Consider the following 54,772-nt stretch of genomic DNA (forward strand, 5'->3'; position numbering starts at 1 on the left):
GTCCTTGACGTCCGAGCGCACCGTGATCGCCATGTCGCGGTTGCGCCGCCACAGGATCGGCTCCTCGTGCGAATACTTGATCTTCGCGATCTGCTGCAGCGGCACCGCCACGCCGTTGCGCGAGGTCACGGTGAGGTCGCCGATATCGGCGAGGTCGAGCCGCTCGGACGGCACCGCGCGGGCGACGACGCCGACCTTCTCGACGCCGTCGCGGATGGTCGTCACCGGCGCGCCCGAGATCAGCATGGCGAGCGCCTGCGAGACGTCCTGCGGGGTCAGGCCGAGCGCGCGGGCGCGGTCCTGGTCGACGACGAGCTTGAGATATGGCGACTGCTCGTTCCAGTCGAGCTGCACATCCTTGACGTTCGGATTCTGCCGCATGACATCGCGAACCTTGTAAGCGATCTCGCGCACCTTCTGAGTGTCGGGCCCGATCACGCGGAACTGCACGGGGAAGCCGACCGGCGGGCCGAAATTGAAGCGATCGACGCGCACGCGCGCCTCCGGCAGCGCGCCGTCGGCGACCGCGTTCTCGATCTTCGCCTTGACGCGCTCGCGCGCCTCGACGCCCTTGGCGACGATCACGATCTCCGCAAACGCCTCGTTCGGAAGCTGCGGGTTGAGGCCAAGCCAGAAGCGCGGCGAGCCTTGCCCGACATAGGCGGTATAGATGCCGATATCCTTGTCGCCCTTCAGAAGCTTTTCCGCCTCCTTGACCGCCTTCTCGGTGACGTTGAAGGCGGTGCCCTCCGGCAGCCTGAGCTGCAGAAACAGCTCGGGCCGCTCCGACAGCGGGAAGAACTGCTGCTGCACGTGGCCGAACGCCACGACGGAGACAACGAAGACGCCGACGGTCGCGAGCACCGTCTTGACGCGATGGTTGACGCACCACAGGATCACGCTGCGCAGCGCGCGATAGATGCGGGTCTCGTAGATCGCATGCGGATCGTGGCCGGGGTGCACCTTGATGTTCGGCAGCAGCTTCACGCCGATATAGGGCGTGAAGATCACGGCCACGAACCAGGACGCGACCAGCGCGATCGCGACCACCCAGAAGATGCTGCCGGCATATTCACCGACCGCCGAATTGGCAAAGCCGATCGGCAGGAAGCCCGCGGCGGTAACCAGCGTGCCGGTCAGCATGGGAAACGCCGTAGATTCCCAGGCAAACGACGCAGCCTTGATGCGGTCCCAGCCCTGCTCCATCTTCACCACCATCATCTCGACCGCGATGATGGCGTCATCGACCAGAAGGCCGAGCGCGATGATCAGCGCGCCGAGCGAGATGCGGTGCAGATCGATTCCCATCACGTTCATGACGATGAAGACGATCGCTAGCACCAGCGGCACGGAAGCCGCGACCACGAAGCCGGTGCGCCAGCCAAGTGCGAGGAAGGAGACGAACAGCACGATCGCGAGCGCCTCGACGAACGAGTCGACGAACTCGCTGACCGCATGCTCGACCACCTTCGGCTGATCGGCAACGAGATTAACATTGAAGCCCTGCGGCACGGCCTTCATGAACTCGGCAGTCGCGGCCGAGACGTCCTTGCCAAGCTCGAGGATGTTGGCGCCCTTGGCGGTGACGACGCCGATGCCGATCGCGGGCTTGCCCTCCTGCCGCACCTTGAAGGTCGGCGGATCGACGTAACCATGGGTAACAGTCGCGATGTCGCCGAGGCGAAACACGCGGCCGTTGCTTTCGACCGGCGTCTCGGCCACGGCCTTGACGCCGTCGAGCGCGCCGGTGACGCGGAGCGGCACGCGCTGCGCGGAGGTTTCGACCGTGCCGGCAGGCACGACATTGTTCTGCTTGGCAAGCGAATCGAACAGCGCCTGCGGCGTGATGCCGAGGGTTGCGAGCTTGGCGTGCGAAAACTCGACAAAGATGCGCTCGTCCTGGGTACCGTAGATGTCGACCTTGGTGACGCCGTTGACCTTCAAGAGCCGTTGCCGCAGGCCCTCGGCGACTTTCTTCAACTGCCGATAGTCGGCTCCGTCGCCCGTCATCATATAGAGAATGGAATCGACGTCGGAGAACTCGTCATTGACCACGGGGCCGAGCAGGCCGGCCGGCAGATCGCCTTGCACGTCGGCGAGCTTCTTGCGCACGAGATAGAAGAGATAGGGCACCTCCTTAGGCGGCGTGTTGTCGCGGAAGCTGACCTGCATCGCCGTAAAACCCGGCTTCGAATAGGTCTGCACCTTCTCGAAATAAGGCAGCTCCTGCAGCTTCTTCTCGATGGGATCGGCGACCTGCATCTGCATTTCGTAGGCCGTTGCACCGGGCCACATCGCCGAGACGTTGACGACCTTCACCGTGAAATACGGATCCTCCGCCCGGCCGAGCTTCTGATAGGAGAAGAAGCCGGCGGCGCCGAGCGCAATGACGAGGAACAATACCAGTGCCGGATGGCTCACGGCCCAGGCGGAAAGATTGAAGCGTTTCATCGCACCCTCCAGATCAAAATTCCGACTTCATCCGTCATTGCGAGCACAGCGAAGCAATCCAGCATCTCAACTCAGGAAACAGTATGGATTGCTTCGTCGCTTTCGCTCCTCGCAATGACGACGGGGACTCAGAACGACAACGACGACACCACCCGGACCTTCTGGCTCGTATCGAGCTTTTGCACGCCGAGCGCCACGACCTTGGCGCCCTCATCGACGCCGCCGGTGATGACGACATCGTTGCTGTCATAGGCCTTCACGGTGACGGGCTTCAGCGCGATATCGCCGGCATTATCGACGACGTAGAACGAAGGCTTGTCGCCGGCGTCGTAGAGCGCCGACAGCGGCAGCCGAGCCACGCGCGCGGTGTTCGGGTCGCTCAGCGTCAGGGTCGCGGTCATGCCGAGCTCGACCTTGTCGTCGGCGCCGGGCAGGGAGAACTTGGCGAGATAGGTGCGGGTGGCGGGATCGGCGCTTGGCGAAATCTCGCGGAGCTTCGCCGCATATTTCTTGTTGGGCTCCGACCACAGCGTGACAGAGGCCGACCCGGTCTTGGCACGCTGCACCAGCGTCTCGGGGATTGCGACCACGGCTTCCTTCTCGGCAAAACGTGCGACCCGGATCGCGGTCTGGCCCGCGGCAACCACCTGGCCCGGCTCGACCAGGGTCGCAGTCACGACGCCACGAGCATCCGCCGCCAGCGTCGCATAAGAGAGTGAGTTCTTGGTGAGATCGACCGAGCGCTCGGCGCGGGAAAGCCGCGCGCGGGCCTCGTCGGCGGCGGCCGTGGCGGAATCGAGCTGCGCGTCGGTGGTCCAGCCCTTGGCTTTCAGCTCCTTGGCGCGGGTCTCGGCGGCCACGGCCTGCGCCACCACGCCGGTCGCGGCGTTGAGCTCGGCGACCGCCTGCTCGGCCTGCAGCTTCAGGTCGACTTCATCGAGGGTCGCGAGCGGCTGGCCGACCTCGACGGTCTGGCCGACCTCCACCAGGCGTTTTGCGACCTTACCCGGGACCCGGAAGCCCATGTCGGCCTCAATCCGGGGCCGGATCGTCCCGACAAAGCTGCGCTCGGGGGTCTCGGCCTCATAATGGGTGGTTGCAACGAGCACAGGCCGCGTGGGGGCTGGATTTTTTGCGACCTGGTCGTTGCAACCGGCCAGCGCGACCGCCAGGAAGGCAAGCGATGCACCGGCTAAGAGCCTGGAATAGTTCGATAAAATAACCCGGGCCAACATCGGACACTCCCATTGGCTGAATCTTGGAGGAGAGTGTCGAGTGTCTAGTGATAAAAGTCAATAATCGTCAGTAATCAGGATTTCGTGAGCGTTAAGGTGGGCCTTCGTTGCCGGGCGCGCCCTGTACGCCCTCGGGCTTTCGCCGGGACGACAGTCAAGGAGTTATTGCCGGCCGCGCTCGCGGGCCCTCCCCGATGTCCGCTTCTTCGCAGAGGGGCGGGCTGCAGCCCGGCGCGATTTCTTCGCGGCCGATCGTCTTGATCGCGCACTTGCCGACTCCTTTGCGGCCTTCTTCGGCAGAGCTTTCTTCGCGGTGCCCCGCTTCGCTGTCCTCTTCGCTCCATGCCTCTTCTTCCGCGTGGGCTGCGCCGCAAAGGGGGGCACCGGCAAGGGGTCGGAGACCAGGCCTTCGGCGCTGAGCTGCACGTAGGCGGCGACCGCCTCATCGGCCTTTGGCGGCTCTTCCGCCCTCAGCGCTTCGGCGGCGCTGTCGGCGAGACCCTTCATCGTTTCGGTGAATTTTTCGATGATGGATTTGTCCTTGTCCATGATGCCTCCTCCGGTTGTCTTGTCCGGCTGCCTTTCCGGTTGTCTTTCCGGTTGTCTTGGGCCTAACCAGGAGGATGCATGCGGGTTCCAGTTGGAGAGCGCTTCACTCGGCGAGCTGAAACCGCTCGAAGCGGTGCAGCTCTTCCTCGATGCGGCGCTTAAGCTCGCCACGCGCCTCGCCCTTCGCGCGCTTCCCCTCACCGACCCAATTCCACTTCTGCATCAGGAGCTTTTTGTTCTGTCGGTCGGTCTTCAGATCGAGCGCGGCGACGATGTCCTCGCCGACCAGAACCGGCAGCGCGAAATAGCCGAACTTGCGTTTTGCCTTGGGCACATAGGCCTCGAAACGGTGCTCGTAGTCGAAGAAGAGCTGCGTGCGCTTGCGCTGGATGATGAGGGGATCAAAGGGCGAGAGGATGTGTACCAGCTCGGACGGCTCGCAGCTCTCCGCGAGCGCCTCCGGCGTCGCCCAATGCTCATGCTTGCCCGCGCCTTCAAGCGCAACGCCCACGAGCTCCCCTCGCCGCACCCGCCGCGCGATCGCAGCCCGCACAGCACTCTTGCGGGGCGCGTCGAGATGGCAGATCGAGTCGAGCGACACGACGCCCTGCGAACGCAGAGCGCGATCGAGCAGGTAGGCGATGATGTCGCTCATTGAAGCCGATTTCGGCGGTTTGTCCCAACTCAAATGCCGGTCTATCAGCTCATAGGTCTTGAGCATGCCGTTGCGCTCGGAGATGGTGACCGTGCCGCAGTAAAAGGCAAGCTGCAGCGCGCGCTTGGACGGCTTGCGGCTCGCCCAGAGATGCTCCTTCTCGGTCAAGACATCATCCTCGATATCGCGGATGGTCAGCGCGCCATCACGCAACAGCCGCATCACCTTGCGCGTGTCGGCCGGCTTCACCGCGGCGAACCAGCGATGCCCCTCGCGCTTGTGCAGCTTCATGTCGGGAATGAAGAAGCGGAAATCGGCTGAGGGCACATAGGAGAGCGCATGCGTCCAGTATTCGAACACGCTTTTGTCGACGCTCTGGGCCTGGCGCAGATCGGCGCGGCGATAATCGGGGATGCGCGTATAGAGGATATGGTGATGGCAACGCTCGATCACGTTGATGGTGTCGATCTGCACATAGCCGAGATGGGCGACGGCGTCGGCGACGGCCTGCGCGCCTTCCCCGAACGGGGCCTTTGTGTCGAGCCGCTGGGCGGCAAGCCAGATGCGGCGAGCCTGTTGCGCCGTCAGGGGATGAAGGGGAGCCGCGCGGGACATGTCGCGGCATCTTAGCCGGATTCGTGAGGATAAGAAAAAGCCGCGCCGCCTCCAGGGCGACGCGGCGGAAAACGGAGGCGGTTCGCGCCCTTACTTCTTCGCCATGCTCATCTTCTGCGCCTTCATGTAGTGCCCGCAGGCGCTGCGCATCTTGCCCTTGCTCATGTCGGCATTCATCGCGGCCATTTCCTTGTTGGACGGCGTCTCGTACGCAGGCATGGCGGCCGCGGACTTCGCCATGTTCGCGGCGGTGCATTTCATCATCGCCGCGGAAGCGGGCGAAACGGCCAGAGCGGCAAGCATGGCGGCGGCAACCAGTATCCTCATGTGATCCTCGCTTGGAAAAAAGAAGCCAGCGTGCTGCTGGCGAATGAGATACCCATCTTCCACCGCTTTCGTTTCGGGAAGAAGACATTTTCTTTGCTGCAGCGCAGCGGTCGGCTTAGTCTTTCGGCCTAAAGGCGGACCATGATCTTGCCGCTCACACCGCGGAGGTGCGGCCAAGATCCCCGTGAGGCGCCTTGGGCTATTGAGATTTCGGCTTGGCGGGGATGCTGCCGGTGGCGATATCCGGATCGCATGACGCCTGGCCGCGCGCCGAGGCCTCGCAGCGATAGACATGGCCGGTCAGACGGTCGATCAGCCAGGCGCTGTCCTCGGTCGGGCCTTCGAAGCCGAAATAGCGCGTGCCGAGCGCGTTCACCAGGGTGGAGAGTAGAATGGCGGCGGCGATCAAAGCCGCGCCGATCAGGATCGGCATCGTGCTGATGATGATCGGGCGGTCCGGCGTGCCGGCACGATACCCCTGATACTCGTTTTGACGCTTTATTGACGGAATCACGGACCTTGCTTTGCGTTTTTTGTTGGCTTTTTTTGTTTGAATTGGGTCTTAGGCGGCCATCTGGCCGATTTGTTGTTCGCAGCCCGGCACTCGCGCGACTCCTTTGGGACGCGCGTCGGACTATGGAACGAAAATGAAAAAGGCGGCTCGAATGGGAGCCGCCTTTCCTTGAAGGGTCGAGATCCCGGAACTTACCGGAACAGGCCGCCCATCATGTGACCGAAGAACGCGCCGGGTCCGCCACCGCCGCTGCGGTAATAGCGCCGGCCACCGCCGCCGCTGCTGTGGCGATAGTGGTGCGAATGGGAGGACTCGTCGTCGGAGGAGGAAGAGGAGTCCGGGTCGTCCGAGGGCGCACGGCTGGCAAGTTTTTCCGACAGCAGGGCATCGTGCTGCGTCTTGTCGAGAAATCCTGTCTCGGGATAGCCCCGAACCGCCTGCCAGCGCTTGATCACGCTGCGGGTCTCGTCGTCGAACTTGCCGTTGACGTGCACGTCGAAGCCGAGCTTGTTGAGGCGGCGCTGCACGTCGCGGCGCTGGCCGCGATCAAGGCCGATCTGGTCTTCGGCGATCTGGTCGGCAGAATCGTCGCTCGACAGATTGCGGGTCTGATTGGGCGCAGGCGCCGGCCCGCCCTGCAACTCCGAAATGCGGGCGAGCGCGAGCGACTTGAAGGCGCCGTTCGGATAGTTGGTGATATAGGCGTTGAGCTCCTCGACGTGGTTCGAGTTCTTCACCGAACGCCAGAACTCCAACTCCATATCGGAAGCCTGGTAAGCCGAGGGCGCGTTGCCGGCGGGCGCATCGGCCTTGTCGGACTTGCTGTCGGTCTCAAGCGAAACCGGGTTGAGATAGACGTTGCCGATCAGGTTGGTGTTGCCCCAGGGCATCTGGCCCTTGTTGGTCTCCTCGTTAACCTGGGCGCGCACCATGGTCATCGCCTGCTGGATCTCGACGCCGGGCTTGGTGATGTTGGCAACGAGCGCGCGGGTGAACGGGCTGTCGCCGCCCGTGTCGCCGTCGAGCGCGGTCTGGCCGGGGCTGGTGGCGAACGCGATCAGCGTGCCCTCGGCCGTATTCATCTCGGCAAGGCCGGAGTCGACGGTCAGGCCGCGGCTGAGCTTGGCCGAGCGCATCCTCGCCGCGAACGGATTGTCGCGGCAGGCGTCGAGGAACACCAGCTTCACCTTGGCGTCCTGCATCGTCTCTTGAAGGGTGGTATCGACATTCATGGCGGCACCCAGCTTGACATCCGCCTCGCTCTTCAGGTCGGCGTCGATCGGCAGGAGGTAGTTGGTGCCGTTCACCGCGATGCCGTGACCGGCATAGTAGAACACGGCGATGTCGGCGCCTTCCGCCTTGCGGCCGAACTCGATCAGTTTCTCCGCCATCTTGTCGCGGTTCAGGTTGATGCCTTCGACGACATCGAAGCCGACGTTGCGCAGCGCGCTCGCCATGGTCAGGGCGTCCTTCGGCGGGTTCGGCAGCGCCGGGACGTTGATGTAGGCGCCGTTGCCGACCACGAAGGCGACACGCTTGTCGGCGAGAGCGGCCTTGCCGCTGAAGAGAAGCGCTGCGACTGATAAAGCTGCGATCCAGAAGCGCATGATGATTCTCCCCTCATCCCAAAATTCGCCTGGATCAGGTTCTCCCGCCTGATCCGTTGGGAACAATCTGATCCGGAACAGGGCGCGCGACCGTGACGCGCGTCACTCAGACATGGAGGCTGGATCGAACCCGTCAGCTCGACGCTGCGACACGACCGCTTGGGCGGTCTTTGTTCGTCAAAAGTAGCAGTTGAAGGGCTTTTCCGTCCTTGCGGTCAGGGCTGGACAGCCCGATGGCGCGGGATCAGCATAAGTGCCTGGAACCGGGCATATTTCGCCCTGTGACGTGCATCACATTCCGGTGTTTGAACCCGTCCTATTTTCCGATCATCCAAACGCCATCAGGCGTGTAACAGCGAGGATTACCACGATGACCAGCTCCGTTAGGTTTTTCGGAATTAAGGCGATGACCATCGGCGCCGCGCTCTCGATGACCGCGGGCGTGGCCTTCGCAGGCGACAACACGATTCCCACCAGCGCGATCATCACGTCGCTGAAGGCGCCTCCGGTGACCCGCAGCCTTTCGGGCGATCCGCAGGCGCTGGAGAAGAAGCAGCGCGAGATCACGCTGATCAACAAGGTGCGCAACCGCCCGACCCGCTCGCTGTCGATGGATGAACGCGACCAGCTCCAGAGCCTCACCATCGACAAGCCCAAGATCGATCTCGAGATCAATTTCGACTACAACTCGGCCGCGATCAGCCGGGGCTCGATCTCGGCCGTGCAGCATCTTGGCGAAGCGCTCACCGATCAGCAGCTTCATGGCCAGACGTTCATCGTCTCCGGCTACACCGACGCCGTCGGCGGCGACGCCTTCAACCAGGATTTGTCGAACCGCCGCGCCGACACCATCAAGAAGTATCTGGTCGATCACTATCATATCGCCGCCAGCGATCTCGTCACCGTCGGCTACGGCAAGACCCACCTCAAGGACGCTGATCACCCGGACGCCGGGGTGAACCGCCGCGTTCAGGTGGTCAACTCCGAAGCCCAGAGCACCGCGCAACAGTAAGCGTACCCGCGTACTCGGTCGGAAATCCGCCTGCCGCTCCCCGGCGGGCGGATTTTTGGCCCGCACGACACTTGTGCATGCCGATAGTGGAGGGACGATTGCGATGAAAACCTGTTTGAAGGGCTTCGCCGCCGCAGCGCTGCTGCTCACGGCCGCGAGCTTCCCTGCTTATGCCGAAGACGCCGCGGCTCCCGCCGCGACGACCACGACCACGACACCAGCTACGCCGAGCGCGGCGACACCCACCGACACCAAGCCCGCCTTCGTGCCGCGTCCGGCGCCAGTACCGAATGCGACCGCAACGACCCCGGAAGCGACCGCCGCGCCGCCGCGTCATCATCGTCACTATGCGCGGCATTATTATCATAATCGCCACTATGCCTATTGGGAGCCGTTCCCGATCTATCTCCCGCACCTTTATCGCAACCGCATCGTCTGGAACCGGGCTCACTGGTTCTGGTGAGCGCTCAAGGAGCAAGAGATGCGCGACGCCGCCGGCGCCGCGCATCAACGCCGGTCGAGCAGGTCGCGGATCTTTGCGGCCAGAAGCGCTTGCGTCAGCGGCTTCTGCAACAGCGACACGCCGGGATCGAGCCGACCCTGATGAACGACCGCATCGCCGGAGTAGCCGGTGATGAACAGCACCTTCAGCTTCGGCAGACGGCTCTGCATTTCGCGGGCGAGCTGGCGGCCGTTCATGCCGGGCATCACGATGTCGGTCAAAAGCAGGTCGACACGGAACGGATGGGAATCGTAAAGCTTCAGCGTGGCCGCGCCGTCAGGCGCCTCGTGAACGCGGTAGTTCAGGTCGCGCAACGTCTCGACCAGATAGGAACGGACGTCGGCCTCGTCCTCGACCACCAGAATGCTCTCGCCGCCGGGGCTGCCCACGACCGGCGCGCCCTCGGCCTCCTCGGCCGCAGGGGCGGCAGCGGTGCGCGCACGCGGCAGATAGATTTTCACGGTCGTGCCTTCACCGACCTCGCTGTAGATCTTGACGTGTCCGCCGGACTGCTTGACGAATCCGTAAACCTGGCTGAGCCCGAGGCCGGTGCCCTGTCCGGGCTCCTTGGTGGTGAAGAACGGGTCGAAGGCGCGCTCCTGCACCTCGCGCGACATGCCGCCGCCGGTATCGCTGATCGCGATCTGCAGGTATTCGCCGACGGGAACGCCGGCGTTCTGCTGCGAATAGCTCTCGTCGAGAAAGACGTTGCCGGTTTCGATCGTCAATTTGCCCTTGCCGGCCATCGCGTCCTTGGCGTTGATCACGAGGTTGAGGATCGCTGCCTCCATCTGGCTCGGATCGACCTCAACCGGCCACTGCGACGCGCCGCCTGAAATCTCCAGATCGATAGTCTCTCCGAGCGTTCGCTTGAAGAAATCCGCCATGCCACCGATCAACTGGCTGACATTCGTCATCCTCGGATCGAGCTGCTGGCGGCGGGCAAAGGCGAGCAAGCGCTGCGTCAGCATCGCGGCGCGCTGCGCCCCGCTCGCGGCATTGGCGATGGCGCGTGCCAGCCGCTCGCGCGCCCCGTCGCCCCAGGATCTCAGACCGCGGTCGGCGATCTCCAGATTGCCGCTGATGATGGTGAGCAGGTTGTTGAAGTCATGCGCGACGCCGCCGGTCAATTGCCCGATCGCGTCCATCTTCTGCGCGTGGCGCAGCATGTCTTCCGCCTCCCGTCGCTGCATGCCTTCCTGCGCCAGCGCGATCTCCGCGGCGCGAAGCTGCGAGGGCGACGGCAGCGCCAGCACCTTCGGCAACAGCGGCCACAGCATCAGCGCGGTGATGATCGAGGCCAGCGCCGTCATCGCCTTGACCAGCCCCTCGATGCCGTAGATCGGCACCCACAGCGTTACGATCGACAGCAAGTGGGTGAAGCCGCATGCCGTGATGAACAATGCAAAGGCCCAAAATACCCAGCCGAAGTCGACGTCGCGCCGCTTCGACACGAAGATCGAAAGCGCGATCGGGATCGAGAAATAGGCAGCGGCGATCACGGCGTCCGAGACCGCGTGAAGCCAGATCAGCTCCGGCTCCCACAACAGACAGATCCCGTGCGGGGACAGCGAGGAGGAATCCAGCAACCGCTCGAAGAAGGCCCACATGGCGATCGTTTCCCATTCAGCACGGGCTCGAAATCAAATCTTCCGTGCCCCGGGGAAAGTTGACCAGCGGCACAAGTCGCGTCAAGCGATCGGCGCGTGCGTCGCGCTGGAACCCAGGTCAAATCCAGTTCTGGAAGATCATCAGGCGCTGGAAGGTCTGCATCGACGTGCCGACGAATGCCGCGGAAATAGGCAGCATGGCCGCGAAACCTGCGCCCGCGAGCGCGACAAAGCCCCACAGCAGCCATGCCGGCATCCGCCCCCGGCGAAGCGCATGGACCAGCGCGAGGCTCACCGTCGCGGCCGACGGCAGATAGTAATAGATGAAGCCGAGCGTGCGCGGCAGCAACGCCCAGGCGAGATAGGGCCCGGCGTAAAACGCCAGCACCAGGAATGCGTCCCATCGCCGCGCCACGATGAAGTCGCGCGCGCAGACAACCAGCGCGAGTAGCGCTGGCCACAGCACCAGCGGATTGCCGAGGCATACCACGGCTGAGATGGTGCCGTTGCCGAGATTGTCGAACAGGAACCAGACCGGGCGCACCAGGAACGGCCAGGAAGGCCACGAGCTCATATAGGTGTGACCGCCGAGCGCGCTTGTGGTGTTGTCGGCGAAAATCCGCCTTTGCGCCTCGACGATATCTGCGAAGGAGAAGCCGTAGAGGCCGACAAAGCTTGATAGATATGCGACCGCCGGCGCGAGCACGAAGCACAGTACAAAGTGGTGGGCCCTGAAATCGGGCCAAAGATCGGGCCGATACCAGTCGGAAGCTTGCGCGTCGGCAAATTCTGCGCGCCAGCTCTGCATGAGCCGGATCGCGGCGATGATGACGATCGCGGTCGCGAGCGGAAACAAGCCGCTCCATTTGCAGGCGGCTGCGAGCCCGAAGGCAAGTCCTGCAAGGGCGAAGCAGACCTGCGGACGCGTTTGACGAAAGCCGAACAGGAACGCGGCAATGCCGAAAAGGCCAAAGCTGAGCGCGAAGATATCGAGCATCGCCGTGCGCGCGATCACGAACAGCATCTGATCGAAGAAAGCGATCAGGGATGCCGCCACCGCCTGCGCCTGGCTCCGAAATAGCGCGAGCCCGCAAAGATAGATCGCCACCACCGCCAACGCGCCGAACAGCGTGCCAGGATAGCGCCAGCCCAGCGGATTGTCGCCGAAGACATGGATCGAGAACGCGATTACCTGCTTGGCGAGCGGCGGGTGCATCGGGTTGAGCATGGGCTGTGGCATCACCGGCTCGAGCATCTGCCGCGCGGCCGGCACGTAGTGCACTTCGTCAAAGACAAATTTATCCGGCGTAGTGATGCCGATCAGCAACACAGCATGTGCGGCGAGAAAAATAATGACGGAAATGAGGCTGCTCTGGCGGAGCGAAATCGCGCGCGCCGAAGATTCTCCAATGATCTTCACAGGTATTGCCGCTTCGCCATGAACCAATATCGCCTCAATCCGACTCAGTGTGACCATTCAAAAATTTCTCGTCCACTGCATTGAACGCATTTCGATCTCGCGAGCACCAAGCATCGGGCTGTTAGGGGCGAGCTTGTGATAATTATACCACATCGCATATGCGCGCGATCCGGTACGATAGAGGACGATCGATCGGTTCATGAAATGATTTTGCGTCGCTGCGTATTTGCTATCTTTGTGGTTTGTCTCGCCGTCTCCGCTGCGTCTCGCGCGCATGCGCAGGCGCGCATCGGCGAAGCCGTGGTCGTCAAGAACCAGGTCGTCAACGCCACGACCAGCGGCCAAATCAATGTCGGCGACGGCGTGTCGCGTGATGAGACGGTTGCGACCGGTGCCGACAGCGCTGCGCGGCTCGTCATGGCCGACAGCACCAATCTCTCGCTCGGCGCCAACGCCTCGCTCAAGCTCGACCGCTCGGTGTTCAACGACGAGCACAGCTATCGCGACATCGCGATCGGGCTCACGACCGGCGCCTTCCGCTTCGTCACTGGACATTCGGAAAAGACCGCCTACAAGATCACTACCCCGCTCGCGACCATCGGCGTGCGCGGCACCATCCTCGATATCCTGTCGCAGCGCGGCAGCACAACTGTGGTGCTGCAGGAAGGCGCCGCCACCGTCTGCACGCTCGGCTTTCAATGCGTCCAGCTCACCCAACCCGGTGATACCGCGATCGTCAGCTTGACCAACGGCAAGGTTGCGATCCAGAAGACCGGGACGGCGCCGTGGACCTTCTCCTCGACCTGCGCCTCGGCGGCGGGGCTTTGCACCGTCACCAACTTTGCCGACGCCTCCCCGCCCGACGATCCCAACGCGCTGTGCGGGCGGTGATGATGAAGAGCAGGATCCTCGGCATCATTGCCTCGATCACGCTTGTCGCAGCGCTCTCGCTCGTGCTGACGGCGCTACAGACGCGTCCGGCCAAGGCATTCTGCGAGACCGAGGTCTGCCCGCCCTCGCCGAGCCCCTCGCCATCACCGACGCCGAGCGCCTCGCCGACACCAACCCCTACGCAGACGCCGACGCCAACTCCGACCCCCACGCCAACTCGGACGCCAACTCCCTCGCCCTCACCGACCCCGGCGCCGACACCGACCGATGGCGGCACCAGCGCCAACTCAATCAATGGGCTCGCCGGGCAGCGCTTCAACCAGATGATCACCAACCAGGTGCTGGGGTCGGTGCTGCTCGGCGTCAACGAGCAGATCAACTGCAGCGACTGCGTCTCGGCCTTCGGCTCGGTGGGTTCATTCACGGCCGGCGTCCATGGCCGCAAGGAATTGACCAATAACCTGTCGCTGCTGGCCGGCCTCGCCTACACTCAGTACAGCGAGAACGGCTACCACGTCACCGGCGCGCCGATCGGCGCGTTTGCGCTACGCTACGACTTCACCGACTGGGGATCGTCGCGGCCCTTCTTCGACATCGGCACGGTGGCCTCGCCGTTCCAGAAGGTGCATTACAGCCGCAGCTACATGACGAGCCTGGGCGCGGTGTCGCTCGACTCTTCCACCGACAGCTCCGACTATGCCGTCTATGGCCGCGCCGGCTGGATCAGCCGCCTGTCACCGCGCGACGAGGTCGCAGGCTCCGTCGAAATCTGGCAGCTCTGGCAGCGCGTCGCCGGCTATGCCGATCCGGCGGCCATGTTCAACCCGTTCAACGCCACGATCGCGACCGGCACCGATCGCACCAGCCTGGTCAAGCTCGGCGGGCAGTGGACGCATCTGTTCGGCTCGAGCGTCGAAGCCAATATCAACGGCGCCTTCGTGCAATCCTTTGCGACGCATTCGGGCATCGTCGCAACCGTGACCGGCGACGGCCTGGTCGTGCCGACCATGGGCAACCAGAACTGGTTCGAATATGGCGGCCGGCTCGGCTTCCGCATCACCAAGGGCTGGGTTGCGGATCTCTTCGTCAACGGCACGCTCGGCCCGCAACCGGTCGGCAACACCATTCACGGCGGCGTCGGGTTGCGCTTCAACTACTAGGACATCAGGTGCCGACCTGTTGCATCCGCGCCTTCCACGCGCGGGCCCTCGCCGTTGTCTCTTCCACAAACGTGTGCTTGCCGGTGCGATAGGCTTCTATGTCGTCCTTCGAAGCGTTGGCGAGCCCACGCTTGACGTTGGCGTAGGCACGGGCCACTTCCGGATGAGCGCGAAGGTAGTCGCGGAACACAAGATGCGCCTCCCATCGGGGATTGGAGGGCTCCATCAAGTGAACGTGGTGTGTCCACGGTCCGGGAGGTCCTCTCCGGAAGAACAGCTCGCCGGGAAGCCATGCGACATAGTCCGGTATGTAAACGTAGCCGAGTGCCTTCATCGGCTCGATACAGCGTCGTGTAGCTTCTTCGAGACTGGGCACGCCGACCAATAGGTCGATGATGGGCTTCGACGGCAATCCCGGAACCGCCGTGCTGCCCATGTGCTCAATCATCAAGGCGAACGAACCGAGCGCATCCTTGATTCTTCTGCTCTCCTGTTCGAACATCGCCGGCCAGTTCGGATCGTAGTCGAAGACAACAATCGACGCGGCGCCGTATTTTTCCACGCCCAGCCTCCCGCAAAAAGATGGCCTCCAGCGTATCACGCGAGGGATCGCCGATCCTTCACTACTGGTTGATAGACCCGATTTTGCAACCGCGATCAACGTGCGCTGGCGAGCTTGAGCGCGGCATCGACCGCGCTCCCCAGGATCTCGTCGGACAGCTTTCTATCGTTGACTGCCCGCGCCATCTGTAGCGCGCCGACCATCAAATTGTAGATCGCTATCGCTGACTGCCGGCGCTCGGCAGCCGAGCGTCCCTGTATCCGCGCTGCCATCAGCGGGATGAACCCGGATATTTTCCGCGTGAAGGCGTCGCGCGTCTTCTCCGGATGCCGCGCGATCTCGGCGACCAGCGCCGCGATCGGGCAGCCGCTTGCCGCGCCATCGCGATGCCGCGCCGACAAATAGTCTCGGATCGCCGCTTCGATCCCGACACCACTTTCCAGATTGGCGCGAAGCCCCTGCTCGCGCCGGCCGAGCGCGTCGCGCAGGACGGCCTGGACCAGATCTTCCTTGGACCCGAAATGGGCGTAGAAGGCGCCGTTGGTCAGCCCGGCGGCCGACATGATACCGGCAAGGCCGGCGGACGCCACGCCATGCTCGCGGAATTGCGCGGAGGCGACATTGATGATGCGCGCCCGCGTGGTCTGCTTATGTCCCTTCTCGTAACGCATCCCGGCTTCCTCCCGGCCGCACATCGCGTCTGGATCGTTATTGAATTATGATCATAATAAAGTATTATGATCATAATTCAATGGTTGTTCGCAAACGGGAAAGAGACAGACATCATGGCCCTCGAAGAAGCGATCGCGCCGCTCGCCGCGCTTGACGTCACGATAGAACCGGTGGCCGCCGAAGCGGTCCCGACCCCGGCATCCCCGCGTGCCGGTGGCGACCGCACCCGCTTTGCGCTCTTGACCGGTCCGATCCTGCCGACGCTGTTGAAGCTGGCGCTGCCGACGGTGACCGTGCTGGTGGCGCAGACTGCGGTCAGCATTGCGGAAGCCTGGTATGTCGGATTCCTCGGCACCGATGCGCTCGCAGGCGCCGCGCTGGTGTTTCCGGTCTTCATGCTGATGGCGATGATGTCGAATGGCGGGCTCGGCAGCGGCGTTGCGTCGTCGGTGGCGCGCGCCGTTGGCGCCGACCGCCGCAGCGACGCGAATGCGCTCTTGTTTCACGCGATGGTGCTGGCCATCATCGTCGGCGCGCTGTTCACGGCTGGCACGGTCCTGGGCGGGCCGGCGCTCTATCGGACACTCGGAGGACGCGGCAACGCGCTCGAGGCGGCAGTCAAATATTCCGATTATCTGTTTGCCGGCTCGATCCCGGTGTGGATCGTCAACCTGCAGGCGGCGGCGTTGCGCGGCGCCGGCAATGTCAAGGTGCCTGCGATGGTGGTGCTGGTGGGCGCGGTGGTGACGATCCCGCTTTCGCCGCTCCTGATCTTTGGGCTCGGCCCCGTCCCGCGGCTTGGCATCGCCGGCGCCGGCATCGCATTCGGCGTTTATTATTGCGCAGCGATGCTGTTCCTGCTGCGCTACATGGCGTCAGGCCGCTCGGGCCTCACTTTCCGGATCGTGCCGCTGCGTGCCTACCTTTTTGCCGACATCCTGAAGGTCGGCATCCCGACGTCGCTGAACGCCGTGCTGACCAATCTCACCGTCGTTCTCGTCACCGGCGCGGTCGGCCTGTTCGGCACGTCGGCGCTCGCCGGCTACGGCATCTCCTCGCGACTCGATTACATCATGATCCCGCTGTTGTTCGGCATCAGCACGGCGACGTTGACCATGGTCGGTGTCAACATGGGCGCCGGCGAGACAGCGCGCGCAAGAAGGATCGGGTGGATCAGCGGCATCGTCGGCTTTCTCCTCACCGGCACGATCGGCCTCGCCGTCGCGGCTTTCCCGGCCGCCTGGCTCAATCTGTTCAGTCACGATGCGCAGGTCGTGCGCGTCGGCACGACATATTTGCACATCGTCGCGCCGGCTTATGGCGCGCTCGGCTTCGGCTTTGTCGTGGGTTTCGCCGCGCAAGGCACCGGCCACGCGCTGTGGCCGCTCGCCGCCGCCATCGCACGCATCCTGATCGCGGCAGGCGGCGGATGGATCGCCGTTGCTACGCTTGGCGGCGGTATCTCGGCGCTGGCCGCGATGGTGACGGCGGCGATGCTGACTTCGGCCGCCATCAACACGATTGTGATGCTGTCGCCGGCGGTCTGGCGCGCGGAGAAGCCCTAGCTAGCTGCCCTCATACGCCCTCCTCACGCCTTCGATATCGAGCTTGACCATGCCGAGCATCGCCTGCATGGCGCGTTGCGCGCCGGCACGGTCGGGCCCGCCGAGATATTTCGGCAGCGCCGTCGGCACGATCTGCCAGGACACGCCATAGCGGTCCTTGAGCCAGCCGCAGCGCACCGCCTGCCCGCCACCGGCGAGCAAGCCATCCCAGAGGCGGTCGACCTCGGCCTGGTCGGCGCAGTCGATCTTGAACGAGATCGCATGCGTGTATTCAAAACGCGTGTCGCCGCCGTTCAGTGCCATGAAGCGCTGGCCGGCGAACGTGAACTCCACCAGCAGCACGGTCCCGGCCTTGCCGGAGGGACCGTCGATCACGTTCTTCTGCACCGTCTCGATCTTAGAGCCAGGCAGCAGCGAGACGTAGAAATTCGCTGCCTCTTCCGCCTCGCCGTTGAACCACAGGCAGGGTGAGATTTTGGACATGGGCTTGCTCCCGGTGTGGCTTTGCGATCAGGCGTGAGCCGGCGCGGCCATCGCCTTGGCGGCAGCCTCGACATCCATCCACATCACTTCCCAGATGTGACCGTCGGGATCTTCAAAGCTGCGGCCATACATGAAGCCATAATCCTGCTGCGGCGTCGGATCGAGCGCGCCGCCGGCAGCCTTGGCCTTGCCGACCACGTCGTCGACCGCCTCGCGGCTGTCGGCGGAAAGGCAGATCAGCACCTCGCTCGTGGTCCTGGCGTCGGCGATCTTCTTGCTGGTGAACTGCTGGTACTTGTCGTGGGTAAGCAGCATGGCGTGGATGGTGTCGGAGAACACCATGCAGGAGGCGGTGTGGTCCGAGAACTGCTCGTTCTTGACGGCGCCGATCGCCTGGTAGAAGGCGCTGGCGCGCTCGAGATCGCTGACGGGCAGGTTTACGAAGATCAGTTTGGCCATGAAGGGCTCCTTTTCGCTTGCGTTCCGCCCAAGGACGAACCCGCGGGAGCCGTTCCGACATACGACAAATGATTTTTTCGACCGTCATTCCGGGGCGATACGACCCGTCTACGCTCGCTCGGCGAGCTTCGCCGGGTGGGGGTCCGCCGAAGCGTCGAGCCCGGAATCTCGAGATTCCGGGTCCAGTGCTGCGCACTGTCCCGGAATGACCGTTACGCGGTCACGTCGCAATCGGGCTCGGCATGTTCAAAAACGAGCGCGCCACGTGCCAGAACAATTGCCGGTTGATCGCGAGCACCACCGAATGCGCGGTGCCGGGCAGGATCACGAACTGGCGGTCGCCGTTCGGCAGCTTGTTGAAGAACTCCTCGAGGTCGGCGACAGCGGCGATGCCGTCATACTCGCCACGTATCAAAAGTACGGGTGCCAGCACTTTTTCCGGATGCACGAGCGGCAGGTTGGCGGTCATGTCGAGATAAGTGCCGGTCGGGACCTGGTCGCCGAATTGGAGCTCGACGTCGGCCAGAGCCTCGATCACCGCGGGATCGGAGGTGCCGGGCTTGTCGCGGGTCGCGATCGAGCGGATCATGTCTCGGTCGCGTTTGCGCAAATTGTGCGTGCGATAATAGTCGACCTGCTCGGCGCGCTTCTTCAGCGTCGGCGAGCCCGCGCCCTTGTAGGTGAAGGCGGTGAAGACCAGGCGATTGATGCGGTCGGGCGCAGCCATGGCATAGGCGCCGGCGCGCAGCGCGCCCGAGGATTCACCGACGAAGTGATATTTTTGCTGGCCGGTTTCGCGCGCCAGCACTTCAGCCGCGGCCTTGAGGTCCTCGACCCCGCTCGCGACATCGGAATTGCCCGAGGTGCGGCCGGACTTGCCGTAATTCTCGTGGTCCATGGTCCAGCAATCGAAGCCGTAACGGGCAAACTCATTCATCACGGAATATTCGCCCTTGCCCGGCACGTGCAGGTCGAACACGCGGGAGGTGACGGACGAGCCGTGGACGAAGAACACGACCGGCCGTGCCGGTTCGCCGGCCTTCGGCGGGCTCAGGCGCTTGCGGAACATCCAGAGCGGAACGTCGCCCTTCTTGGCCCAATATTCGCCGCTCCAGATCGAGCTGTTGTCGGCAACATCGGAAGTCTCGGCCCTGACCGGCGAGGCCTGATCCAGCGTGCCCGCGATCAGGCCGAGGCCTGCTGCTTTAAGGATCGTGCGCCGCGGAAGCGGATTCTCCAGATGTGTCATGATGTTTCCCCTGGATGTGTTTCCCCTGGATGTGTTTCCCCTCGATCGCTTGTTTTCGATCGAACAATTGTAGTTTTCGACCGATAAATTGAGCGTAGCAGCGCCGATGCTGCTTTAAAAGCAGTGTGCACTGCACCGCGCCAACAGCATCGCGCGAGTCCGGGATTATGGATTCCGGGCCTGCGCCTGGCGGCGCATCCCGGAATGACGAGGGTGTTATTTCCCCGTAAACTTCGGCTTGCGCTTCTCGGCGAACGCCTTGACGCCTTCCTTCAGGTCCTCGCTGGTGCGGATCGGGTCGAGGATGCGGCGCGCTTCGGCAACCGTCTCCAATGGTCCCTTGGGCATCGCCTCGCGCGCGAGCTTCTTCAGCGCCTGCACCACCAGCGGCGCATTGCCGGCGATCTTTGCCGCCATCTCCTGCGCGATCACAAGGTGCTGGTCCTTTGGCGCAATCCTGTTGACAAACCCGATCTGATAGGCGCGCTCGACCGGCAATTCTTCGCCGATCAGCAGAAACTCCATCGCAATCTTGTGCGGCATCCGCGACACCACTGAGGAAACGCCACCCGCGGTGGTGCCGATCTTGGCTTCGGGATAGATGAAGCGGGTGGTCTCCGAGGCCACGCAGAGATCGGCCATCTGCACCAGCACAAAGCCGCCGCCGACCACCCAGCCCGAGGTCGCCGCGATCACCGGCTTGTCCAGATCGACGCCAAGCCCCGGCACAGCGTGCCACATGTTGACCGGAAGATCCTTCACATCGGCGCCGACGCAGAAATAGGCTTCCTCGCATGAGGCCAGCACGGCGACGCGGTCGTCGCTGTCGCGAAAGCGCAGCCAGGCCTCACGCAGCTCGTCGCAGAGTGCGTTGTTGAGCGCGTTGTGCACGGACGCGCGATCCATGGTGATGGTCGCGACGTGGTCCTTGCTTTCGTAGCGAACGAGTGACATGCAGTTTCGCCCCCCAGATTTTGTTCTTATGTCGTTCCGGGGCGCGCGTCAGCGCGAACCCGGAACTTCGAGATTCCGGGCTCGGCGCTTCGCACCGCCCCGGAATGACGGAGCCCTATTTCTTCTCATCCGGATGGCGATGGACCGGATCGACCCAGAGCACGGTCTGCGGCTTCTCGACCGGCTCGATGTCGAGATTGATCGCGACCGCCTCGCCGTCGGAACGCACCAGCACGCATTCCAGCACCTCGTCGGGGCTCGCATTGATCTCCTGGTGCGGCACGTAGGGCGGCACGAAGATGAAATCGCCGGGCCCGGCTTCCGCGGTGAACTGCAGCTTCTCGCCCCAGCGCATCCGCGCCTTGCCCTTCACCACATAGATGATGCTTTCGAGATGGCCGTGATGATGCGCGCCGGTCTTGGCGTCGGGCTTGATGGTCACCGTGCCGGCCCAGAGCTTCTGTGCGCCCGCACGCGCGAAGTTGATCGCGGCCTTGCGGTCCATGCCCGCCGTCGAGGGCACGTTGGGATCGAGCTGGTTACCGGGGATGACACGGACGCCATCATGCTTCCAGCGTTCATCGTCGTGATGGTGCGAGTGGTGGCCGTGAGCGTGATCGTGAGTAACCGTCATCTTGATATCCAAAGTTCCTTTCAGCGCCATTTCGCCAGCACGTCCGGATTGACCACGTTGGTCGGCGTGCCGGCTGCATAGGAGATAATCTGGTCGAAGATATCCGTGAATTGAATCTCGTATTCATCCCGCGAGACATAGCCGATATGCGGTGTCGCGATGACGTTATCCATATTGAGCAAGGGATGGCCCATGTCGCGCAGCGGCTCCTGCTCGAACACGTCGACCGCGGCATAACCGGGCCGCCCCCCGCGCAGCGCCTGGACCAGCGCACCCGGCTCGATCAGGCCGGCGCGGCTGGTGTTGACGATGGTCGCGGTCGGCTTCATCCGCGCGAGGTCTTCGGCTTTGACGATGCCGCGCGTGGCGTCGACCAGGCGCATGTGCAGCGAGATGTAATCGCATTGCTCGAAGAACGCAGCCTTGCTCGCCGCGGTGTCGTAGCCGTCGGCCCGCGCCTTCGCCATCGCGGGCGCGCGCGCCCAGACCAGCACCCGCATGCCGAAGGCCCTGGCATAGCCAGCGACAACCGCGCCGATCCGGCCATAGCCATAGATGCCGAGCGTCTTGCCGCGAACGGTCGAACCGACGCCGGACTGCCAATGGCCCGCCTTCAGCGACGTCACCTGCTGCGGGATCATCCGCGCCGAGGCGAGCACCAGGCCCCAGGTCAGCTCGGCGGTGGCATAGGACGGCGTATCGGCGTGCTGCCCCGAGGAGACGACGATGCCGAGCCGAGTGCAGGTATCGATATCGATATGCGGATAAACACTGCGCTGGCTGATCAGCTTCAGCTTCGGCAGGCGCTCCAATAGCGGCGCGCGGATCTGCGTGCGCTCGCGGATCAACACCAGCGCCTCGGTACCCTTCAGCCGCTCGACGAGCTTGTCGACGTCCTGGACGTGGTCGTTCCAGATGGTGACGTCGTGGCCCTTCAGCTTGGCGAAGCAATCGAGGGTGCGTACCGTATCGAAATAATCGTCGAGGATGGTGACCTTCACGAGACACCGCTCCCCTATTTCACCGCGAGCAACTCGACGTCGAAGATCAGGGTCGCGTTCGGCGGGATCACGCCGCCGGCGCCGCGCGCGCCATAGCCGAGCGCTGGCGGGATGATCAGCGTGCGCTTGCCGCCGACCTTCATGGTGGCGACGCCCTCGTCCCAGCCCGCGATCACACGATGCTGGCCGATCGGAAACTCGAACGGCTCTTTGCGGTCGACGGAAGAGTCGAACTTCTTGCCTTTCTGGCCATTCTCGTAGAGCCAGCCGGTGTAATGCATCACGCAGATCTGGCCCGGTTTCGGCGAGGGCCCGGTGCCGACCTTGGTATCGATGATCTGCAATCCTGAAGCTGTGGTCATGGGTTTGGTCATGGATTTTCCTGCGGCTTGCGCGAACGCGCCCGCCGGCGCCAACGCGAGTGTGACCAGCGCGATGGCGATGGCCGCGAGACAAGAGATCGTTGCGTGCCGGAAATGCATTCGTTCACCTTCGTTGTTCAATGCGGGAGGCTGTTTAGCGTAAGGTCGTGGACGTTACCACCCACCACGTCCCGGATTCTGGGGCCGACGTGCCGGCCCGAGGCGCGCTTAGGCCGCGCTTTGGCTTGGAACGTTTGGCCGCGTGAAGCGTAGGCTCCAGGCTTCCGTCGCTCGACACCCCCGGAACGGCGGGAGTTGTCTTGGGCCCCGGCGTCGGACGAGCCGCCGGGGCCGACACGGGAGGATGAAATGCCGCTTTACCATTTTGATTTGGTCAACACGAAAACCCATCTCGATGCAGGCGACGCAGAGTTGCCGGACGACATCGAGGCAATGGACTGCGCCGATTCGATCGCACGGCGCGTCCTGACAGTTCGGCCGGAGGTGAAGAACCACCACTATTCCATCCTCGTCACTAACGAGGAAGGCGAAGAAATCTGCCGCCTGCCGATCGATATTATTCACTGACGGGCGGCGATAACGCATTCGAACGGGAGCGCCCATCGCACGGGCGCATCAGCCGACCTGTTCCTGCCGAGAGTCCGGCTGAACATGACTGACGCCCGGCTGCGTTGCGCGGCCGGGCTTTTTCTTTGCAGCCGCCGCGGCCGCAAGCGAACGTGCGGCCGCTCCGCCAACCGAAACGTCAAGAATGGTTCCCATTACAATCAGGTAATTTTCGGTTGCAATGCGGCGTTCCGTTCCCATGTCGAGAGCATGAAGCAATCGGACGTATTTCGGGAAAACGCGGAAAATTGCCTGCAGCTTGCGGAGCGTGCTGACGGTCAGCCGACCTTCAAGCGCTACGTACGCATGGCCAAGGCATGGATGGCGCTTGCTGAAGAGCAGGATTGGCTCGACGGCGAGGTCCCGCCCCTGACGATCAAGACTGCCTGATCCGCGTGCCCGCCCGTTAATTTGGGAGGCAATGTCATGCGTCTTCGCATCGCATTGGCGGTATTGGCTGCCGCCTTTTTCTTTGCCACCGCCGTCGCGACCGTTGTCACGGTGCGGGAAGTGAAAACTCATACCTACTCACTAACGCCGCCAACTGCACGCATTTAGCGGGCATTTCGTTCACTTCATATCGGCGCGATCTCAGGAACCAAGTTCCCATTTGTGCGTAGCACCACTGCTAGCCACAACTTTGGGTCATCGCATTGGACGCCCGCACGACGGGGCGCGGCCCCGCAGAAAAACCTCGGCTCCCGGCGCCCCAGTCCGAAGTGACGCCCGGCCAGGACAAAACGAGAGAGACGAACGAGCAGCGGCAGGACGCGGCGAAACCACCGTCATCGCTGCGAGATCGCGTGCGCGAGCGTTGGCTGCTCGTCACTGTCGTATGCTGCCTGGTGCTTGTCGCCACCATCGGCGGGCTCGCCTACTGGCTCAGCATTCGCGACTACGAGTCAACGGACGACGCTTTCATTGCCGCGCGCTCATTCTCGGTTGCGCCCAAGGTCGGCGGCTATGTGACTGAGGTGCCCGTCACCGACAACCAGCATGTCAACGCCGGTGATCTGCTCGCCAAGATCGACGACCGCGACTACGTCAACGCTGTCAATCAGGCCCGGGCTCAGGTGGCGGTGGCGCAGGCCAACATCGATAACATCCAGGCGCAAATCGACAGCCAGCATCAGCAGATCGATCAAGCCAAGGCGCAGGTCGACCAGGCCGAGGCGCAACTGCAGTTCGCCCAGCAGGAAGAGAAACGCGCCAAGGACCTCGTTGAAAAAGGGGCCGGCACGGTGCAGCGCGAACAGCAGACGCGCTCCGATCTGCAATCGCAGCAAGCCAATGAAGCGCGGACCAAGGCCGCGCTGATCGCCGCCGACCTCGGCATCAAGACGCTCGAAGCCCAGCTCGAAAGCGCGCGCGCCTCGCTGCAGCAGGCCAAGGCCCAGCTCGATCAGGCCAATCTCAATCTGCAATACACGCGCGTAACGGCCGCGCAATCCGGACGCGTCGTCAAGCTTTCCGGCGCGGTCGGAACCTTCACGACCGCGGGCCAGAGCCTGATGATGTTCGTGCCGGACGAGATCTGGATCGTCGCGAACTACAAGGAGACCCAGCTTGCGGACATGCGGCCCGGCCAGCCGGTCGTCTTCACGATCGACGCCTATCCCGGCCGCAAGCTGACCGGCCGCGTGGCCTCGGTGCAGCCCGGTTCGGGCACGGTATTCAGCCTGCTGCCTGCGGAGAATGCGACCGGCAATTACGTCAAGGTCGTGCAGCGCGTGCCGGTGAAGATCGTGGTCGACCACTGGCCCGCCGATATCGCGATCGGGCCTGGCATGTCGGTCGTGCCCTGGACCAAGGTGCGATGACCGACGCCACACAGGGGGCGGCCGGCTGGTCGCCGGAGCGCTCCGCGGCCGGCGGACACAATCCCTATCTGATCGCATTCGTTGTCTCGATCGCGACCTTCATGGAGGTGCTGGACACCACCATCGCCAATGTCGCCTTGCGTCATATCGCAGGCGCCTTGGCCGTTGGCATCGATGAGAGCACCTATGTCATCACGAGCTATCTCGTCGCGAACGCCATCGTGCTCTCGATCTCGGGCTGGCTGTCGACGGTGATCGGTCGCAAGCGCTTCTATATGCTTTGCGTCGCCACCTTTACGTTCGCCTCGTTCTTGTGCGGAATAGCCTGGAATCTGGAAGCGCTGGTTCTGTTTCGCATCCTGCAAGGGATCGGCGGCGGCGGCATGGCGACCAGCGAGCAGGCGATCCTCGCTGATACCTTTCCGCCTCATCAACGCGGCCAGGCCTTTGCCATCTACGGCATCGCCGTCGTGGTCGCTCCGGTGATCGGACCGACGCTGGGCGGCTGGATCACCGACACCTATACCTGGCACTGGATATTCCTGATCAACGTGCCGATGGGACTGTTGTCGTTGTTCCTGGTTGGAACGCTGGTCAACGAGCCTTCCGGCGCGGAGGCGGAGCGGCAAAGGCTGCTGAGCCGGGGATTGCGCGTCGACTATGTCGGCTTCGTGCTGGTTGCGATCGGGCTCGGTTCGCTGGAATTCGTCCTCGACGAGGGCCAGCGCAACGACTGGTTCGGATCGCAGATGATCACCGCATTCGCGATCACCTCCGCGTTCTGCCTGATCGCACTGGTGGTCTGGGAGCTGCTTCAGGAGGAACCCATCATCGATGTCCGCCTGCTGGGACAGCGGCAGTTCGGCGCCTGCTTCATCGCGATGCTCGGCACCGGCGCCATCGTCATCGCAACCACGCAGATCCTGCCCCAACTGCTGCAGGCCGAATTGGGCTACACAGCATTCCTGGCAGGACTGGTGCTGTCGCCGGCCGGCCTCGTCACCATGGCGATGATGCCGGTCACGGGGATACTGATCGGGTCGGTGCAGCCCAAATACCTGATCGCGGCGGGAGGCGCGATCGCGGCGCTGTCGATGTGGCATCTCACCGGCATCACCGGCGATATCAGCTATGGTTACGCGACGATGTCGCGCATCTACCTCGCGTTCGCCCTGCCACTGCTGTTCCTCCCCATCACGACAGCGTCCTATGACGGCATTCCACCCGAAAAGACCAACCAGGCTTCTGCGCTGATCAATGTCGCCCGCAATCTCGGGGGATCGATGGGCGTCGCCCTGTCCCAGACGGTCCTGGCCCAGCGCCAGCAGTTTCATCAGAGCCGGCTCATCGAGCACATGGCGCCGTCCGATCTCGGCTATCAACAAACCATCGACGCCATGACCCAATTCTTCGAGGCGCAGGGCTCGAATGCGTCGGATGCAGCGAGTCAGGCAATCGCCTGGGTCGGACAGGCGCTGCAGCATCAGATCGATCTGCTCGCCTTTATCGACGTCTTCTGGACGCTCGCCGTCATCGGCGCGCTCATGGTGCCGGTGGCCCTTTCGCTCAGGCCGATCAACCTGGGGGCGCCGCCAGCGGCACATTGAAACCGGGCGTTCAATAGCCGAGCGCGCAACCGTCCTTGCGCGGATCGGATCCGCCGGTCAGCGTGCCCTTGTCCCAATCGATCCAGATCGCCTGGCCGCCGCCGAGCGGACCGACCACGCTCGTGGTCTTGTGGCCGAGCTTCTTCAAGCCTTCGACAGTCGCCGCCGGCACGCCGTCCTCGAGCTGGTAGACGCCCTCGTAGTGCAGCCCGCGCGGCATATCGATCGCTTCCTGCACGTCGCAGCCATAGTCGAGGATGTTGGTCAGAACATGGGTCTGCCCGACCGGCTGATACTGTCCGCCCATCACGCCGTACGGCATCACCGCACGGCCGTTCTTTGTCGCGAGCGCAGGGATGATGGTGTGCAACGGCCGCTTCTTCGGCGCGATGCAGTTGGGATGTCCGGGCTGAATGCGGAAGCCGCCGGCGCGGTTCTGCAGCAAAATGCCAGTCTTGTTGGAAACGATCGCCGAGCCAAAGGAATGTGCGACCGAATTGATGAAGGAACAGACGTTGCGGTCCCTGTCGACCACCGTGATGTAGATGGTCGAGGGATTCATCGGCGGCGCGACATTCGGCAGATCGAGCAGGCCATCCATCCGGATCTTACCGACATATTCGTCGGCAAAATCCTTGGCCAGGATGCGCACCACATCAACGTTCACCTGCGCAGGGTCGCCGATATATTGCTCGCGCATCATGTAGGCGATGCGCGCGGCCTCGGCTTCGAGGTGGAAGCGCTCGACGCTGAGCGGCGCGAACTTCGTGAGGTCGAAGCGCGACAGGATGTTGAGCATCACCAGCATGGTGATGCCGGGTCCGTTCGGTGGGCATTGCCAGACGTCGAGCCCCTTGTACATCGTGCCGATCGGCGAGGTCACTTCCGTGGTGTGCTCGGCGAAATCCTCGACCGTGTGCAGGCCGCCGATCGAGCGCAGCGTCTCGACCATGTCTTCGGCGATCTCGCCCTTGTAGAAGGCGTCGCGACCGCCCTTCGCGATCGCTCGCAGCGTCTTGCCGAGCTCCGGCTGATGGAGCACCTCGCCTGCCAGCATCGGCCTGCCATGCGGCAAGAAATAGCGAACCGTATTGGTGCCGTTCTTCAACTTCTCGAATTGGTTCTTCCAGTCGAAGGCGATGCGCGGGGCGACCACATAGCCCTCTTCCGCGGCCTTGATCGCGGGTTGCAGCAGGACATCGAGCCCGAACTTGCCGTGGTCGCGCAGGATCGTCTGCCAGGCGTCGATGGCGCCGGGAATGGAGACCGAATGCGCCGAGGTCAGCGGCACCGCGTGGATCTTGCGCTCGAGGTACCATTCAACATTGGCAGCAGCAGGCGCCCGGCCCGAGCCGTTATAGGCGGCGATCTTGCCCTCGCCTCGCGGCTGGATCAGCGCAAAGCAATCGCCGCCAATTCCGGTCGATTGCGGCTCGATCACCGCGAGCAGCGCCGAGGCCGCCACCGCGGCATCTGCCGCGGTCCCGCCATCCCGCAGCACGTCGATTCCGGCGAGTGCCGCTTGCGGGTGCGAGGTCGCGACCATGCCGTTCTGGCAATGGACTGTTGAACGGCCGGCGAAATGGAAATTCCTCATGCGAAAGCGCTCACTTTTGTCGTCTTTGCTGGGCCTGCCAGGGAAATGCGGCGTTACATGGCATATTCCTGCCGGGCTCAGCAATGGCCTGGCATACCAACGCCAATGCAGGAATTACAGGGTTTCCACAGGAATACCCGCCTGATAGACCCCCCTCATGCCCTTCAAGGTCGCCGCCTTCTATCAATTCGCCGCGCTTGCCGATTATCGTGCGCTGCGCGAACCCCTGCGCGCAACCTGCGCGCGGCTCTCGCTCAAGGGCAGCATCCTGCTCGCCGCGGAGGGCATCAACGGCACGGTCGCCGGAGGCGATGACGGCATCGATGCCCTCATCGAAGAGCTGCGCCGCGGCGCGCTGTTCGGCGGTCGGCTCGACCACCTCGAGTTGAAATTTTCGCGCGCGCAAGCGATGCCCTTTGGCCGGCTCAAGGTGCGGCTGAAGAAGGAGATCGTCACGCTTGGCGATGCGAGCGCCGATCCGACGCGGCAGGTCGGCGTCTATGTCGAGCCGGGCGACTGGAACGCGCTGATCGCCTCGCCGGATACGCTCGTGATCGACACCCGCAACGCCTTCGAGGTCGCGATGGGGAGTTTCGACGGCGCGCTCGATCCCAACATCGCGCGCTTTGGACAGTTCAAGGAGTTTGTCGCGCAAAAGCTCGATCCGGCCAAACACAACAAGATCGCGATGTTCTGCACCGGCGGCATCCGCTGCGAGAAAGCAAGTTCGCTTTTACTCGCGCAGGGGTTTGCGGAAGTCTATCATCTCAAGGGCGGCATCCTGAAATATCTGGAGGAGGTGCCGGAAGCGATGAGCCGCTGGCGCGGCGAATGCTTTGTGTTCGACGAGCGCGTCGCGCTCGGCCACGGCCTGCGCGAACGCGTCAAGGAAGTCGTCAGCGATGAGTGAGCAAGAGCTTTCCGAGCGCATCGATGCATTGGAGTCGCGCCTGACGTACCAGGACGAAACCATCGAACAGCTCAACGCGACCATCACGGCGCAGTGGCAGCAGATCGATGCGCTGACGCGTCAACTCGCCGCCTTGAGCGAGCGCCTGCAGGAGGCCGAGGCCAACGCGCCGGCGCCGGCGAATGAGCGGCCGCCACATTATTAGCCGCTAGACGATTATCGAAACGCCCCCTTCACCTTGTCCCACAGCGAAGGATGCGGCTCATTGTCCTGCTTGGTGTCCTTTGCGCTCGGGGCATCGTCACGGTTGCTGTCGTGCCTGGTCGGCGCGGGTTGCGCCGCGCTGACGGGATCGGAGGCCGGAAACGTGTCGATCAGCCCAGCCTCAAGTCTCGCGTGCATTTCGGCATCGGCGCGCGCGGCCGCGTTGGGATCGGCGGCGTGACGGTCGTGGGGTGCGGGATTGAATTTCTCGGCCATGGAAATCCCTCCATGCTCGAAATAACGCCCCCCTTTGGCTGCAGTTCCAGCCTTGAGTTCTGGCCTTGGCCTGACCGGTCGCGACGTGTATCAGGAACCGCAATTGTGCCGGTCCCGCAGGAACGCTTCGCTTGAACCAGATTAAACCCATGCTCGACGTGCTCGGCGGGCGAAAACGAGAGACGCCCCCGATCTGGATGATGCGGCAAGCCGGCCGCTACTTGCCGGAATATCGCGAGCTCCGCGCCAGAGCGGGCAGCTTCCTCGACCTCTGCTTCACGCCGGAATACGCCGCCGAACTCACGCTGCAGCCGATCCGCCGTTTCGGCTTCGATGCCGCGATCATCTTCTCCGACATCCTGGTCATCCCCTACGCGCTCGGCCGCAGCGTGCGCTTCGAGGTGGGCGAAGGCCCGCGGCTTGATCCGCTGGATACGCCGGCGAAAGTCGCCGCGTTGGCTCCGACCGCCGATTTCGAAAAGCTTCAGCCGGTCTATCAGGCGCTGCGCGAGGTGCGCGGCGCGCTCGCCGAAAACGTCACGCTGATCGGCTTCTGCGGTGCGCCGTGGACGGTTGCGACCTATATGGTCGCGGGCCAGGGCACGCCCGACCAGGCGCCGGCGCGGATGATGGCGTATCGCGAACCGGAAGCATTCTCGAAAATCATCGATACGCTGGTCGACAATTCGATTCTGTATCTGGTCGGGCAACTCGAGGCCGGCGCCGATTGCGTGCAGATCTTCGATACCTGGGCCGGCGTGCTGCCACCACGCGAATTCCTGCGCTGGTCGATCGCGCCGACCGCGCGCATCGTCGAAGGCGTGCGCGCGAAGGTGCCTGACGCAAAGATCATCGGCTTTCCCCGCGGCGCCGGCGCGCTGCTGCCGGCCTATGTCGGCGCGACCAAGGTCGACGCCGCCAGCATCGATTGGACAGCCGAACCCTCGCTGATCCGCGAGCGCGTGCAGAGCCGGGTCGCGGTGCAGGGCAATCTCGATCCGCTGGCCTTGATCGCCGGCGGCCCCGCGCTCGACCGCGCCATCGACGACGTGCTGGCGAACTACGCGCAAGGCCGGTTCATCTTCAACCTCGGCCACGGCATCCTGCCGGAGACGCCGATTGCGCATGTCGAGCAGATGATCCGGCGGGTGCGGGATTACAGGAGCTAGCGGTGCGCTCGCATTTTTGGCTGATTCAATTTTAAAACAACTTGCGCGGTGTCATCGCGGGATCGCGAGGCGTCGTCACGAGGCCTTTTCGTCGCATGGAGCCTCGGAAGCACATGCGCTAGCCGCCGGGCGTCGGCGCCTCCTGCCGAGGACCGACGGCGCTCGGGAGTGCTGGCGGCCGAGCCTCCGGCACCATCATCGTGCGCGCCGCCAGCAGCCACGGCATCCATATCCATCGCGCTGCCTGCGTCCAAAGCGTGAAGGGATCGGCCATCTCGAAAGAGCGCGCGAACGCTTCGAAGGAAGGTGTCGCACGCAGGTTGATCGACACCTGCTCCCAATCGCAGTTCCGCGATTGTCGGTGAACGATATCGATGTCGAGACCGGGCAGATGCGCGCTGACTTTGGTGGCCTCGATCTCGCTCTCTTGACTGTATGTCTCTTCACGCATGAGACCTGCCGTCGCCGTGCAATCTTTGATCCGCCGGACACGTGCCGCCGCGAGCCGGCGGACTATCACGCATCATCGTCCGGAATGGAAGCCGGGAACCGGCTGCCACACCGCTTCGACCTTGCGGCGGCGCCGGCGCTCTCTCCGCCCGACCATGAAAGTTCCACTTGGCTGTTCTCCGGCGACCGGCTCACGAGCCATAGCGTCCGCTCTCACGACCCATCGTTCAAGGGCGTTCGACAAGCAACGGCAACACGTTTGCACCACCCCCCATGAGGGGATTCGACGGCTCGAAATGCTCCCGCAGTTCTCGTTTCCGGACGAGCGACCGCGCATCGAGAAAGGCATCCTTCAAGCTGACGGTCTGCCGCAGCGCGGTGTTGAAGAAAGCGTCGCCGAAATAGGTCCACCTGGCCTTGTCCTCACAGCCGAACGACGAATGGTTGGCGTCGGCCGCGGTGATGACCAGCACATCGGGATTCGCAAGACGCGGGACAAAGACCCCGGAATAGCAGGCGGAGATGACCACCACCTTGTGTCGCACACCCGTCTTCGCGAGCATGTCGGCGAGACGAGATGGCGTGAGCGTTTGTGTGAGCCGCCCCGCCTTGATCGCAAGGCCGTCTGGAGAGCCATGCGAGGTGAGAATCAGGAAGAGAACATCTTTCTCGGCATCCAGGCGGTTGGCTGCGGCCAGCAACGACCTGGCCAGAGCTTCGATCGTTGCACTTCCGCCTTTCCTGGAATTGTATTGCACGGTGACCGGGCCAGTCTCGAAACGGCCGGCTACGACCTCTGCTGCGCCGGTCGCCTCGGATCTAAACACACCTTGATCGCCGAACAGGCCAAACGAGACCACCCCCAGCTTTCCGGCATTCTCAACAGCCTGGACCGGCGAAACCGACGGAGCGATGGTCAAGACAACAGCGACGAGCGGCGCGACGAGCCGCCTGATCCAGCATCCGGACGTCATGATGACCCTCGTTCCAAGATCGCCGCTACAGAATTGCGGCCCAACAACAAATAGCGGAGCACCCGTGAATTTCCATCCCTGGGAACGGGAACCTCGTCAGAGACGCTCGCACTTCGCCCACGGTTCCGGACGAAATCCGGATCAGCCCGCTTCAGGGTGCGTGAGGTGGCGCACATATTCGCATCCGAGATCGAACCCCTGCGTTGGAGGCCGCAACCAACCGGTAGCCGAAAGGCCGAACGGACGTAAGGAGGCATCCATGACGTTGACCCGACACCTTCGCATCCTGTCGCTGGCTTTAGCCGCACTGAGCTCGGCGACGCCCGCTTTTGCACTCAACCCGCAGCCGCTGCCGCCGGGCATGCGCTTCAATCCCGCTATCGTCAATCGTGCTCCAAGCGTGGGAGCCTGGAACAGAGGCCCAATCGGGCTGCACTGTCACGGCGTCCAGATCGGCGATCCGCGGACCCATCCGCCGGTGCGTGTCTGTCCGTGACGGCGGGACAACACCAGGCCGCTCTCGGACAGGTACCGGACAAGACTTCTGAATAAGGGCCGATGGGGCTCAGGCGACCGCGGCGGCACTATTCGTCGCGGTTTCCGCGTAGCTCTGGCAAACCCGCAGAGTCTTGTCGCAGCGCCAGCAGATCATGCCAGGCACCAGGCGTAGACACGCTATGCAACGTCATACAGCCGCTGCAGGCGCTCGGTGATGATGTCGCAGAACCGCTGCAGCTCGGCCTTGTTGCGGACCGGGCCAGCTTCCACGCCAAACATCAGCATTGATCTCCACGGAATGCCGTAAACTCGCACGGTGACGCCGCGTTTGGGACAGCCGTCTACCTTGCTCAGGTCTTCGTGGATCATCGCCGCCAGCTCTTCGGCTGTTTTTCTTTCCTTGGCTCGATCTGCCATCGTCGGCCCTCAGTCCATGACAATCAGCGCGGCGTTTTCAATGGGCGATGTCATGACGGGCTGGTATATCGCATCCACCTGCTCGCGAAAATGGCCGTATCACGCGGTGACTATCGTAGGTCTGTCGCTCTTCAATGGCCATAGCCGGTGAAGAGATGGACGACGGCAACGCCGATGCGCCTGGCATTGGGGAAGCCGGCGGATAGCTCGGCAAGCGCGAGAAAGAACAGCCCGTAGAAGTAAGGCGGATAGCGCGGCTCGAGCGCAAGGAGCGGCGAGGCAAGGCGGCGCCTGACCCAATCGCGATTGATCACGACGCTGGTGGCAATGCCGAGCAGCGCGCCCGTCAGGATATCGCTCGGATAGTGAATGCCAAGATAGACGCGCGCCAGCGAGGCCAACGCGGCGAAGACACCGAACAGCAATCCACACCAGCGCGAGATCAGCCAGAACCCCGCGGCGATCGCGAACAGATAGGTCGCATTGTCGCTCGGAAAGCTGCTCCAGTGCTCGAGATCGGCATGCCATTCGAAGCTCGGCGCATTGGCGCCGATGCCATACATCGGACGCTCGCGATAGGGCAGCAGTATCGACAGGACTCGGTTGGCGATCAGCGCCACGGCAACGGCGAGGATGATGGTGATGATGACTTGCCGCCGTCGCGGCATTTCCTTGTCAGGCCAGTACCACAACAGGCCGACGATCCCCATGAAGATGGAACCCTTGAGGACCTCCATATGGACGACAATGCGGTCGAGCGTCGGACTTGCGCCGCAAAGATCATTCAAGGCATGGAAGATCGATACGTCCAGTCCAGCCAGTGATTGCAACACCCTCGCATGCCTCCGCGCAGTCAGTCGACTTGTGACAGCCGCGTGACATCCCCGAACGATCTGCGACTGCAATATGACGGACTTAGGGCGCGGCCGTCGCCCGCGATTCCCGGTGCCATGGAACCGGTCTTTCTCTGCCGCGGCGAGAGGTCGTCACACCGGCCGGCTGCGCTCGATGATCTCCGCGGCGCCCTTGGCCAGAAGCTCGAGCCCGACCGCGCGGCCGAGCTCGCGCGGTCGGTTTGCGGGGCCCGTGCGCGAAGCTTCGATGATGCGGCTGCCGGCATGATCCAGCACGGAAGCGGTCAGCGACATCACGTCGCCGCTCACCTGCGCAAATCCCGCGATCGGCGAGTTGCAATGTCCGTTGAGCACCCACAGCACCTCGCGCTCGGCATCGGCGCAGGCATGCGCGGTCGCGTCGTCGATCGACGAAAGCATACGGCGGGTCTCGAAATCGCGCGCGGCGCATTCGACGGCGACGATGCCCTGCCCCACCGCCGGCAGCATGTCCCGCGCGGAAAATTCGTAAGCAACGCGGCTCGCCAGTCCGACGCGCTCAAGCCCGGAGCGCGCCATGATCAATGCGTCGGCAGGGCCCACCGCGCCGCCATCCGGCAGACGCTGCTTCTCGCCCTGGTCGAGCTTGCGCACGCGGGTGTCGGCCGCGCCGCGGAAATGGATCACCTCGGCTTGCGGAAACAGCCGCCGCGCATAGGCCGCACGACGCACGGCGTTGGTGCCGATCTTGAAACCCTTGCCGCGCCTGAACATATCGAGTGAAAGACCGGGCCGCAGCACCAGCGCGTCAAAAGGCGGATCGCGCGACAATGTCGCGCCGATCACAAGCCCCGGCGTATCCTCATTGCCCGGCATGTCCTTCAGCGAATGCATCGCCGCTTCCAGCCTGCCCGCGATCACCGCCTCGCGGATTTGCGCGACGAATGCACCGCCCTTGCCGCCGTGCGGCAACAGCTTTCCAGTCTGATCGATATCGCCCGTGGTCTCGAACTTGACGATCTCGACCTCGATGCCGGGAATGGCAGCTCTCAGCCGGCGCGCGATCTCTTCCGTCTGCGCCAGCGCCATCGCGCTTTTGCGCGTGCCGATCCGAAACCGCGACACCTAACGAGGCTCCTCTCTCACCGCGCATCCTCCAGGATCATATCAGAGGCTTTCTCGGCGATCATGATGGTCGGCGCGTTGGTGTTGCCCGACATCAGGTCGGGCATGACAGAGGCGTCGACCACGCGCAAGCCCTCGATGCCACGCACGCGCAAGCGCTGGTCGACCACGGCCAGCGGATCGTTGCCCATGCGGCAGGTCGAGGTCGGATGATAGACTGTGCTGCCGGTCTTGCGGCAGAAGTCGAGCAGGTCTTCGTCACTCGTGACGTTCGCGCCGGGATAGACTTCGTCCACGCAATAGGATTTCAACGCAGGTGCGGCCAGGATCTTGCGCAGGATCCGGATGCCGTCGATGAAGGCGGCGCGGTCGGTTTCGGTCGCAAGATAGTTGATGCGGATTTCCGGCGGCGCGCTTGGATCGGCGCTCCCGATCTTGAGCGAGCCGCGGCTTTCGGGCCGGAGCTGGCAGACAGAAGCGGTGAAGCCGGAGAACGGATGCAGCTTCTCGCCCATCTTGTCGGTCGAGAACGGGATGAAATGGATCTGAATATCCGGCGAGGCCAATCGCGGATCGGTCTTGAAGAACGCACCCGACGTGCCGGCTGCGACCGTCAGCGGGCCGGAGCGGGCGAGCGCATAGCGCGCGCCCGCCATCACCCGCCGCACCGGATGATTGATGATATCGTTCAGTGTGATCTTCTGCGCGCAGCGCGTCACGATGCGGACCTGCAGATGATCCTGCAGATCGTTGCCGACGCCGGCCGCATCGAGCACGACGTCGATGCCGTGCGACTTCAGAAGATCGGCAGGGCCGACGCCGGAGAGCTGCAGAAGCTGCGGCGAGTTGTAGGCGCCGCCGGAAACCAGCACCTCCTTACGCGCCCGCGCGGTGCGCGGATTGCCGTTCTGCCTGTAGACGACGGCGCTGGCGCGTCGTCCCTCGAACAGGATTCGCTGGGCCAGCGCAGAGGTCTCGACGTGCAGATTGCTGCGGCCCATCGCCGGGCGCAGATAGCAATAGGCGCTGGAGGCGCGGCGGCCGCGCTGCGTCGTGGTCTGGAAGAAGCCGGCGCCTTCCTGCGTCTTGCCGTTGAAATCCGGATTGAAGGGAATGCCGGCCTCGACAGCGGCCTTCACGAAGGCTTCCGACAACGGATCCTCATGCCGCCAGTCCGATACCGACAGCGGCCCGCCGGTGCCGTGATAGTCGTCGGCGCCGCGCTGCTGGTTCTCGGCCTTCTTGAAGTAGGGCAAGACGTCGTCATAGCCCCAGCCGACATTGCCGCGCTGGCGCCAGCGGTCGTAATCCTCGTGCTGGCCGCGCACATAGAGCAGGCCGTTGATCGAGCTCGATCCGCCCAGCACCTTTCCGCGCGGCTGAAACACCTGCCGCCCGCCGAGGCCGGGCTCCGGCTCGGTCTGGTACATCCAATTGACCGATTTTTCCTTGAACAGCTTGCCGTAGCCGAGCGGCACGTGGATCCAGATGTTGCTGTCCTTCGGTCCCGCCTCGAGCAGCAGCACCGAATGCTTGCCGTTCGCACTCAGACGATTGGCAAGCACGCAACCGGCCGAGCCGGCGCCGACGATGACGTAGTCGAATTCGGCGGTTTCACCCGCGCCGTTATTGTTCATGACTTCCCCCGCTCAACGCGCGAACGGCGCCACCAGTTCGAACGACGCGGCAAGGTTGCACCTAAAGCCTTCAGCGGTGGACCGGTCGAGTGGGAAGAGGTAGCGAGCGGCCCCCATGGGGTCAATTGCAAATTGCCGGCTTTTCGATTGACGTTCGCCGGCACGGGCAGCGACAATGAATGCAAAACCGGGAGACATCGGTGAACCAGCCCAGACATCTCTTGCCGACTACCGTCGTCGGCAGCTATCCGCAGCCGGACTGGCTGGTCGATCGTGCGATGCTGTCGAAATCCGTGCCGCGCACGCGCATGCAAGAGATGTGGCGGCTGCCGGAAGAGCATCTCGAAGAAGCACAGGACGACGCGACGATCGTCGCGATCCGCGACATGGAGCGCGCCGGCATCGACATCGTCACCGACGGCGAGATCCGCCGCGAGAGCTATTCCAACCGCTTCGCTACCGCGCTTGAGGGCGTCAACGCCGACAATCCCGCCATGATCACGGCGCGCTCAGGCCACCAGACGCCGGTGCCGCGCGTCGTAGGCAGGATCAGACGCACCCGCCCGGTCGAACTGCGCGATATGCAGTTCCTGCGCAAGAATACCGATCACGCCGCCAAGATCACCCTGCCCGGCCCATTCACCATGAGCCAGCAGGCCAGGAATGAATATTATAAAGACGACGAGGAGCTGGCGATGGCGTTCGCGGCAGCCGTCAACGCCGAAGCGCTGGATTTGCAGAAGGCGGGCGCCGATGTGATCCAGCTCGATGAGCCCTGGGTCCGCAACAATCCCGACCTCGCCCGCCGCTACGCGGTGAAGGCGATCAACCGCGCACTCCAAGGCATCACCGTGCCAACGGTGGTGCATCTCTGCTTCGGCTATGCCGCCGTCGTCCCCGGCTCGACCAAGCCGGCTGGCTACTCCTTTCTCTCCGAGCTCGCCGACACCTCGGCTAACCAGATTTCGATCGAAGCAGCGCAGCCCAAGCTCGATCTGGGTGTGCTCAGGGATCTCGCGGGAAAGACAATCATGCTCGGCGTGCTCGATCTCGGCGACCCCGACATCGAGAGCGTCGATACGATCGCCGAGCGCATCCGCAACGGGCTGAAATATGTTCCGGCTGACAGGCTCGTGCCGGCGCCCGATTGCGGCATGAAATACATGCCGCGCCCCATCGCCTTCGGCAAGCTGAAGGCGATGACCGACGCGGCCGCGAAGGTGAGGAAGGAGATCAGCTGACGAGCTCCGCCTGGCGGGTGTCTACCTTCGGCAATTCCTTAAGCAGCGGCCTCGCCAGATAGAGCACCTGATACGCTGCGCCCTGCTCTTGCCCGCTTGGCTCCTTCTCCGACACCAGCACCCGCGTGAGCTTCCAGTTTTGCGCGTCGACGCCAACGGCCGAAGCGACCACGGCGGCTTCCTCCGCGACCTCGCGGTTGCGCTCGATTTCTGCGGCGAACACCGACGTCAGGTCGGCATCGAGCGGGATGTCCTGCTCCTGCTTGTAGAGAAAGCGCGCTTCGTTGGCCTTGCCCTTCAGCGCATCGAGCACGAACCGCGTCTCGATCTGCGGGCGGCCAAAACTGTCGGTAACGGATTTGGTGCGACCGCCGACCAGGAAGTCGCGAAAGCCTTCATCCTTGCGCCAGAGATAGAGCGAGGAATATTCGTTGGCGATCGCGCCGAAACGACCGCGCTCGCGCAGCAGGAACGCCTTGAAATAGAGCTCGGGGATAGCGTCGAACAGATGGCCGCGGGCGCTGGCGCGATTGCGGATGATCCCGATGTCGTAGTCGGCCGGCAGCCGATGGGCGTAGTGGGCGATGATCATGATACGCTTCCTTCTCAAATAGTGATGACGATCAGCTCTTGTCTTTGGCGTATTGCGCGATGCCGTTGCCGAACGACCAGTTTTCCGGGAGCACCTCGACCAGGTTGATGAAGACGTCCTCCGGCCGCACGCCGGGATCGGATTTCAGGTTCTCGGCAATCTGGCGAAACAGCGCCTTCTTCTTCTCTGTCGTGCGGGTGTTGTTGGCGGTGATCTGGATCAGCACGAGATCATCGGTGCGCGCGATGCCGAGATAGGTCTTGCTGTAGCTGAAATCCGGCTCGTCGTGCTCGTCGAGCACCATGAAGCGATCTTCATCGGGCACGTCGAACGTGGAACGCATGGCGCGATAGATGCCGTCGAGAATGGCCTTCCGGTGGGCGGCGGGCTTTCCCTTCCGGAGTGAAACGCGAACGAGCGGCATGTGGGCCTCCTGTTGTCCTGAACTCGCGGTCAACATAGGTGCCTCTTGATCATTGCGAAACGATATTAAATACTATTTCAATGATTTGCTTTTGAAATGAGAGAGAAACCATGAAAGCGTTGGATATCGAGGCTGTCCAAGCCTTTGTTCTGACAGCCGATTTGAAGAGCTTCACCCGGGCCGCCGAGGCCATGGACACGACCCAGTCGGCCGTAAGCCTGAAGATCAAGCGGCTGGAGGACGGGCTCGGGCGGCGGCTTCTGGAGCGGACGCCGCGGCTGGTGCGGCTCTCGGCCGACGGCAATGCCTTTCTGGAGCCGGCGCGCAACCTGGTCGCGGCGCATCACGGCGCGATCGGCTCGTTCGGGCTCGAACAGCGGCGCCTTATCGTCGGCATCAGCCATCACATCGTCGGTGGCGAGCTGCCGCTCCTGCTCAGGCGCATGAGCGGCGCCGAGCCGTCACTGGTGCTGGAGATGCGCGTTGCAACCTCGCGCGAGGTGCTCGACGAATTCGACCGCGGCGTCATCGATGCGGCGATCGTGCTGAGTCACGACAACCGCCGCCGCGGCGGCGAGACCATCCTGGAGGAAACGTTCGGCTGGATGGCCGCGCCCGACTTCGAGCATCGCACCGGCGAGCCGCTGCGGCTCGCGACCCAGGCCGAACCCTGCAGCGTGCGCAGCATGGCGATCGACGCGCTGAAAGGCGCGGGCATTGCCTGGACGGAAGTGTTCGTCGGCGGCGGCATCGCCACGACCGGCGCCGCGGTCTCCGCGGGGCTCGCGGTCGCGGCGCTTGGCCATCGCGTCGCGCCCGCAGGCACAATCGACGCGAGCGCGAAATTCGATCTGCCGCCACTGCCCTCGCGCGACGTGTTGCTTTTTTCCAACGTCACCGACCGACAGACGAAGAACTCGCTGAAGACGCTCGCCGCCACGATCCGCGCCACCGCGAATTAGGAGTCACGGCCGCCGCGTCGGCTGGGTGTTCGGCGCCGGCGCGTGCTCCAGCTCAGACTCCTCCGGCAGCTTGTCGCCGTGCACGAGAAGCGCGGGCCCGATCCACAAGGGATCAACGAGATGATCGCGGCGCGGATTGGTGGTGTTCGGATGCACGAGGACCGAGAGCTTGCCGTGGTTGAGCATCAGCCATGGTACGAACTCGGCAAAGACCTCGGTCGCAAAGGCGACCTGGTACATGGCCTGGTCGTGCGGACCGACCTTCACGTCGTGCCAGCGCCCGAGCGTCACCGAAAAGCGCTCGCCGATCCATTGCCGCAAGCGCTCCGCCTCGCCGCGCGTAGTCGCGGGATCGTAGTAGACGTGGGCGTGGTAGCTTGCGATTTCGCTATAGGGCCGCGGGGCCGCGTGCTCGCTCATTTTGCCGCTCCTCGGATCATCGCCTTTTGTGGACCAGCGGGAATATGTTAGCAAGATCGCAAATCTTCAACGAGGCGCCCGTTTCGATGGACATGCTGGTCAAGCTTTACGATCTGCCGGACTCCCGAAAGTTTCGGGAGCAATTGGCGCAGGCCGGGATCGATCTCCGCCGCGCGCTGGCGCCCGAGAAGCACAAGGTGATCGCCTGGGTGAAGGATCATTTTTCCGACTACTGGGCGAGCGAAGCCGAGGTGGCGTTCAGCCGCGAGCCGGTGTCCTGCTTCATCGCGGTCAAGGAGGGCAGGATCAGGGGCTTTGCCTGCCATGATGTGACCTGCCGCAATTTCTTCGGGCCTACCGGCGTCGATCCGAAGGCGCGAAAGGGCGGCGTCGGCACCGCACTCCTGCTCGCCTGCCTCGAGGACATGAAGCACGCGGGCTACGGCTACGCCATCATCGGCGGCGTCGGACCTGCGGACTACTACGCCAAGGCCGTCGGCGCGGTCGCGATCGAAGGCTCCGACGTCGGCATCTATCGCGGCCTGCTCGGCGCCTCGCGGTTCGCCGGCTAGCGCGGCACTGCCAGCGCGGCGAGGCCAGAGACATCAGCGCTCCCGTCAAGCGACCAGACCGCTTCGATCAGGGGCTGCACGTCATGCCGCGGATTCCAGGCCGTGGCACACGCGCGAAGCTTCTGCTCGAGGTCCTTGTCGCTCATCGGATTGACGTCGCTGCCGCGCGCGGCGGATTGCGACAGGCGATGGGTCTCGCCATCGGCGGTCGTGATTTCGACGGCGGCCGCGATCGTCGAAAACGACACGTCGCGCACGACCTCGACCCTCTGCCGCAACGTGACCACGCGTGGATCGTTGACGCAGGCATCCGTGAACTGATCGAGCCCGGCCTCACAAAACACCAGCGCCGCCGCGACCGCATGCTGCACGCTCACCTGCGACTCGCGCCCCGTTGAAATCTCGGGACGATCGGCGCGATGTGCGAGCAGCGGATTGCCGCGCACCACGACTCGCCTCACCTCGGCCTTCGCATGCTCGCGGCACCAATCGAGCACGCAGTCGAGCGCCGGATGGATCACGAAGCCGCACGGATAGGGCTTGTAGGACGTCGCCATCAGCTCCCAGGTTTCGCCGAGACGATCGGTCACCCGAGCGAGGTCGGGCTTATCGCCCATCGCGTTGTAAAAGCCCTGCCGTCCGGCGAGCGGCTCGGCCGGACCGTCAAAGTCTCTTTCGGCGAGCAGCGCCGACCACAAGCCGTTGCGCGCGGCGTTGCCGACGCCCACGCTTTTCGCAGGCCAGCCCAGGCACTCGCAGAGACCCGACGATTGCGTCGACGCGGTGCCGAGCGCGGAGACCAATTGCCGCTCGTTGAGCCCCAGCAGCTTGCCACTACCGGCAGCCGCGCCGAACACGCCGCAGGTCGAGGTGATGTGCCAGCCCTTGTCATAGTGGTGCGGCGAGATCGCGAGCCCAATGCGGGCCTGCACCTCATTGCCGAGGATGAAGGCAAGCAGCAGCTCCGGCCCGCTCACCTTGCGAAGCTCGGCGAGCGCGAGCAGCGCCGGTGCGACCGGCGCGGTCGGATGGATCACGGTCGCCACATGCGTGTCGCAGAAATCATCGACATTGGCGGCGGCCGCATTGAGGAAGGCTGCGCTCAGCGCATCGATGCGCTCGCTGCGACCGATCAAGGTCGCAGATCGGCCACCGGAAAACTCCTTCAGCGAGGCCAGCGCGATCTCGATCGGGTCGGCGCGGCAGCCTGCCAGCGCCACGGCAAACAGGTTGAGAAAGGAGCGCTTGGCCTGATGCCGCACCTGCTGCGGCACATCCTCCCATCGCGTCGCTGCGACATAGCGCGCAAGGCGCGCCGTGACATCGAGCTGCTGCAACACGTTCTCCCCCGGATTTTCCGTTAGCATCCAATGCGCCGCCGTAAAGTTCAACCAGCCGTGGAATAGAACACAAGTGCGTTTTTGCATTAGGGTAAGGCAAACCGGCGGCCTCGCGACAAGCCGGATATAATGGGAGGGTAACATCTCATGCGAATGCGGAAGCTTGCTCTTGCGCTGGCGCTTGTCTTTTTCGCCGGCGCACCCGCCGGTTCGGCCTTTGCCGACGACTATCCCTCCCATCCGATCCGCCTGATCGTCCCGTTTGCCGCCGGCGGCGCTGCCGATGCGGTCGCGCGCATCGTCGGCAAGCACGTTGGCCAAACCCTCGGTCAGGCCGTCGTGGTGGAAGATCGCGGCGGTGGTGGCGGCATCATCGCCACTGAGCTGGTGAAAAACGCCGCTCCCGACGGCTACACACTTCTGCTCGGCCAGTCCGGCCCAATCTCGATCAATCCCGGCATCTACAGCAAGCTGTCCTACGATCCGGAGAAGGACTTCATCCCGATCACCATGACGACCTCCTACCCATACGTGCTCGTCGTCAACCCCTCACTCGGCGTCAAGAGCGTGGCCGAGCTCGTCGCGCTCGCCAGGAGCAAGCCGGGCGAATTGAACTACGGCACCGCCGGCGTCGGCGTCTCCAATCATCTCGTCACCGAATTGTTCGACGAGAAGGCCGGCATCAAGATGACCCACGTTCCCTACCGCGGCACGTCGCTTGCGGTGGCCGACTTGATCGCGGGGCAGGTGCAGGTGGTGTTCGCCGATCCGGTCTCGGCGCTTTCGCACGTGCAGGCCGGCACACTGCTTGCGCTCGCGGTGACCAGCAAGGAGCGCTCGCCGGTTGCGCCCAATGTGCCGACCATTGCCGAAAGCGGCTATCCCGGCTTCGACGCCGTCGCCTGGCACGGCATCATGGCGCCGGCGGGCACGCCGCAACCGATCATCGACCGGCTCAATGCTGCCATCATCAAGGGCCTGAAGGACCCGGAGACCGTGAAGCTGATCGAGGCTCAGGCGATGCAGATCGTCGGCAGCTCGCAGCAGGACTTTGCGAGCTTCATCAAGCAGGACGTCGTGCTCTGGAAGAACGTGGCGCGAGAGGCCAAGGTCGAGATCAAGTAGGTGCCCGCGCGATTAAGCATTTGAAGACCGGCCCGGCTCGGCTAGAACGTTGTCTGCCGGCGCAGCCATTCTCCTTTATCACGAAGCCGCCGCAAGCGAGTTTCCCATTGAGCGAGTGCGACATTTTCCGCGACCGCAACAAAGCAGCCCGGCTGTTCGGCCAGATCGCGATCCGCGCAGGCCGCGCGATCATGAAGGCGCGCGAGGCGCGTCACCACCCGGAGTATAAGAGCGACGGCTCGCCGGTCACCGCTGCCGATCTTGCGGCCGATGAGATCATCCGTGACAGCCTTGCGAGACACTTACCGGGATTGCCCGTCATCACCGAGGAGACCTGCACCGCTGCCTCTGCCGCGGACGCCGCGTGCTTTGCGCTGGTCGACCCGCTCGACGGCACCAAGGAGTTCATCAAGGGCAGTGACGAGTTCACGGTAAATATCGCGCTGATCGCTGATCACCTGCCAGTTGCGGGCGCGGTTTATGCCCCGGCGTTGCGTCGGCTTTATGTCGGCGGCGCAAGCGCGCATCGGCTGGACGCGACCGGCGATGACGCCGCTCAGAGCCTTGACGGCCTGCGGCCGATCCGCGTGCGGCAAGCGCCTCGGGCGGGATGGCGCGCGGTGGTGAGCCGATCGCATCTTGATCCCGACACCAGGCGATGGATCGAGGCGCATCGGATTGCGGAGCTCTGTTCGGCGGGCTCGTCGCTCAAATTCTGCACGATCGCGGAAGGCGAAGCTGACGTGTACCCGCGCCTCGGACCGACCATGGAGTGGGACACGGCCGCGGGACACGCCGTGCTGCTCGCGGCCGGCGGTCGCGTCACCGATCTCGACGGACAGCCGATGCGTTACGGCAAGCCGGCGTTCCGCAACGGAAGCTTTGTTGCCTGGGGAACAGCCGACGACGGCGCCGATTGAGGAGCATGCTCCGCAACTGAGCGTCACGTCGCGGCCTTGCCAGCTCGATTTCGCGCGCGCGCAATGACCTGCAAGGTCCTGTCGAAGACTTCGAGACCCGTTGCGCTCATGGCTTTTTTCCGTCGTTAGCTTATGCCCTGAAAGTCAACGATGGGCGGGGCTGTCGGTTATCGCATGTTGAAGGTTTCATCGCGAACCGGTTCCGGCCGCAAAAGCGTGGCCTTGACGTTGACTGAGATCAAGCCGCGTTCAGAATGGCGTGCCAGATTCCAGCGACGGAATGCCTTGCATGCACGCGATGGTTCTCAGGAGGCGCGGCGCGCCGTTGACGTTTGAAGAACGGCCCGATCCCGCGCCGGGACCGGGCGAGGTGCGCGTCGAGGTGAGCGCCTGTGGCGTCTGCCGCACTGACCTGCATGTCGTCGACGGCGAACTGCCCGACATCAGCTATCCCATCATCCCCGGGCACGAAGTGGTCGGCCGGATCGATGCGCTGGGCGACGGCGTTGCAAGCCTCGCCATCGGCGCGCGCGTCGGCGTGCCTTGGCTGGGCTTCACCTGCGGCGCATGCTTCTACTGCCGCGCGGACCAGGAGAATCTCTGCGACCATCCCCAATTCACCGGCTACACCCGCGACGGCGGCTTTGCCAGCCACCTCATCGCGGATGCGCGGTATTGCTTTCCACTTGGCGAAGCCGGCGATGACGCCAGTCTTGCGCCGCTGCTCTGCGCCGGACTGATCGGCTGGCGCTCGCTGGTGATGGCGGGCGAGGCCAAGGCGCTCGGCATCTATGGATTCGGCGCGGCCGGCCATATCGTCGCGCAGGTGGCGCGTTCGCAAGGGCGATCGGTCTACGCTTTCACGCGCAGGGGTGATGCGGAAGCCCAAGCGCTGGCGCGCGCGCTCGGCGCAGTCTGGGCCGGAGCATCGGAGGATACGCCACCCGCCGAGCTCGATGCCGCCATCATCTACGCGCCGGCCGGCACCCTGGTGCCGCTCGCGCTGCGGGCGGTGCGCAAGAGCGGGCGTGTCGTGTGCGCCGGCATTCACATGTCGGATATCCCCTCGTTTCCCTATTCCATCCTCTGGGGCGAACGGCGGATCGTCTCGGTAGCCAACCTGACGCGGAAGGACGGGATCGATTTTCTCCAAGTCGCGGCGAAAGCCAATATCCGGACCCACACCACGATCTTCCCGCTCAAGGAGGCCAACGAGGCGCTGGCGCGGCTGCGCGACGGCAAGCTCGTGGGCGCGGCGGTCCTGAAGCCGTGACGGACGTGCCTCACACGGCCGACGGCGACCAGCAAGCAGCGCTCGCCTTCCTGGAGCAGAATGTTCGCCGCGGCGTGGCGAAGCGCGTCGATACCCACATCTCGATCGTGTTCCTCGAGCCGGACCGCGTGCTGAAGATCAAGCGCGCGGTGCATCTGCCTTTCCTGGACTATTCGACGCTCGAAAAGCGCAAAGCCGCCTGCGATGAAGAGCTCGCGGTCAACCGCCGCTTCGCGCCGGACATCTACCGCCGCGTCGTTCCGATCACCTCAGGTGCCGGCGGCCCTGAAATCGGCGGCGATGGGCCGGTGATCGAATGGGCGGTCGAGATGGCCCGTTTCGATGAAGGCAAGACCTTCGATCATCTCGCGCGCGCCGGCGCGCTCACGCCGGAGCTGGCGGAGGCGATGGCGGATGTGCTCCACGACGCCCATACGCGCGCGGATGTGTCCGACGGCGCGAGCTGGCTCGCCTCGCTTGCGCCCTTCATCGACCGCAACAGCGAAAAATTTCGCGCCCACTCATCGCTCGCGCGCAAGGCAGTCGAACAGCTGCACCAGATGAGCCATCAACGGCTGGCGGCGGCGCGGCCGCTGCTCGAAGCGCGTGCGGCGGCGGGGTTGGTGCGCCGCTGCCATGGCGACGCGCATCTCGGCAACATCGTCCTGATCGGCGACAGGCCGGTGCTGTTCGACGCGATCGAGTTCGATCCCGTGATCGCGACCACCGACATTCTCTATGACCTCGCCTTCCCGCTCATGGACCTCGTGCATTTCGGCCTCTCAGCCGCGGCCAGCCGGCTGTTCAACCGCTATCTGCAGGCCGACTGGCAGGAGAATGCCGGCGCGCTTTCGCTGTTGCCGCTGTTTCTTTCGATCCGGGCCGCGATCCGCGCGCTTGTGCTCTTCACCCGATCCGAGCAGTCGCGTGGAGATGCCCAGCACGCGCGCGAGGCCAAATCCTATTTCGATCTCGCCTTGCGGTTCCTTGCGCCGGCGCCGCCATCGCTGATCGCGATCGGCGGCAAATCCGGCACCGGGAAAAGCCTGCTCGCGCGCGACCTCGCGCCGCTGGTCGATCCCCTGCCCGGCGCCGTCATGCTGCGTTCGGACGTCATCCGCAAGGAACTCTACGGCGTCGATCCGCTGGTGCCGCTGCCGGAAGCCGCATACGCGAGTGAGGTCACCGCGCGTGTCTATCGTACCCTCAGTGAGCGCTTGCGAGAGGTCATCGCGCAAGGCTTTTCCGTCATCATCGATGCCGCCTTCCTGCGCGAAGCCGAACGCGACGCGCTTGCCGGCGAGGCGCGAAGGACGGAAGCGAAGTTCCGTCCGATTTTCCTCGACGCCGATCTCGCCATCCGCGTAAAGCGCATCGGCTCGCGCCGGCGCGATGCCTCGGACGCAACCGCTGAAGTCGCAAGCCGCCAGGAGGGCCACGACATCGGCCGGCTCGACTGGCCGGTGGTCGATGCGTCTGGCTCACCGGAACAGACGCTCGAAAGAAGTCTGGTCCATCTCAAGGCAGGCAGGGAATGACGCGCCCGGCCGACGCGATGACGAGTGACAGTCAACCAAAACATGATTTCGCCGGGTTCGGATGTGAATAGGGTGAACTCTGTTGCTTTTGATGAAACATTGGTTGATCCGTCTCAAGACAACCGCAACCCGAATCTGTCAAAGTCACTACCATCTTGAGAGGGAGATGGCCCATGAGCGCCACCACCGTAATTATACTGAGTATAGTGGGTGCCCTGCTTGCGGCCTCCGCCGGGGGATTTGCCTGGATCCAGCTGCATGGGCGCCAGCTCCGCGCCGCGGGCGCCGATGCCCCGCGCCCGAGACGGCGTCCGTTCTAGTTTCAGCAGGAGCCTTTCGCTTCTACCTGCGCTTGATTTGAGTCAAGTCGCAGCGGGTTCCTTTATCGGAACGGCGCAGCCTACGCGTTGCCTCTCGCTTGATCCGCCGATGACACCTCCTACTCCGCAGCTTGCCGCCCAGGCGCGGGCCAGCGGATCGCGGCCCTCAACTGCTCATGATAGGCGTCAAGCCAATCCGTCTTCGCGTCGGCATGGAACGATCCGGCGCGCGCATTCCAGAACACCGCGGCATCGTCGACCCCGGGCGGCACGGTGCCGCTCTCGGCGAGGCCACGCGCGACGGTGAGTAGCCGCCGCCGCGTGCGCGAAATCATGACGTCGCTGGGGGCGAGGTGCTCCTTGGTGTGATCGACGATCGGCCCCATGCTTTCGGTGACGGCCTGATCCTGCATCACGATGTTGCGGATGCCGGAATAGATGCGGTTGGTGCGCTGCGCCTCGCGATCGATTTGCCAGTCGTTTGCGAGGTTTTGCGCGGGCCGCCACCGCCCGAACCAATCGGTGGAGTTGGGGAGATAGTCGAGCGGATCGGCGCCACTGATTCCCGATCTGCCGCTCCTGAGCTTCATCGAGGAATAGGTCGCGCCTTTCGCCTGGCCCCCGTAGATCGAGATCAGCATGGTATGCGCGTCGTCCATCGGCACCCAGGCTTTGGCGACGACGTGATCGGCAAAGTCGGCATTGGGCGTTTGCGTCCAGAACGGCAGGCAGAAATGCGCCATGCGCCAATGCATCCTGCCGTTCGGCTCGGGACGGTAGGCGCCGTACATCGTGCCCCAGTCGGTGTCCGTGACTTTGTATTCGGGCGCGCGATTGGCGACTGTGTGACGCGCAGGGTGTCCTTCCTCGAAATCTTCAGCCTTCACATGGCCGGCGTGGAGGAAGCCGAAATGCGAGGTGTCGATATCGCCCTCAAGCCCCTGCAGCCAGTTGGCTTCGCGCTGGAGCATGGTGACCGTGAGATCCCGCTCGGGCACGAATAGAGCCTCCAGCATCGGAAGCGGCGGCGCTACCGCGCGCGCTCCCATGTAGACCCAGATCAGACCCGCCTGCTCCTGCACCTTGTAGGCTTTGGCGCGGACCTTCTCCTTGAAGTCCTGCGGCGGCGGCACGTTCGGCATTTCGAGGCAGCGCCCTTCAACGTCGAACTTCCAGCCGTGATAGACGCAGCGGATGCCGTTTTCCTCGTTGCGGCCGAGGAACAGCGAGGCGCAGCGATGCGGGCATTGATGGTCGAGCACGCCGACCCGGCCCGAGCTGTCGCGGAAGGCGATCAGCGCCTCGCCGAGCAGCATGAGCCGCATCGGATCGCCGTCCGCCTTCAGCTCGGAGGAAAGCGCGGCGGGGATCCAGTATTGCCGCATCATCTCGCCCATGACCGTGCCGGGGCCGACCCGGGTCAAATCGTAGCCATCCGCAGCCTTGGACATTCGCGATCCTCCCGCTGTTATTTTCGCCGAAGTCTGCCCTCTTGCCGGGACGTCGACAAGCGAGGCCCTCGGGCGCGCTCGATCGCTTCTCGATTCCCTTTTTGTGGGTCGTATAAATTTATAAACCCGTATCATTTTTTGGCTCAGATGGTTTCGAGCTGGCGGAAGCAATCGCTTTCTTGTGAAGAGAAAGCTCGTGGGCGAGCTCCACGATTGGCTGTCGCCCCAGCATCCCTGCCTGAGAACATTCAAGGCCCTCCGGCAGCAGATGATCGATCGCGCCAAGACGGATGCTGATCATCGCGCTCTACCGCCTGCTTAACCGCCTCATCGGAGAGTACACCGGCAGGTATGATGCCGAGCCTGTCCCCGCTGACATAGCGCTGCAGAGCTATCAGCACCTGCTTGCGATCGTCGCCGATACGGAAGTATCGATGACGGCGCCGGCGTCGCAGCAGATCCAAACCCCGAACGAACTCGCCGCCGCTACGCTGGTGTAACCTTTGGTCACTGCCGCCGGCTGCGACCGTCATTTGCCGCCCCGTTGCGGCCGCGCCCGCCTGACAATGCAGCCATCTCGATCCGCGGCCCCATGGCGGCGGAAATGCTTGCATTCACAGGGATTTCGCGATATCAATAGTTGTTTCTTCTCGCGTTCTGATGAGGAAACACCATGGTTGAGTTGCATAGCTGGCTCTCGCACCAGCATCCAGGTCTCAAGACCTACGTCGCCCTCCAGCAGAAGACCGACGAGCTTGCGCGGACCGACGCCGAGCATTGCGCGATCTACAAACTGCTGTCGTCGATCGTCGATCCCTTCATCGCCTCCTACGACGAGGAGCCGCTTCCTGCTGGCACGGCGGACGCCACGTTCCTGCGCCTGCTCGACGTCGTGCGCGATGCCGAGAGCGCGATCACGCTGACGCCGGACCAGCAGATCAAGGCGCTCAACAAGATCGCCGCGGTGGAACTGGTGTGATCGGCCGCGCAACGGCCGGCGTCGCTTCTCTGTTGGCGCAGCTTCGGGGCGCGAATGAGGACTTCCCCGGGGGCAGAAAAACATGTACCCCGTTGTCTCAAATATGAGACACCAGAGGAGGCAACGGGTCGAGACGCCATGACTGCGATGAACAATCGCTTTGCGGAAATCGGTGAGAGGCTGCGCGCCTACCGGATCGGCCGCGGACTCGCGGCCGAGCAAGTGGCAGAACGTCTCGGCGTGTCGCGCGCTGCGGTCTATCGGATCGAAGCCGGCGAGATCGTCAAGATCGAAACGCTCGATCGGCTCGCCAGTGTGCTGGAAACATCGATCGGCTCGCTGCTCGGTCTCGGCGTCGAATATTACGCGAGCGCCATCAGCTATTTCGAGCGCATGCGGCAGATCGAGGAGAAGTCCGAGCAGGTCATCGCCCACTTCCCGCCTTTGTCCTACCTTCTGACTTCGGACCGTTACGCCGGCCAGCTCAAGCAGACGCTGATCGAGGCTGTGCCCTCCTCTATCGAGGACACCAAGGCGTACGAAGCCGAGATCGATGCCATCATCGCCGTCCTCGAAGAGCGCAAGCAGGCGCGCCATCGCCGGCATCTGTCCGTCGTCAATTTCGTCAACATGCCGGAGATCGAGCGCTGGCTGAAGCTTGGCCTGGTCGGACGCTTCAACCTGCCGCCGGAGGAGGTGGTCGAGCGGCGGCTTGCCGCGCGCACCGAGATCGAGCATCTGATCAAGCTGATCGAACGCGAGCCGATGGGCGTGCAGATCGGGTTGATCGAGGAGCCGCTGCCCAACATCACTTTCCAATTGTTCCGCACCACTGAGCGCACGCTCTTGGGCCTCAGCCCGTTCCGGCTCGGCGGCGAGTTGCCGAACATCCGCGCGGGAGTGGCCATGCTCACGGCGGACGAAGAGCCGGTGCGGCTTTACGAGCAGCTTGTCGAAGACCTCTGGCGGCGCGCCCACAAGGGACGCGAGGCTGTCGCACAACTGCGCATGATCCTGGAGCGCTCCGGCATCAAGCCGACCGGCGCGCGGAAGGCGTCGTAGCCTTTTCCTTCTCCCCTTGTGGGAGAAGGTGGCATAGGCGGCCTTCGGCCGCCGTCCTTAGCCAATAGGACGCCGATGCTTCGCATCGGCTACGGCGCCGGATGAGGGGTTGCATCCGCGGGCACGTAGTTTGCGGAGACAAACCCCTCACCCGGAACGCATCCCTGATGCGTTCCGACCTCTCCCACAAGGGGAGAGGTGCGCCGCCGCCGCGGTTGCAATTCACCGAACCTCATCGGGTCCTGAAAATTCAACTTCGCGCCGACAGCTCGCCCTTGAGATCGCCGCCCGTCATGGCGACACCTTTCCGACCGACCATGGTAGCGTCTCGCCGCCGCGGAACACCACCACTTCGGTGTCGTCGACCGCAACCGCAGCCAGAATCGGAGCCTCCCGCCGCTCCAGCACGATCGTGCCGCGGTTGAGCTCGAGCCCGTAGAAGCGCGCGCCATTGACCGAGGCGAAGGCCTCGAAGCGATCGAGCGCGTTCTCCTCGTCGAACACCTGCACATAGGTCTGCAGCGCAGTGGCGCCACCGAACACGCCCGCCGAGCAGCACTCGGCTTCCTTGGCGGTGCGGCGATGCGGCGCGGTGTCCGTGCCGATGAAGAAGCAGGTCTCGCCCGAGGTCGCAGCCTTTCGCAGCGCGAGACGATGATGCTCGCGCTTGGCGACCGGCAGGCAATAGAGATGCGGGCGCAGGCCGCCCTGGAACAGCGAGGTGCGGTTGATGACGAGATGATGCGGTGTGATGGTCCCGGCCGCGCGCGTGGCATGAGCGCGGACAATGTCGGCGGTCTCGGCCGTCGTCACGTGCTCGACCACAACCTTCAGCCCCGCATGCCGTCTCAAGAGCGGCAGCAGGCTTTGCTCCATGAAAACAGCCTCGCGATCGAAGATGTCGACCGCGGGGTCGGTCGATTCACCATGGATCAAGACCGGCATGCCGATCTTCTCCATGCGCTCAAACACGGGCGCGAGATTTGGAATGTCGGTCACGCCGTAATGGGCGTTGGTGGTGGCGCCTGCGGGATAGAGCTTTGCGGCGACCCAGACGCCGTCCTTAAATCCCTTTTCGATCTCGTCCGGCGTCGTCGCATCGGTGAGATAGCAGGTCATCAGCGGCTGAAAATCCGAGCCCTCGGGGCGCGCTGCAAAAATCCGCTCGCGATAGGCGCTTGCGGCGGCGACCGTTGTGACCGGCGGCACCAGGTTCGGCATGATGACGCCGCGCGCGAACTGCGCTGCCGTGAAGGGCAGCACGGCCTGCAGCATCGCGCCGTCGCGCAGGTGAACATGGAAATCGTCGGGCCGGCGGATCGTGATGCTGTCCGCGCGTTTCGGCGTTGCGGCCCGGTCGAACATTTCGGTCACGCTCATCGTACGGCCTCTTCGATTGCAGCCCGCATTAGCGCGATTCCGGCGGCAAAATCATCCGGATTCATCGCCTCCCTGGTCAGGTGAGCTCTGCGCCGCGGCGCTCGGGGATCAGGAACCACATCGCCAGCAGGTCGAGCACATACAGCGCCGCAAGCCCTGCGATTGCGGTTTCGAACGAATAGGCCGATGCGACCGCACCGACCACGACCGGGCCAAAGCCGCCGACGCCGCGGCCGATGTTGAACAGCACGTTCTGGGCGGTGGCGCGCGCCGCCGTCGGATACAGCTCGCTGATCAAGGCGCCGTAGCCGCCGAGCATGCCGTTGACGAAGAAGCCCATCACCGCGCCCGCGACCAGAAGCTCAATCGGATCGGTGAGGCGCGAATAGATGAGCACCATGACGGCGGCGCCAAACATGTAGGCGAAGAACGCGGGCCTGCGGCCGATGCGATCGGCGATATGGCCGAACAGGAAGATCCCGAACGCCATGCCGGCGAGCGTCACGCAGGTCCACAGCGCCGACTGCGTCAGCGCGAAGCCGAAGCGGGTCGACAGGTAGTTCGGCAGCCAGATCATCACGCCGTAATAGCCAAAATTCTGTACCGAGCAGAGGATCACCATGCCAAGGCTGAGTTTTGCGGTCTCACTATCCTTCACGAGGAGATGCAGCGCCGACTGCTTCAAATGGTCCTTCGACTTCGCGACGAACAGGTCGGGCTCATGCAGTGAGGAACGGATGAAATAGGCCGCGATCGCCGGCAAGACGCCGAGCGCAAACATGCCGCGCCATCCGATCACCGGCAGCAGCATGGGGGTTACGAAGATCGCCGCCAGCACGCCGCACTGCCAACCGAGCCCGACATAGGAGGAGGCGCGGGCGCGCTTCGAAGCGGGCCAGGCTTCGGCAACCAGCGCCATGCCGATGCCGAACTCGCCGCCAAGGCCGAGGCCGGCGATGCCACGATAGATCAGCAAATCCCAGTAGCCTCGCGCAAACGCGCAAAGCCCGGTGAACACCGCAAACACGACGATGGTCCAGGTCAAGACGCGCACGCGGCCCAGGCGATCCGACAGCATGCCGAAACCGATGCCGCCGAGCACGGCGCCGATCAGGGTTGCCGTCACCAATGACGCGCCTTGCGCCGGCGAGAGCCCGAGATCGCTCGAAATCGCCCGCAGCATGAAGCCGAGGATCAGAAGATCGAACCCATCCATCCCGTATCCGAGCGCCGACCCCAACAGCGCCTTGCGCGCGTTGCTGTCGACGGCCGTCGGCTCGCTCTCGAGACTTTCTGCCGTGATACTCATGCGGTGCCCCTCTCAAAAATGCCCGATGAATTGAAGCCGTCACACTATCAAAAATCATACGCACGCGCGGAAAGCATTGAAATTTGCACTTTTCCCGACACTCTCCCTGATATTTCTGGGGAAACACGCGGCCCGCCTCTTGCCGCTGGTCTTCCCGCGGACGGCGGCTGCGATACGCCGATATCAAAGTGTCAACGCCACAGCCGACCGCGATCCCACGGCGCGAACGCACCCGGGTTTTGCCAGCTCGTGGGCCTTCCCGAAAAGGAGGGCGCAGGGAATGCCGGGTGCAGGCCGCACCCATGGCCCGCCTGCAACAAAAAACGCAGGCGGCGTCACCACAGGTTCAGCCAGAACATCCGGCATTCCCCGCGCAATGGTTTACGGCTTATACGCGATCTCCTCGGAGTGCCGGGCTTGTTAGCCTCCGTCGCCTGCGGGTTCGTCGCCCGCAAACTTGACGCCAGCGTCGGGGCGCCAGGACCACGCGACTTCGCCGTCCGCATCGCACCCGCTCGTCTCGCGGCTGCAACACGTCCATCGCATCCCACCCCACGTTCGTGACGATCGGCCGAAACGCCCCTCTTGCCGGAGCGGGATGGGCGAAACAAATCATGATCTTCCGAAAAACGGAAGCAGAATATTTTTCGCAGAAGGACTTGACATAAGGCGAAAGTTACTTCTGATAAATCGAACTGCTTTGCCCGTCGGGCAGGCTTCACGCAGGCGTTCCGCGCGCCGCAACAAGCAGGCTGATTCAACCAGAACTCGTCCTGCCCTACCGCAAATTGGCGCCCGGCCCCGACCCCGACGGCCCGGCGCTTGCGACCGGTCGCTTCATGATCGCCCGCCGGTCCTTGACATAGGCGATGGGAACGCCAAGCCTTTCCACTGTGTCGACGACCTCGCCATCCAGATCCTGATCGCAGTTCATCTGCGTCGGCGCGATGAAGAACTCCGACTCGTCCCACTCGGGCCTGAAATCATAATGCAGTTGCGGAAGCGAGACACTGTGATCAAAGGCCACGCGTTCGCCGCACACCGCGACGGAAAAAACCTTCGGACGCTGGACCGCTCCGACAGGCACCTTGGCGCGCACATACGCCTCGAGCAAACGGATCGCCTCGGGCATGCTGTTGAACCAGTAATCCATGTCATAGCGACGGAAAGCGCCGGGCAGACCGCCGACGAGCGCATTGTATGACAGGTTCTCGTAGGGGTGCAGCCGGAC

At 63.7% G+C, this 54,772-nt stretch carries 59 protein-coding genes (1 of these 59 cut by a window edge); 24 read left to right on the forward strand and 35 right to left on the reverse strand.

Translation table 11 applies throughout. The features are described 5' to 3' along the window. From VKR55_RS11770 to VKR55_RS11800, 7 genes are all read right to left on the reverse strand, one after another. Nucleotides 1-2,451: efflux RND transporter permease subunit (locus tag VKR55_RS11770; protein ID WP_324403081.1), on the reverse strand; the 2,451-nt coding region annotated here is incomplete at its 3' end. A 128-nt stretch (nt 2,452-2,579) separates the two neighbouring features. Then, nucleotides 2,580-3,686, reverse strand: coding sequence for an efflux RND transporter periplasmic adaptor subunit (locus tag VKR55_RS11775; protein WP_324403083.1), 1,107 nt, complete (start codon nt 3,684-3,686; stop codon nt 2,580-2,582). Nucleotides 3,687-3,848: 162 nt separating this feature from the next. After that, complete coding sequence (locus VKR55_RS11780; protein ID WP_324403085.1) at nt 3,849-4,235, reverse strand: hypothetical protein; 387 nt, start codon at nt 4,233-4,235, stop codon at nt 3,849-3,851. A gap of 103 nt (nt 4,236-4,338) precedes the next feature. Next, nucleotides 4,339-5,505, reverse strand: a complete 1,167-nt coding sequence (locus VKR55_RS11785) for a winged helix-turn-helix domain-containing protein (protein ID WP_324403087.1) — start codon at nt 5,503-5,505, stop codon at nt 4,339-4,341. Between the two features lie 90 nt (nt 5,506-5,595). Next, nucleotides 5,596-5,832: a hypothetical protein gene (locus VKR55_RS11790; RefSeq protein ID WP_324403089.1), complete on the reverse strand. Its 237-nt coding sequence runs from the start codon at nt 5,830-5,832 to the stop codon at nt 5,596-5,598. A 199-nt stretch (nt 5,833-6,031) separates the two neighbouring features. After that, a complete protein-coding gene (locus VKR55_RS11795) occupies nt 6,032-6,265 on the reverse strand; it encodes a hypothetical protein (RefSeq protein WP_324403091.1) in 234 nt (77 codons plus the stop codon). Nucleotides 6,266-6,537: 272 nt separating this feature from the next. Further along, nucleotides 6,538-7,953: a caspase family protein gene (locus VKR55_RS11800; protein WP_324403093.1), complete on the reverse strand. Its 1,416-nt coding sequence runs from the start codon at nt 7,951-7,953 to the stop codon at nt 6,538-6,540. 370 nt (nt 7,954-8,323) lie between these two features. Here VKR55_RS11800 and VKR55_RS11805 point away from each other — a divergent pair, with 370 nt between their 5' ends. Together VKR55_RS11805 and VKR55_RS11810 are read left to right on the forward strand one after the other, a co-directional pair. Further along, nucleotides 8,324-8,965, forward strand: a complete 642-nt coding sequence (locus VKR55_RS11805; RefSeq protein ID WP_324403096.1) for an OmpA family protein — start codon at nt 8,324-8,326, stop codon at nt 8,963-8,965. A 103-nt stretch (nt 8,966-9,068) separates the two neighbouring features. Then, nucleotides 9,069-9,428 (forward strand): hypothetical protein, encoded by a 360-nt coding sequence (locus VKR55_RS11810; RefSeq protein ID WP_324403098.1) that lies wholly within the window; start codon nt 9,069-9,071, stop codon nt 9,426-9,428. A 44-nt stretch (nt 9,429-9,472) separates the two neighbouring features. Here VKR55_RS11810 and VKR55_RS11815 read toward each other — a convergent pair whose 3' ends face one another. Both VKR55_RS11815 and VKR55_RS11820 read right to left on the reverse strand, forming a co-directional pair. Further along, a complete protein-coding gene (locus tag VKR55_RS11815) occupies nt 9,473-11,077 on the reverse strand; it encodes a response regulator (protein WP_324403100.1) in 1,605 nt (534 codons plus the stop codon). A gap of 118 nt (nt 11,078-11,195) precedes the next feature. After that, a complete protein-coding gene (locus VKR55_RS11820; RefSeq protein WP_324403102.1) occupies nt 11,196-12,554 on the reverse strand; it encodes a phospholipid carrier-dependent glycosyltransferase in 1,359 nt (452 codons plus the stop codon). A 147-nt stretch (nt 12,555-12,701) separates the two neighbouring features. Between VKR55_RS11820 and VKR55_RS11825 the strand changes: the two genes are divergently transcribed. Both VKR55_RS11825 and VKR55_RS11830 read left to right on the forward strand, forming a co-directional pair. After that, nucleotides 12,702-13,388, forward strand: coding sequence for a FecR family protein (locus VKR55_RS11825; RefSeq protein WP_324403104.1), 687 nt, complete (start codon nt 12,702-12,704; stop codon nt 13,386-13,388). Next, complete coding sequence (locus VKR55_RS11830) at nt 13,388-14,548, forward strand: hypothetical protein (RefSeq protein WP_414642342.1); 1,161 nt, start codon at nt 13,388-13,390, stop codon at nt 14,546-14,548. The genes VKR55_RS11825 and VKR55_RS11830 overlap by 1 nt, the downstream gene beginning before the upstream one ends. Nucleotides 14,549-14,552: 4 nt before the next feature. Here VKR55_RS11830 and VKR55_RS11835 read toward each other — a convergent pair whose 3' ends face one another. Together VKR55_RS11835 and VKR55_RS11840 are read right to left on the reverse strand one after the other, a co-directional pair. After that, nucleotides 14,553-15,110, reverse strand: coding sequence for a GrpB family protein (locus VKR55_RS11835; RefSeq protein ID WP_324403108.1), 558 nt, complete (start codon nt 15,108-15,110; stop codon nt 14,553-14,555). 95 nt (nt 15,111-15,205) lie between these two features. Further along, on the reverse strand, nt 15,206-15,781 hold the full coding sequence (locus tag VKR55_RS11840; protein ID WP_324403109.1) for a TetR/AcrR family transcriptional regulator: 576 nt from the start codon (nt 15,779-15,781) through the stop codon (nt 15,206-15,208). Nucleotides 15,782-15,895: 114 nt separating this feature from the next. Between VKR55_RS11840 and VKR55_RS11845 the strand changes: the two genes are divergently transcribed. Next, entirely contained in the window at nt 15,896-17,347 is a 1,452-nt protein-coding gene (locus VKR55_RS11845) for an MATE family efflux transporter (RefSeq protein ID WP_324403111.1), read from the forward strand. Here the strand turns inward: VKR55_RS11845 and VKR55_RS11850 are convergent, their stop codons facing one another. The 7 genes from VKR55_RS11850 to VKR55_RS11880 all read right to left on the reverse strand — a co-directional run bounded on the left by VKR55_RS11850 (nt 17,348) and on the right by VKR55_RS11880 (nt 22,609). Further along, nucleotides 17,348-17,830 (reverse strand): VOC family protein, encoded by a 483-nt coding sequence (locus tag VKR55_RS11850; protein ID WP_324403113.1) that lies wholly within the window; start codon nt 17,828-17,830, stop codon nt 17,348-17,350. Nucleotides 17,831-17,857: 27 nt separating this feature from the next. Further along, nucleotides 17,858-18,289 (reverse strand): VOC family protein, encoded by a 432-nt coding sequence (locus tag VKR55_RS11855; protein WP_324403115.1) that lies wholly within the window; start codon nt 18,287-18,289, stop codon nt 17,858-17,860. Between the two features lie 220 nt (nt 18,290-18,509). Then, nucleotides 18,510-19,538: an alpha/beta hydrolase gene (locus tag VKR55_RS11860; RefSeq protein WP_324403117.1), complete on the reverse strand. Its 1,029-nt coding sequence runs from the start codon at nt 19,536-19,538 to the stop codon at nt 18,510-18,512. Between the two features lie 216 nt (nt 19,539-19,754). Further along, nucleotides 19,755-20,492, reverse strand: coding sequence for an enoyl-CoA hydratase/isomerase family protein (locus VKR55_RS11865; RefSeq protein WP_324403119.1), 738 nt, complete (start codon nt 20,490-20,492; stop codon nt 19,755-19,757). 115 nt (nt 20,493-20,607) lie between these two features. Then, nucleotides 20,608-21,126: a cupin domain-containing protein gene (locus tag VKR55_RS11870; protein WP_324403121.1), complete on the reverse strand. Its 519-nt coding sequence runs from the start codon at nt 21,124-21,126 to the stop codon at nt 20,608-20,610. A gap of 20 nt (nt 21,127-21,146) precedes the next feature. After that, complete coding sequence (locus VKR55_RS11875) at nt 21,147-22,127, reverse strand: D-2-hydroxyacid dehydrogenase family protein (protein WP_324403123.1); 981 nt, start codon at nt 22,125-22,127, stop codon at nt 21,147-21,149. A 14-nt stretch (nt 22,128-22,141) separates the two neighbouring features. Beyond that, entirely contained in the window at nt 22,142-22,609 is a 468-nt protein-coding gene (locus VKR55_RS11880; protein WP_324403124.1) for an FKBP-type peptidyl-prolyl cis-trans isomerase, read from the reverse strand. 249 nt (nt 22,610-22,858) lie between these two features. Here VKR55_RS11880 and VKR55_RS11885 point away from each other — a divergent pair, with 249 nt between their 5' ends. The 5 genes from VKR55_RS11885 to VKR55_RS11905 all read left to right on the forward strand — a co-directional run bounded on the left by VKR55_RS11885 (nt 22,859) and on the right by VKR55_RS11905 (nt 26,543). Next, entirely contained in the window at nt 22,859-23,077 is a 219-nt protein-coding gene (locus VKR55_RS11885) for a DUF6894 family protein (RefSeq protein ID WP_324403127.1), read from the forward strand. A 249-nt stretch (nt 23,078-23,326) separates the two neighbouring features. Then, the gene (locus VKR55_RS11890; RefSeq protein WP_324403129.1) at nt 23,327-23,506 is read left to right on the forward strand and encodes a hypothetical protein; all 180 of its coding nucleotides are present in this window, start codon (nt 23,327-23,329) and stop codon (nt 23,504-23,506) included. 36 nt (nt 23,507-23,542) lie between these two features. After that, complete coding sequence (locus VKR55_RS11895) at nt 23,543-23,674, forward strand: hypothetical protein (RefSeq protein ID WP_324403131.1); 132 nt, start codon at nt 23,543-23,545, stop codon at nt 23,672-23,674. A gap of 161 nt (nt 23,675-23,835) precedes the next feature. Then, nucleotides 23,836-24,936, forward strand: a complete 1,101-nt coding sequence (locus tag VKR55_RS11900; RefSeq protein ID WP_414642343.1) for an HlyD family secretion protein — start codon at nt 23,836-23,838, stop codon at nt 24,934-24,936. After that, nucleotides 24,933-26,543 (forward strand): DHA2 family efflux MFS transporter permease subunit, encoded by a 1,611-nt coding sequence (locus tag VKR55_RS11905; RefSeq protein ID WP_324403134.1) that lies wholly within the window; start codon nt 24,933-24,935, stop codon nt 26,541-26,543. The genes VKR55_RS11900 and VKR55_RS11905 overlap by 4 nt, the downstream gene beginning before the upstream one ends. 10 nt (nt 26,544-26,553) lie before the next feature. Here the strand turns inward: VKR55_RS11905 and ggt are convergent, their stop codons facing one another. Continuing rightward, nucleotides 26,554-28,140 (reverse strand): gamma-glutamyltransferase, encoded by a 1,587-nt coding sequence (gene ggt / locus VKR55_RS11910; protein WP_324403136.1) that lies wholly within the window; start codon nt 28,138-28,140, stop codon nt 26,554-26,556. Nucleotides 28,141-28,297: 157 nt separating this feature from the next. Here ggt and trhO point away from each other — a divergent pair, with 157 nt between their 5' ends. Both trhO and VKR55_RS11920 read left to right on the forward strand, forming a co-directional pair. Further along, entirely contained in the window at nt 28,298-29,050 is a 753-nt protein-coding gene (trhO, locus tag VKR55_RS11915; protein WP_324403138.1) for an oxygen-dependent tRNA uridine(34) hydroxylase TrhO, read from the forward strand. Beyond that, the gene (locus VKR55_RS11920; RefSeq protein ID WP_324403140.1) at nt 29,043-29,255 is read left to right on the forward strand and encodes a SlyX family protein; all 213 of its coding nucleotides are present in this window, start codon (nt 29,043-29,045) and stop codon (nt 29,253-29,255) included. Before trhO ends, VKR55_RS11920 begins: the two co-directional genes overlap by 8 nt. Nucleotides 29,256-29,266: 11 nt before the next feature. Here the strand turns inward: VKR55_RS11920 and VKR55_RS11925 are convergent, their stop codons facing one another. Further along, the gene (locus VKR55_RS11925; protein ID WP_324403142.1) at nt 29,267-29,530 is read right to left on the reverse strand and encodes a hypothetical protein; all 264 of its coding nucleotides are present in this window, start codon (nt 29,528-29,530) and stop codon (nt 29,267-29,269) included. 149 nt (nt 29,531-29,679) lie between these two features. On the opposite strand from VKR55_RS11925, the gene hemE reads away from it, so the two are divergent. Further along, a complete protein-coding gene (gene hemE, locus VKR55_RS11930) occupies nt 29,680-30,699 on the forward strand; it encodes a uroporphyrinogen decarboxylase (RefSeq protein ID WP_324403597.1) in 1,020 nt (339 codons plus the stop codon). A gap of 118 nt (nt 30,700-30,817) precedes the next feature. On the opposite strand, the gene VKR55_RS11935 is transcribed toward hemE, so the two are convergent. Next, on the reverse strand, nt 30,818-31,150 hold the full coding sequence (locus VKR55_RS11935) for a hypothetical protein (protein WP_324403144.1): 333 nt from the start codon (nt 31,148-31,150) through the stop codon (nt 30,818-30,820). A gap of 226 nt (nt 31,151-31,376) precedes the next feature. Further along, complete coding sequence (locus VKR55_RS11940; RefSeq protein ID WP_324403146.1) at nt 31,377-32,069, reverse strand: C13 family peptidase; 693 nt, start codon at nt 32,067-32,069, stop codon at nt 31,377-31,379. Nucleotides 32,070-32,382: 313 nt separating this feature from the next. Between VKR55_RS11940 and VKR55_RS11945 the strand changes: the two genes are divergently transcribed. Beyond that, nucleotides 32,383-32,619 carry a hypothetical protein gene (locus VKR55_RS11945; RefSeq protein WP_324403148.1) on the forward strand — a complete coding sequence of 79 codons (237 nt, stop codon included), beginning with the start codon at nt 32,383-32,385 and terminating at the stop codon, nt 32,617-32,619. Nucleotides 32,620-32,798: 179 nt separating this feature from the next. Here the strand turns inward: VKR55_RS11945 and VKR55_RS11950 are convergent, their stop codons facing one another. The 4 genes from VKR55_RS11950 to VKR55_RS11965 form a co-directional block, all read right to left on the reverse strand. Next, on the reverse strand, nt 32,799-33,038 hold the full coding sequence (locus tag VKR55_RS11950; protein ID WP_324403150.1) for a hypothetical protein: 240 nt from the start codon (nt 33,036-33,038) through the stop codon (nt 32,799-32,801). A 131-nt stretch (nt 33,039-33,169) separates the two neighbouring features. Next, nucleotides 33,170-33,871, reverse strand: coding sequence for a phosphatase PAP2 family protein (locus VKR55_RS11955; protein WP_324403152.1), 702 nt, complete (start codon nt 33,869-33,871; stop codon nt 33,170-33,172). Between the two features lie 153 nt (nt 33,872-34,024). Beyond that, complete coding sequence (gene hemC, locus VKR55_RS11960) at nt 34,025-34,996, reverse strand: hydroxymethylbilane synthase (RefSeq protein ID WP_324403154.1); 972 nt, start codon at nt 34,994-34,996, stop codon at nt 34,025-34,027. A gap of 17 nt (nt 34,997-35,013) precedes the next feature. After that, a complete protein-coding gene (locus tag VKR55_RS11965; RefSeq protein ID WP_324403158.1) occupies nt 35,014-36,633 on the reverse strand; it encodes a GMC family oxidoreductase in 1,620 nt (539 codons plus the stop codon). A 179-nt stretch (nt 36,634-36,812) separates the two neighbouring features. Here VKR55_RS11965 and VKR55_RS11970 point away from each other — a divergent pair, with 179 nt between their 5' ends. Next, nucleotides 36,813-37,874, forward strand: coding sequence for a 5-methyltetrahydropteroyltriglutamate--homocysteine methyltransferase (locus VKR55_RS11970; RefSeq protein WP_414642345.1), 1,062 nt, complete (start codon nt 36,813-36,815; stop codon nt 37,872-37,874). On the opposite strand, the gene VKR55_RS11975 is transcribed toward VKR55_RS11970, so the two are convergent. Both VKR55_RS11975 and VKR55_RS11980 read right to left on the reverse strand, forming a co-directional pair. Continuing rightward, complete coding sequence (locus tag VKR55_RS11975) at nt 37,867-38,466, reverse strand: DUF4865 family protein (RefSeq protein WP_324403162.1); 600 nt, start codon at nt 38,464-38,466, stop codon at nt 37,867-37,869. The genes VKR55_RS11970 and VKR55_RS11975 overlap by 8 nt on opposite strands. A gap of 31 nt (nt 38,467-38,497) precedes the next feature. Continuing rightward, complete coding sequence (locus tag VKR55_RS11980; RefSeq protein ID WP_324403164.1) at nt 38,498-38,890, reverse strand: tautomerase family protein; 393 nt, start codon at nt 38,888-38,890, stop codon at nt 38,498-38,500. A gap of 110 nt (nt 38,891-39,000) precedes the next feature. Between VKR55_RS11980 and VKR55_RS11985 the strand changes: the two genes are divergently transcribed. Then, nucleotides 39,001-39,852, forward strand: a complete 852-nt coding sequence (locus VKR55_RS11985) for a LysR family transcriptional regulator (RefSeq protein WP_324403166.1) — start codon at nt 39,001-39,003, stop codon at nt 39,850-39,852. 3 nt (nt 39,853-39,855) lie between these two features. Here the strand turns inward: VKR55_RS11985 and VKR55_RS11990 are convergent, their stop codons facing one another. Further along, the gene (locus VKR55_RS11990) at nt 39,856-40,272 is read right to left on the reverse strand and encodes a DOPA 4,5-dioxygenase family protein (RefSeq protein WP_324403168.1); all 417 of its coding nucleotides are present in this window, start codon (nt 40,270-40,272) and stop codon (nt 39,856-39,858) included. A gap of 86 nt (nt 40,273-40,358) precedes the next feature. On the opposite strand from VKR55_RS11990, the gene VKR55_RS11995 reads away from it, so the two are divergent. Beyond that, nucleotides 40,359-40,844 carry a GNAT family N-acetyltransferase gene (locus tag VKR55_RS11995; protein ID WP_324403170.1) on the forward strand — a complete coding sequence of 162 codons (486 nt, stop codon included), beginning with the start codon at nt 40,359-40,361 and terminating at the stop codon, nt 40,842-40,844. On the opposite strand, the gene VKR55_RS12000 is transcribed toward VKR55_RS11995, so the two are convergent. Continuing rightward, complete coding sequence (locus VKR55_RS12000; RefSeq protein WP_324403173.1) at nt 40,841-42,181, reverse strand: MmgE/PrpD family protein; 1,341 nt, start codon at nt 42,179-42,181, stop codon at nt 40,841-40,843. The two genes, VKR55_RS11995 and VKR55_RS12000, sit on opposite strands and share 4 nt — an antisense overlap. A gap of 150 nt (nt 42,182-42,331) precedes the next feature. Here VKR55_RS12000 and VKR55_RS12005 point away from each other — a divergent pair, with 150 nt between their 5' ends. The 4 genes from VKR55_RS12005 (at nt 42,332) to VKR55_RS12020 (ending at nt 47,040) form a co-directional block, all read left to right on the forward strand. Next, the gene (locus tag VKR55_RS12005) at nt 42,332-43,309 is read left to right on the forward strand and encodes a Bug family tripartite tricarboxylate transporter substrate binding protein (RefSeq protein WP_324403175.1); all 978 of its coding nucleotides are present in this window, start codon (nt 42,332-42,334) and stop codon (nt 43,307-43,309) included. Between the two features lie 107 nt (nt 43,310-43,416). Then, nucleotides 43,417-44,229, forward strand: coding sequence for a 3'(2'),5'-bisphosphate nucleotidase CysQ (gene cysQ, locus VKR55_RS12010; protein ID WP_324403177.1), 813 nt, complete (start codon nt 43,417-43,419; stop codon nt 44,227-44,229). Between the two features lie 289 nt (nt 44,230-44,518). Further along, nucleotides 44,519-45,502, forward strand: coding sequence for a zinc-dependent alcohol dehydrogenase family protein (locus tag VKR55_RS12015; protein ID WP_324403180.1), 984 nt, complete (start codon nt 44,519-44,521; stop codon nt 45,500-45,502). After that, nucleotides 45,499-47,040: a bifunctional aminoglycoside phosphotransferase/ATP-binding protein gene (locus VKR55_RS12020; RefSeq protein ID WP_324403182.1), complete on the forward strand. Its 1,542-nt coding sequence runs from the start codon at nt 45,499-45,501 to the stop codon at nt 47,038-47,040. Before VKR55_RS12015 ends, VKR55_RS12020 begins: the two co-directional genes overlap by 4 nt. A gap of 439 nt (nt 47,041-47,479) precedes the next feature. Here VKR55_RS12020 and VKR55_RS12025 read toward each other — a convergent pair whose 3' ends face one another. Together VKR55_RS12025 and VKR55_RS12030 are read right to left on the reverse strand one after the other, a co-directional pair. Beyond that, on the reverse strand, nt 47,480-48,811 hold the full coding sequence (locus tag VKR55_RS12025) for a Rieske 2Fe-2S domain-containing protein (RefSeq protein WP_324403184.1): 1,332 nt from the start codon (nt 48,809-48,811) through the stop codon (nt 47,480-47,482). Nucleotides 48,812-48,929: 118 nt separating this feature from the next. Further along, complete coding sequence (locus VKR55_RS12030; protein WP_324403186.1) at nt 48,930-49,112, reverse strand: hypothetical protein; 183 nt, start codon at nt 49,110-49,112, stop codon at nt 48,930-48,932. On the opposite strand from VKR55_RS12030, the gene VKR55_RS12035 reads away from it, so the two are divergent. The 3 genes from VKR55_RS12035 to VKR55_RS12045 all read left to right on the forward strand — a co-directional run bounded on the left by VKR55_RS12035 (nt 49,102) and on the right by VKR55_RS12045 (nt 50,852). Continuing rightward, nucleotides 49,102-49,311 (forward strand): hypothetical protein, encoded by a 210-nt coding sequence (locus VKR55_RS12035; RefSeq protein WP_324403188.1) that lies wholly within the window; start codon nt 49,102-49,104, stop codon nt 49,309-49,311. The genes VKR55_RS12030 and VKR55_RS12035 overlap by 11 nt on opposite strands. A 173-nt stretch (nt 49,312-49,484) precedes the next feature. Then, entirely contained in the window at nt 49,485-49,790 is a 306-nt protein-coding gene (locus tag VKR55_RS12040) for a hypothetical protein (protein ID WP_324403190.1), read from the forward strand. A 138-nt stretch (nt 49,791-49,928) separates the two neighbouring features. Beyond that, a complete protein-coding gene (locus tag VKR55_RS12045; protein WP_324403192.1) occupies nt 49,929-50,852 on the forward strand; it encodes a helix-turn-helix domain-containing protein in 924 nt (307 codons plus the stop codon). Between the two features lie 291 nt (nt 50,853-51,143). Here the strand turns inward: VKR55_RS12045 and pyrC are convergent, their stop codons facing one another. The 3 genes from pyrC to VKR55_RS12060 form a co-directional block, all read right to left on the reverse strand. After that, nucleotides 51,144-52,232: a dihydroorotase gene (pyrC, locus tag VKR55_RS12050; RefSeq protein ID WP_324403194.1), complete on the reverse strand. Its 1,089-nt coding sequence runs from the start codon at nt 52,230-52,232 to the stop codon at nt 51,144-51,146. Between the two features lie 76 nt (nt 52,233-52,308). Further along, nucleotides 52,309-53,541: an MFS transporter gene (locus VKR55_RS12055; protein ID WP_324403196.1), complete on the reverse strand. Its 1,233-nt coding sequence runs from the start codon at nt 53,539-53,541 to the stop codon at nt 52,309-52,311. A 778-nt stretch (nt 53,542-54,319) separates the two neighbouring features. Next, a protein-coding gene (locus VKR55_RS12060) for a hypothetical protein (RefSeq protein WP_324403198.1) crosses the window boundary here: on the reverse strand, nt 54,320-54,772 show its final stretch. Its footprint extends 1,266 nt past the window's final position; only the last 453 of its 1,719 coding nucleotides appear in the window; its start codon lies beyond the right edge, outside the window; it ends in the stop codon at nt 54,320-54,322.

Origin of the sequence: Bradyrhizobium sp. (genome assembly GCF_035309285.1) — a bacterium.
Taxonomy (GTDB): Bacteria; Pseudomonadota; Alphaproteobacteria; order Rhizobiales; family Xanthobacteraceae; genus Bradyrhizobium.

What these genes read in the sequence shown, in the direction of transcription:
- pyrC (WP_324403194.1), bottom strand. Translation starts at nt 52,232, where the DNA reads ATGAGCGTGACCGAAATGTTCGACCGGGCCGCAACGCCGAAACGCGCG.
- VKR55_RS11865 (WP_324403119.1), bottom strand. Translation starts at nt 20,492, where the DNA reads ATGTCACTCGTTCGCTACGAAAGCAAGGACCACGTCGCGACCATCACC.
- VKR55_RS11785 (WP_324403087.1), bottom strand. Translation starts at nt 5,505, where the DNA reads ATGTCCCGCGCGGCTCCCCTTCATCCCCTGACGGCGCAACAGGCTCGC.
- VKR55_RS11980 (WP_324403164.1), bottom strand. Translation starts at nt 38,890, where the DNA reads ATGCCGCTCGTTCGCGTTTCACTCCGGAAGGGAAAGCCCGCCGCCCAC.
- VKR55_RS11850 (WP_324403113.1), bottom strand. Translation starts at nt 17,830, where the DNA reads ATGTCCAAAATCTCACCCTGCCTGTGGTTCAACGGCGAGGCGGAAGAG.
- VKR55_RS11995 (WP_324403170.1), top strand. Translation starts at nt 40,359, where the DNA reads ATGGACATGCTGGTCAAGCTTTACGATCTGCCGGACTCCCGAAAGTTT.
- VKR55_RS12045 (WP_324403192.1), top strand. Translation starts at nt 49,929, where the DNA reads ATGACTGCGATGAACAATCGCTTTGCGGAAATCGGTGAGAGGCTGCGC.
- VKR55_RS11775 (WP_324403083.1), bottom strand. Translation starts at nt 3,686, where the DNA reads ATGTTGGCCCGGGTTATTTTATCGAACTATTCCAGGCTCTTAGCCGGT.
- VKR55_RS11830 (WP_414642342.1), top strand. Translation starts at nt 13,388, where the DNA reads ATGATGAAGAGCAGGATCCTCGGCATCATTGCCTCGATCACGCTTGTC.
- VKR55_RS11880 (WP_324403124.1), bottom strand. Translation starts at nt 22,609, where the DNA reads ATGCATTTCCGGCACGCAACGATCTCTTGTCTCGCGGCCATCGCCATC.
- VKR55_RS11890 (WP_324403129.1), top strand. Translation starts at nt 23,327, where the DNA reads ATGAAGCAATCGGACGTATTTCGGGAAAACGCGGAAAATTGCCTGCAG.
- VKR55_RS11885 (WP_324403127.1), top strand. Translation starts at nt 22,859, where the DNA reads ATGCCGCTTTACCATTTTGATTTGGTCAACACGAAAACCCATCTCGAT.
- VKR55_RS11895 (WP_324403131.1), top strand. Translation starts at nt 23,543, where the DNA reads ATGCGTCTTCGCATCGCATTGGCGGTATTGGCTGCCGCCTTTTTCTTT.
- VKR55_RS11805 (WP_324403096.1), top strand. Translation starts at nt 8,324, where the DNA reads ATGACCAGCTCCGTTAGGTTTTTCGGAATTAAGGCGATGACCATCGGC.
- hemE (WP_324403597.1), top strand. Translation starts at nt 29,680, where the DNA reads ATGCTCGACGTGCTCGGCGGGCGAAAACGAGAGACGCCCCCGATCTGG.
- VKR55_RS11815 (WP_324403100.1), bottom strand. Translation starts at nt 11,077, where the DNA reads ATGTGGGCCTTCTTCGAGCGGTTGCTGGATTCCTCCTCGCTGTCCCCG.
- VKR55_RS11800 (WP_324403093.1), bottom strand. Translation starts at nt 7,953, where the DNA reads ATGCGCTTCTGGATCGCAGCTTTATCAGTCGCAGCGCTTCTCTTCAGC.
- VKR55_RS11965 (WP_324403158.1), bottom strand. Translation starts at nt 36,633, where the DNA reads ATGAACAATAACGGCGCGGGTGAAACCGCCGAATTCGACTACGTCATC.
- VKR55_RS12055 (WP_324403196.1), bottom strand. Translation starts at nt 53,541, where the DNA reads ATGAGTATCACGGCAGAAAGTCTCGAGAGCGAGCCGACGGCCGTCGAC.
- VKR55_RS11840 (WP_324403109.1), bottom strand. Translation starts at nt 15,781, where the DNA reads ATGCGTTACGAGAAGGGACATAAGCAGACCACGCGGGCGCGCATCATC.
- VKR55_RS12035 (WP_324403188.1), top strand. Translation starts at nt 49,102, where the DNA reads ATGCTGATCATCGCGCTCTACCGCCTGCTTAACCGCCTCATCGGAGAG.
- trhO (WP_324403138.1), top strand. Translation starts at nt 28,298, where the DNA reads ATGCCCTTCAAGGTCGCCGCCTTCTATCAATTCGCCGCGCTTGCCGAT.
- VKR55_RS11795 (WP_324403091.1), bottom strand. Translation starts at nt 6,265, where the DNA reads ATGCCGATCCTGATCGGCGCGGCTTTGATCGCCGCCGCCATTCTACTC.
- VKR55_RS12040 (WP_324403190.1), top strand. Translation starts at nt 49,485, where the DNA reads ATGGTTGAGTTGCATAGCTGGCTCTCGCACCAGCATCCAGGTCTCAAG.
- VKR55_RS11845 (WP_324403111.1), top strand. Translation starts at nt 15,896, where the DNA reads ATGGCCCTCGAAGAAGCGATCGCGCCGCTCGCCGCGCTTGACGTCACG.
- VKR55_RS11920 (WP_324403140.1), top strand. Translation starts at nt 29,043, where the DNA reads ATGAGTGAGCAAGAGCTTTCCGAGCGCATCGATGCATTGGAGTCGCGC.
- VKR55_RS11790 (WP_324403089.1), bottom strand. Translation starts at nt 5,832, where the DNA reads ATGAGGATACTGGTTGCCGCCGCCATGCTTGCCGCTCTGGCCGTTTCG.
- VKR55_RS11860 (WP_324403117.1), bottom strand. Translation starts at nt 19,538, where the DNA reads ATGACACATCTGGAGAATCCGCTTCCGCGGCGCACGATCCTTAAAGCA.
- VKR55_RS11825 (WP_324403104.1), top strand. Translation starts at nt 12,702, where the DNA reads ATGATTTTGCGTCGCTGCGTATTTGCTATCTTTGTGGTTTGTCTCGCC.
- VKR55_RS11905 (WP_324403134.1), top strand. Translation starts at nt 24,933, where the DNA reads ATGACCGACGCCACACAGGGGGCGGCCGGCTGGTCGCCGGAGCGCTCC.
- VKR55_RS11780 (WP_324403085.1), bottom strand. Translation starts at nt 4,235, where the DNA reads ATGGACAAGGACAAATCCATCATCGAAAAATTCACCGAAACGATGAAG.
- VKR55_RS12005 (WP_324403175.1), top strand. Translation starts at nt 42,332, where the DNA reads ATGCGAATGCGGAAGCTTGCTCTTGCGCTGGCGCTTGTCTTTTTCGCC.
- VKR55_RS11820 (WP_324403102.1), bottom strand. Translation starts at nt 12,554, where the DNA reads ATGGTCACACTGAGTCGGATTGAGGCGATATTGGTTCATGGCGAAGCG.
- VKR55_RS11810 (WP_324403098.1), top strand. Translation starts at nt 9,069, where the DNA reads ATGAAAACCTGTTTGAAGGGCTTCGCCGCCGCAGCGCTGCTGCTCACG.
- VKR55_RS12015 (WP_324403180.1), top strand. Translation starts at nt 44,519, where the DNA reads ATGCACGCGATGGTTCTCAGGAGGCGCGGCGCGCCGTTGACGTTTGAA.
- VKR55_RS11945 (WP_324403148.1), top strand. Translation starts at nt 32,383, where the DNA reads ATGACGTTGACCCGACACCTTCGCATCCTGTCGCTGGCTTTAGCCGCA.
- VKR55_RS11935 (WP_324403144.1), bottom strand. Translation starts at nt 31,150, where the DNA reads ATGCGTGAAGAGACATACAGTCAAGAGAGCGAGATCGAGGCCACCAAA.
- VKR55_RS11975 (WP_324403162.1), bottom strand. Translation starts at nt 38,466, where the DNA reads ATGATCATCGCCCACTACGCCCATCGGCTGCCGGCCGACTACGACATC.
- VKR55_RS11855 (WP_324403115.1), bottom strand. Translation starts at nt 18,289, where the DNA reads ATGGCCAAACTGATCTTCGTAAACCTGCCCGTCAGCGATCTCGAGCGC.
- VKR55_RS11925 (WP_324403142.1), bottom strand. Translation starts at nt 29,530, where the DNA reads ATGGCCGAGAAATTCAATCCCGCACCCCACGACCGTCACGCCGCCGAT.
- VKR55_RS11870 (WP_324403121.1), bottom strand. Translation starts at nt 21,126, where the DNA reads ATGACGGTTACTCACGATCACGCTCACGGCCACCACTCGCACCATCAC.
- VKR55_RS12025 (WP_324403184.1), bottom strand. Translation starts at nt 48,811, where the DNA reads ATGTCCAAGGCTGCGGATGGCTACGATTTGACCCGGGTCGGCCCCGGC.
- VKR55_RS11990 (WP_324403168.1), bottom strand. Translation starts at nt 40,272, where the DNA reads ATGAGCGAGCACGCGGCCCCGCGGCCCTATAGCGAAATCGCAAGCTAC.
- ggt (WP_324403136.1), bottom strand. Translation starts at nt 28,140, where the DNA reads ATGAGGAATTTCCATTTCGCCGGCCGTTCAACAGTCCATTGCCAGAAC.
- VKR55_RS11950 (WP_324403150.1), bottom strand. Translation starts at nt 33,038, where the DNA reads ATGGCAGATCGAGCCAAGGAAAGAAAAACAGCCGAAGAGCTGGCGGCG.
- VKR55_RS12030 (WP_324403186.1), bottom strand. Translation starts at nt 49,112, where the DNA reads ATGATCAGCATCCGTCTTGGCGCGATCGATCATCTGCTGCCGGAGGGC.
- VKR55_RS11985 (WP_324403166.1), top strand. Translation starts at nt 39,001, where the DNA reads ATGAAAGCGTTGGATATCGAGGCTGTCCAAGCCTTTGTTCTGACAGCC.
- VKR55_RS11970 (WP_414642345.1), top strand. Translation starts at nt 36,813, where the DNA reads ATGCAAAACCGGGAGACATCGGTGAACCAGCCCAGACATCTCTTGCCG.